The sequence below is a fragment of the Brachybacterium sp. AOP24-D1-21 genome, from assembly GCF_052378665.1.
Lineage (GTDB): Bacteria > Actinomycetota > Actinomycetes > Actinomycetales > Dermabacteraceae > Brachybacterium.
This window is the reverse complement of sequence record NZ_JBQSXX010000001.1, coordinates 1,522,490-1,579,231: the sequence shown is the minus strand read 5'-3', so window position 1 is coordinate 1,579,231 and position 56,742 is coordinate 1,522,490. Positions and strand designations below refer to the sequence as shown.

Genomic DNA, 56,742 nt, shown 5'->3' with positions numbered 1-56,742 from the left:
CCGACGACGCCTCCCTGTACGTCACCCGCCTGGCACCGGACAACATCGCCGTGTCCACCTCGGTCGCCGAGTGGGCGCTGGAGACCTTCCCGGACGGCGCGAAGTACTTCGTGCTCGAGGGCCCGGCCGGCGTCTCCGTGGTCAACGAGCGCAATGAGGGCTGGAACGCGGTGATGGAGGGCGAGTCCTCCTTCACGAACCTCGGTGCGCAGACGGCGAACTGGTCCACCGAGGAGGCCAAGAGCGTCTTCGAGACGGTGCTGAAGTCCAACAGCAACGACGTCCAGCTGGTCTTCGCACAGAACGACGAGATGGGCCTCGGCGCCGCGCAGGCGGTCGAGGAGGCCGGACTGGTCCCGGGCGAGGACGTCAAGATCGCGACCATCGACGGCACCAAGGCAGCGCTCGAGGCGCTCGCCGCCGGCACCTTGAGCTTCGTGGCGGAGTACAACCCGCTGTTCGGCGACCAGGCGCTGGAGGCGGTCAACACCGTGCTGGACGGCGGCGAGGTCGAGTCCTACATCCAGGTCGAGTCGACCACCTTCGACTCGTCCGAGGCCGCCGAGGAAGCACTCCCGGACCGCAAGTTCTGAGCAGCAGGCGGCCCCGTCCTTCGACCCTCAGGGTCGAAGGACGGGGCCTCCCGCACCGCACCTGACTGCGCCTGACCAGGCCGTCTGACCAGCCCGCAGCACCCCAGAGCGCCGCGCAGAACCCCACCGCAACTGATCGCCGCTGCCCGCAGCACCCACGGAGAGGCACCGATGCCCGCACCACCGATCGTCGAGATGCAGGACATCTCGATCTCCTTCCCCGGGGTCAAGGCCCTCGACGGGGTCGACTTCCGGCTCTTCCCCGGCGAGGTCCACGCCCTGATGGGCGAGAACGGCGCGGGGAAATCCACCCTGATCAAGGCGCTCACCGGGGTGTACAGCATCGACGCGGGCACGGTCCTGGTCGCCGGGACCCCCCAGCGCCTGCACGGCACGGCCGACGCCCAGGCCGCCGGGATCTCGACCGTGTACCAGGAGGTGAACCTCTGCACGAACCTGTCGATCGGCGAGAACGTGATGCTCGGCTATGAGCTGCGCGGGCCACTGGGCATCCGCTGGGGTGCCACCCATCGACGGGCCTCCGAGGTGCTGGCGAAGGTGGGGCTCGGCGGGCTGGACCCGCGCCAGCCGCTCTCCTCCCTGTCGATCGCGCTGCAGCAGCTGGTCGCGATCAGCCGCGCCACGGTCACCGACTCCACGGTGCTGATCCTGGACGAACCCACCTCGAGCCTGGATTCGGCGGAGGTCGCGCAGCTGTTCGCGGTGATCCGCTCGCTGCGGGATGAGGGGGTCGCGATCCTGTTCGTCTCCCACTTCCTGGACCAGGTGTACGAGATCAGCGACCGCCTCACCGTGCTGCGCAACGGCGTGTTCCAGGGCGAGTTCATGACCGAGGAGATCAGCCAGGGCGCGCTCATCTCCACCATGGTGGGCAAGGAGATCGGCGCACTGGATTCGCTCGAGCGCGCCAGCGCCCGCCGCGAGGTGGACCGCACCGGCACCCCCGTCTACAGCGCCGAGGGCCTCAGCCGCACCGGCTCGCTCGAGCCGACGGACGTCACCTTCCACGCCGGGGAGGTCCTCGGCATCGCCGGCCTGCTGGGCAGCGGCCGCACCGAGCTCGCCCGCCTCGTCTACGGGGCGGACAAACCCGAATCCGGCACCGTGCAGCTGCGCGGCGCGACCACCTCGATCTCCTCCCCCTCCCAGGCACTCGCCGCCCGCATCGCCTACGCGAGCGAGAACCGGCGCGATGAGGGCATCATCCGCGACCTCACCGTGCGCGAGAACCTCATCCTCGCCGTCCAGGCGGAGCGCGGCTGGGCCCGGCCGCTGCCCGCGCACGAGAAGGACGCCCTGGTCGAGAAGTACATGACTGCGCTGAACGTGCGGCCCGCCGATCCGGACCGGCCGATCAGCAACCTCTCCGGCGGGAACCAGCAGAAAGTGCTGCTGGGACGGTGGCTGGCGACCCAGCCGGAGGTGCTGATCCTGGATGAGCCCACCCGCGGCATCGACGTGGGCGCGAAGACCGAGATCATGGAGCAGGTGATCGCCCTGGCCGATGACGGCGTGGCGATCGTGTTCATCTCCTCCGAGCTCGAGGAGGTGGTGCGGCTCAGCGACCGCATCATCGTGCTGAAGGACCGCCATAAGCTGGCGGACCTCACCGTGGACGAGTCCGTCACCACCGACTCGCTGATCGCCACCATCGCCGGGGACCCCGCACCGGGCCAGCCCGGGAGCCCCCACCCCGCAGGAACAGGAGTCGGCTCATGAGCCTCGACGGCACACCCCGGCATTCAGCGGTGCTCGACCTGATCCGCCGCCCCTACTTCTGGGGGATCATCGCGATCGCCCTGCTGCTGCTGATCAACACGCTCAAGGACCCCGGATACCTGGCGGTCAGCTACAACGAGACCACCGGGTCCCTGGTCGGCAACATCATCGACATCCTGCGCGCCGCCGCGCCGATCGCGATGATCTCGGTGGGCATGTGCCTGGTCATCGCGACCGCCGGGATCGACCTCTCGGTGGGCTCGCTGATGGCGGTCTCCGGCGCGATCGCGATGGAGTTCCTCTCCTCCGCCGGCAGCTCCGTCGGCGCCGCGGCCGGAGCGCTCGCCCTCGCGCTGCTGCTGGGAGCGGCGCTCGGCGCCGTGAACGCCGTGCTGGTCTCGGTGGTGGGGCTGCAGCCGTTCATCTCCACCCTGGTGATGATGCTCGCCGGGCGAGGTCTGGCGAAGGTGATCACCGGCGGGCAGAACACCGCGGCGAGCAACGAGTCCTTCCGCTGGCTCGCCAACGGCTACGTGCTCGGCATCCCGGTGGTGTTCGTGCTCGCCGTGCTGATCGTGATCGCGGTGGGCCTGCTGGTGCGCCGCAGCGCACTGGGCCTGATGATCGAGGCGATCGGCATGGATCCCCGGGCCGCACGCCTGGCCGGGGTGAACCGGCGCGGCCTGCTGTTCGCGGTGTACATCGCCTCCGGGCTCCTCGCCGCGGTGGGCGGAGTGTTCGCCACCGCCAGCGTGATGACGGTGGACGTCTCCAACACCGGTTACCAGCTGGAGATGGACGCGATCCTCGCCGTCGTGATCGGCGGGACCTCCCTGGCGGGAGGGAAGTTCAACATCACCGGCGCCGCGATCGGGGCGCTGCTGATCGCCACCCTCGACAAGACCGTCGTGTTCCTGGGCATCTCCTCCTCCGCCACCCCGGCGTTCAAGGCGATCGTGATCATCGCGCTGTGCCTGCTGCAGTCCCAGCGAGTACGGGACCTGTTCCGTGCCCGCCGCTCCCGGCCCGTCGGCCCCCGCAGCGAGACCCCGAAGGAGGCGGTGTCCGCATGAGCACCGCGATCACCACCCCGCCGGCGACCAGCACCCCGCAGCGCCCCTCGCCCCTGCACCGGGTCAAGAGCTTCTTCCGCGCCGACTCGCTGCCCACCCTGGCCGCGCTGGTCATCTTCGTGCTGATGCTGATCTACGGGGAGACGGCCTACGGCCGGATCTTCCAGCTCAGCACCATCTCGAACCTCTTCATCAACAACGCCCATCTGATCATCCTGGCCGTGGGGCTGACCTTCGTGATCATCAGCGGCGGGATCGACCTCTCCGTCGGGGCGATCATCGCGCTGTCCTCCGTGTGCGGGGTGATGCTCGCCGGCACCGGGATGAATGCGGTGCTGGTCATCGTGGTCATGATCCTGATCGGCTCCACGATCGGGCTCGCCTCCGGAATCCTCATCCAATACTTCAACGTCCAACCCTTCATCGCGACGCTCGCGATGATGTTCCTGGGGCGGGGCCTGGCCTCGATGCTCTCCACCGTGCCGGTGCGGCTCGAGGAGGGCTCCGGGATCCTGCTGCTGGGCACGAAGCTCAAGATCATCGACGGTCCGAAGGTCAACGACCTGGTCATCACCCCGGGCGTGCTGATCGCTCTGCTGGTGGTCATCGCCGCGTTCCTGGTGCTGCACCGCACCCGCACCGGGCGCACCGTCTACGCCATCGGCGGCTCCGAGCAGTCCGCCTCGCTGATGGGCCTGCCGGTGCTGCGCACCAAGCTGCTGATCTACGTGATCAGCGGGACCCTCGCCGGGATCGCCGCGGTGGTCTACACCGCGCGCCTCGGCTCCGCCCAGAACATCACCGGCATCGGCTGGGAGCTCGATGCGATCGCTGCTGCTGTCATCGGCGGCACCCTGCTCACCGGCGGCTTCGGCTACGTGCTCGGCTCCGTGGTCGGTGCGCTCGTGCTGGGCCTGATGAACGTGCTGATCACCCGCGACGGCAGCATCCCGCCGGAAGCCACCACCATCATCACCGGCGGGATCCTGCTGATCTTCGTGCTGCTGCAGCGTGCGGTGATGTCGAGGCAGCGGGAGTAGCGGAGCGGGCAGAGCAGCGGGGGCGGCCCGACGGGGACAGTGCGGCCGGGCGGGCAGAGCCCGGCCGCGCTGCAGCGGGTTCCCTGCGCCCCCGTCACTCCCGGCCGTCACTCCCCGCCGTCGCTGGGCGCCTCGGACCCCTCGCCGTCCGCCGGAGGCTCGCCCCCGGGGCCCCCGCCCTGCGGTGCGTCCTCGGGCGGGGTGCCGCCGCCACCCGGGCCTCCCTCGCCACCCGCGGGGGGTTCCCCGCCAGAGCCACCCTCACCGCCGCCCCCACCGGGCATCCCGCCGGCCTCAGGCTCGGTGGTCGTGTCGATCGGGACGTCGATGCTGAAGGAGTAGCCGCCCTCGAGGTCACCGCTGAAGGCGACCAGCTGCTGCTCGTAGCCGTCGGAGAAGATCCCGTCGCTCTCGAGGGTCAGCTGATCGAGGTTCGCGGTGGAGCCGGCATAGCCCTCGAGCGCGTAGACCTCGCGGCACTCCACCTCGGGCAGGGCGATCTGGGAGGTGAGGATCGCGTTGCCGGCGTCGACGATCGAGTCGGCGTCCGGGAACACCTCGAAGTGGAGGTGGGGCCAGCGGCCGGCGTAGCAGCCGGGGAGAATGCTGGTGAAGGTGACGGCGCCCGCGGAGTCGGTGATCTGCACACCGCGCAGGTAGGTCTCGTTCTCCAGCCCCTGGGAGTACATCGAGTAGCGGCCCTCGGCGTCGCAGTGCCACAGGTACACCGCCGCGCCCTCCATCGGCACGTCGCCGCTGGCCATGTCGATGATGTTCATGGTGAGCTCGAGCGGCACGCCCTCGGCGGTGGTGTCGGAGTCGATGCTGGAGCGGAGGTCGCTGCGCTCGACGCCACTGGTCTCGAGCACGTCCGCGCCGTTGGAGCCGTCCCCCGGGTAGGGGCCGGCGGTCTCGCCGGGCATCTCCTCGAGGGCTGAGGCGGAGGTGCCGCCGCCGTCACTCGCCCCACCGCCGCTCACCCCTCCCCCGTTGCCGGCGCCGTCGGACGTCTCGGCGCTTCCGCCGGTGCAGGCGGCGAGGACCGCGGCGACGCTGCCGGCGCCGAGCACTCCGAGCACTCCGCGGCGGGAGACGAGCGTACCGACGTCGAAGGCGAGGCCCTGGTCCTCGACGTCCTCCTCGGGGTGGTGCAGGGGGCGGCCCTCGAAGCGGGTCGGAGGGTCCGTCGCCGGCGCGGCAGGGTCGTGCTCGCGGGCCTCGGGATAAGCGCGGCCGACGGGGCGGTGCGGGACATTGTCCATGGCGGTCCTCTCGGTGTCCTGTGCTGGAGCGAGAAACGTAGAACCGCTGGCTGTGGGCGTGCTGTGACCTTTCCGTGACCTTTTTGGGGTTCGGTGGGGAGTTCCCTGGATCAGCTCACGGGCTGAGCGAGGACGGCCAGCGCCTCCCGGAACCGCGCGGCGGCCACGCCGATCACCTCCGGATGCGCCCCCAGCGGGGCGCTGACGAGGTCGGCCCCGGCGCCGCCGACGAGGTTCGCGAAATGGCCCGGGGCCAGCACATAGCTCGCCGCGATCACCCTCCGGGCGCCGGCCGCACGCGCCGCGTCGACGGCCTCCGGGAGGGAGGGCGCGCAGCCCGCCCCGTATCCGATGCTCACGGGGCACGGCAGGTGGGCGGCGACCAGATCACGCATGTGCTCTACGGCACGGGCGGCGGCCAGATGGGAGGTGCCGGCTGCGGCGAGCACCACATGATCGCCGGGGCGATGCCCGGCATCTCCCTCGCTGACGGCGGCGAGTCGGTCCCGCAGTGCCCGCACCAGAGCCGGGTGCGGGCCGAGGGCGGGGGCGGCGACGGCGCGGGGATGGGGCTCGACGGCCGCGGCGATGTCCACGGAGGTGTGGAAACCGGTCGAGAGCAGCAGCGGCACCACCACCACGGGGCCCTCCGCGGCGGCGCGCGTGACGACGCCCGCGACCTCAGGCTGCTCCACGTCGACGTAGGCCTCGCGCACCTCGGCGTCCGGGACGGTGCGGGCGAGCTGCTCCCGGATCCGGGCGATCACGGCGCGGCCCGCCGCGGAGCGGGTGCCGTGGGAGCAGGCGATCAGCGCGGTCATGAGTCCTCCTGCGCCGTCGGGGCGGTGGGGTCGAAGTGCTGGATGACGGCGCGCGCCAGCGCGCCCATCCGGCTGCGGGCGGGCAGCAGTGCGGACATCCCGCGCGCTTCCAGGGGTGCGGCGGTGAGGGGGCCGACGGCCGCCATGACCAGCTCCCCGGCGCGGGTGCGGGCGGCGATGTCCGGCAGGGCGCCGGCCTGTTCGGCGGCGACCAGCCAGTTCTCGGTGCCGGGTGCGGCGGTGAACAGGACCGCGTCCACTGCTCCGGCGGCGGCATCACACACGGAGCGGTGCACAGCGGCGGGGTCGCGCGGTGGTCCCCAGCGGTAGACGGTCAGGGCCACCACCTCGGCGCCGGCGCCCTGCAGCGCCTCGTCGAGGCCGTCGGCCCCGGAGCCGTGGTGCTGCACGGCGGCGCGGGTCCCGGTGAGGTCCTGGCCGGCGAGGTGGGCGATCACCTCGGCGGAGGTGCCCTCCTGGGCGACCCAGTCCACGGTGAGTCCCGCCTGCTGGGCGGCGCCGCGGGCCTTGGGGCCGCGCGCGAGGACCCGGGTGCCGGCGAGCGCGGCGCGCAGCGAGGGGGCGAGGCCGGCGGCGTCGGCGGCCTCGAACCAGCCGCGCACGCCCACGCCGGTGGTGGCGATCAGCAGGTTCGGCGGGAGGGCGATGAGCTCGGCGGTGCGGGCCAGCAGCTGCGGGTCATCCACGTGCGGGATCATGCTCATCGCGGGGGCGTGCTGGATCTCGGCGCCGTGGCGGATCAGCGCGGCGGCGAGCTCCTCGGCCCGGCGGTCCAGGGCGAGCACGAGCCGCCTGCCCTCGAGCGCGCTGGAGAGCTGGGGCGGGGTGCTCACGCCGCGTGCTCCGGCGTCTGCCCGCCGAGTGCGGCCATCTCGGCGAGGTCCGGCGCCGCTGACCGGTTCGGCTCCGCGAGGGCGAGCGCGGCCGATGGGCTCGGCTCAGCGGGGGCGAGCGCGGCCGATGGGCTCAGCTCAGCGGGGGCGAGCGCTGCCGACGTTTCCGGCTGCAGCAGTCCGGCCCGGGCCACCTCGCCGATCACGATCACCGCGGGGCTGCGCACGCCGACGGCTCCGGCCGTATGGACGGCGCGGGCGAGGGTGGTGCGGGTGGTGCGCTGTCGCGGGGTGTGGCCGTTCTCGATGATCGCGATCGGCCGCTGCCCTGGCACTCCATGGGCGAGGGCGGCGGCGACCAGGGCGGGAAGCGCCGCGACCCCCATCAGCACCACGGTGGTCACCGCGTCGTCGGCGAGCGCGGCGAGGGTCGCGGCCGACGGTCCGTGCGGCCCGCTCAGGTCGTGCCCGCTGACCACGTGCACGGTGGAGGAGAGTCCGCGATGGGTGACCGGCACCCCGGCGGCCTGGGGCACGGCGAAGGCGCTGCTGATCCCGGGGACCACCTCGACCTCGATCCCGGCAGCGCGGCAGGCGAGCACCTCCTCGCCGCCGCGGCCCAGCACGAACGGATCCCCGCCCTTCAGCCGCACGACCGCCTTCCCGGCGCGGGCGTGCGCGATGAGCAGGGCGTTGATCTGTTCCTGCGGGACGGGATGGTGGCCGGGGCGCTTGCCGACGTCGATCACGAGCGCGCTGGGACGCAGCTCCGCGCGGACCTCTGCGGCGGGGCCGAGCCGGTCGACGATCACGACGTCGGCCGCGCGCAGCAACCGCAGGGCCCGCACGGTCAGCAGGTCCAGCGGGCCCGGCCCGCCGCCCACCAGCGCCACGTGGCCGGTCGGGGTGGTCATCGTGCGCCGCCGCGCAGCAGGTAGACGTCCCCGTCGAGGGTGCGCACGGGCCAGACCCGGAGGCGTCGCACCTGCTTGCCGCGGGTGTTCACGCAGGTGCCCGAGCGTAGGTCGAAGATCTGCTTGTACATCGGGGAGGCGATGGTGGGGCGGCCGCCGCGGGAGCCGACGATGCCGCGGGAGATGACGTTCGCCCCCGAGTAGGGGTCGTGGTTGTCGACCGCGCGGAGGTCGCCGTCGGCCAGCAGGAACAGGGCGACCTGCTCCTGGCCCACGAGGGCCGCGCAGCCCCGTTCGACCTCGAGCTCCGCGAGGGTGCACAGCCGGAGCCAGTTCGCCGCGAGCTGCGGGGCGAGGGCCGGGCTGCTGAGGCTCGGGCTGGCGAGGGTCGGGGTGGTGAGGGTCGGGCTGGCGGTGCTCGGGGTGGTGAGGGTCGGGGTCATCGTCGTACCTCCAGGGTCGTGCCGGCGATCAGGATCCCACCCGTGCGCTCCTCAGGCCGGGCGGGGCGCACCTGCCCCCGCTCGGGGACGAAGGCGAGGCCGGGGTCGGGGGTGGTGGGGGCGTTCACGAAGGAGCGGAAGCGGGCGAGCTTGGCGGGGTCGGCGAGAGTCTCAGCCCACTCATCACGGTAACCCTCGACGTGGCGTTCCATGGCCGCGTCCAGATCTGCGGCGAGCCCCAGGGAGTCGTCCATGATCACGGCGCGCAACCCGTCGATCCCGCCGTCGAGCGCTTCGAGCCAGGGGGCGGTGCGCTGGAGCTTGTCGGCGGTGCGGGCGTAGTACATGAAGTATCGGTCCAGGGTGCGGATCAGGGTGTCGTCGTCCAGGCCCTCGACCAGCAGCTGGGCGTGGCGCGGGGTGGCGCCGCCGTTCCCGCCCACGTACAGGTTCCAGCCCTGGGCGGTGGCGATGATGCCGGCGTCCTTGGCGCGGGCCTCGGCGCATTCGCGGGCGCAGCCGGAGACGCCGAGCTTGAACTTGTGCGGGGTGCGCAGCCCGCGGTAGCGCAGCTCGAGCTGGATGGCCATGGAGGTGGAGTCCAGCACGCCGTAGCGGCACCAGGTGGAGCCCACGCAGGATTTCACGGTGCGCAGCGACTTGCCGTAGGCGTGGCCGGATTCGAAGCCGGCCTCGGTCAGGCGCCGCCAGATCAGCGGCAGCTCCTCGAGGCGGGCGCCGAACATGTCCACCCGCTGGCCGCCGGTGATCTTGGTGTAGAGCCCGAAGTCGCGGGCCACCTCCCCCACCGTGATCAGGCCCTCGGGGGTGACCTCCCCGCCGGGCATGCGCGGGACCACGGAGTAGGTGCCGTCCTTCTGCATGTTGGCCATCACGTGGTCGTTGGTGTCCTGCAGGGTGGCGTTCTCGTTGTCCAGCACATGCTCCCCGCCGAGCAGGGCGAGGATGCCGGCGAGCACGGGCTTGCAGGTGTCGCAGCCGCGCCCGCGGCCGAACCGGGCGATGACGGCGCTGAAGGTGGTCAGGCCCGAGACGTGCACGGCGTCGAACAGCTGGCGGCGGGAGAGGTCGAAGTGCTCGCACAGCCCGGCGGAGACGGCCCGGCCGAGCTTCGCGAGCTCGCTGCCCACGAGCGAGGTGACCATGACGGTGCAGGAGCCGCAGGTGGCGCCCGCCTTGGTGCAGGCGGTGACGGCCGCGGCGTCGGCGCAGCCCTGCTCTCGCACGGCGTGGCGGATGGCGCCGGCGCTCACCGAGGAGCAGGAGCAGACCACCGCCTCGTCGGGCAGTTCGGCGGTCGGGGCGGCCGACGCCCCGGCGGGGAGCAGGTAGGCGGCGGGGTCCCCGCCGAGCGGCCCGCCGACCAGCGGGCGCAGGGAGCCGTAGGCGGAGGCGTCCCCCACCAGCATTCCGCCGAGCAGGGTCTTCGCGTCGTCGGAGAGGACGAGCTTCTTGTGGACGCCGTTCACGGGGTCGGTGTAGACCACGTCCAGGGCGCCGGGGGTGGTGGCGAAGGCGTCGCCGAAGCTGGCGACGTCCACGCCGGAGAGCTTGAGCTTGGTGGAGAGGTCGTAGCCGGCGAACGTCGCCTGCCCGCCGAGGATCCGGTCGCTGACCACCTCGGCCATGGCGTAGCCGGGGGCGACCAGGCCCACGCACTGCCCCTCGAAGGAGGCGACCTCGCCGATCGCGTGCACGGCCGGGTCGGAAGTCGCGCAGGCCTCGTCGATCCGCACCCCGCCGCGCTCGTCGCACGTCAGGCCCGCGGCGCGGGCGAGCTCGTCGCGGGGGCGGACGCCGACGGTGAAGATCACGAGGTCCGCCGGGAGCTCGGAGCCGTCCGGGAGGACGACGGCGCGGGCGCTGCCGTCGGCGCCCGGGAGCACGGCGGCGGAGCGGGCCTCGGTGCGCACGGTGATCCCGCGGGCCTCGATGAGGCGGCGCAGGGTGGCTCCGGCGGGCAGGTCGAGCTGGGCGGACATCAGTCGGTCGCCGGACTGCAGGACCGTCGCCTCGGCGCCCATGCCCTGCAGGGCGCCGGCGGCCTCGAGGCCCAGCAGCCCGCCGCCGACGACGATCCCGCGCACGGGCCGATCGCCCTGTGCGGCGTCGGACTGTGCGGCGCGTGCTTCGACGTGGCGGCGCAGCGCCTCGACGTCGTCCAGGGTGCGGTAGACGAAGCAGCCGGGCAGCTCGGCGCCCTGGATCGGGGGCCTCGCCGCGTGGGAGCCGGTGGCGAGGACCAGGTGGTCGTAGGGGTGGACGGTGCCGGAGACGGTGGTGACGGTGCGGTTCTCGCGGTCGATCGCCTGAACGGGGTCCCCCTCGTGGAGGGTGACGCGGGGATCCTCGAAGATCGTGTGCGCGAGGGTGAGCTCCTCGGGACTCTCCCCGTCGAAGAAGCGGGTCAGGCCCACCCGGTCGTAGGGGCGGCGGGCCTCGTCCCCGAGCACGGTCACGGTGATCCGCTCCTCGGCGCGGGTGACGAGCGAGTCGACCAGGCGGTGCGCCGCCATCCCGGCGCCGATCACGACGATGCGGGGGCTCATCGGGGCGCCCCCACCAGTTCGGGGGCCTCCGTGGGTCCGTCGGCCGGCGGGGCGGCCGGGGCGCCGGTGGGGTCGAGGGCAGGGGCGGGGGTGGCCTCCGCAGCGGTGCCGGTCGCGGTGGTGGGGGTACCGGCAGCAGCGGCGGGGTTCTTGCGGCGGTGGGCGTAGTAGAGCGGGAGGCCCACGAACACCAGGCCGCCGACGAGGTTGCCGATCACGGTGGGGATCTCGTTCCAGATCAGGTAGTCCATGATCGTGAACTCCGCGCCGAGCAGCAGGCCGGAGGGGAACAGGAACATGTTCACGATGGAGTGCTCGAAGCCCATGTAGAAGAACAGCATCACGGGCATCCACATGCAGGCGATCTTCCCCAGGATGTTGTCGGTCATGAACGCGCCGACCACGCCGGTGGAGACCATCCAGTTGCACAGCACGGCGCGGATGAACAGGGTGAGCATTCCGGCGGCGCCGTGATCGGCGTAGCCGACGGTGCGGCCATGGCCGATCTCGGAGATCGCCAGGCCCACGGGGCTGGGCTCGGTGGAGAAGCCGTAGGTGAAGTAGATGGCCATCAGCACCGCGACCATGAATGCGCCGAGGAAGTTGCCCAGGAACACCAGGCCCCAGACGCGAAGCATCGAGCGCACCGTCACTCCGGGCTTCCGCGCGATCAGTGCGATCGGCATCAGTGTGAACACCCCGGTGAGCAGGTCGTAGCCCATCAGGTACAGCAGGATGAAGCCGACGGGGAACAGCAGCGCTCCCAGCAGCGGCTCCCCGGTCTGGGTGGAGACGGTGACGGCGAAGGCGGCGCCGAGGGTGAGGATCGCCCCGGCCATGAAGGCACGCAGCACCGTGACTCCGGCGGAGTAGGTGACCTTCGAGGCGCCGGCGGCGGTGAGCCGGTCCACCAGATCGGTGGGCTGGACGTAGGACATGGCAGCTCCTGACACGAGGGAAGGATGGGCATGTCCCGTGCGCCTGCAGCGGGGTGCGGCCATCCTGGGCTCTTGTGGAGCTGAGACGAAGGGCGAGAGGGCGCCGTGACCTTCTCGTGATGTGACGTCTCAGGGGTGGACGGGCCGTGCGACGCCCAAGAACAGGAGCCGTGCCCTGAAACCGGAGCTTGTCGGCGCACACCGGTAACCTGTCGTGAAGCGTGAGGAATTCTGAAGATGGGATTGCTGGATGGGAGCGGACGAATGGCCCCGCCACGACAACAAGTCGTGGCAAGAGGTACTGGATCGCATTCGGAAGCTCGGCTGGCCCTGCCCGTCATGGACCTCCAGCCACCCAAAGATCGTCATGGACTGTCCCGACTCCGACCGCCGCTGCCGGATCGTCGCGTTTTCGACGGGGAATGGCACCGAGAGCGCCGCGAAACAAGCGCTGAAACGTGCGGAGAGGTGCCCTCATAGACAGATCACCGACGAGCTCACGCACGTCGATGAGCTCCTCGATGCGGCCAGCCGGTTCATTGAGAGCGCTGCGAAGCTCCTCCGGCGAGGCGTCATCGACTCTCGCCTCGAGGAGCTGCTGGAGTTTGCGTCCGCCTCGATCGAGCGTGCCGAGGCGGCGTTGCTCGAGCAGGAGTTCGACGATCTCTCGGACGAGCTCGGCTCCATGGATTCGCCAACGTCCGGGTCAGCGGAGGATCTCCTCGATTCAGCCGACACACCGCTTCGCAAAGCTCGCCTGTCACTACGTGACCTCCCTGGACGTAGCGATGAGGTCCAAGAGCGGCGAGATCGACTCGAGCAGCTCACGCAGCGACGGAACACTGTGGGTGACGCTCTGCACGACTAAGCCCCCTCCCGGTTGGCAAGTGCCAACTGAGGGGCCTATAGTGACCATCCGAGAGAAAGGCCCGTTAGAACCATGGCACTCAGCATGACTCTTCGCGTCGCAGGGATCGATTTGGATGACGCGACCGTCGGTTCCGCACTCGCCAGCGATCTTCCCCTTCTGCTCTGGCAGGGCGACGACCGCTACGCAACCGCAACGTTCGACGTCGACGAGCACGATGCTGTCGCTCGGACGGTCGATGTCGCGCGCACGATCGAAGCGATAGCACCGGGCGCGAAGGTGCAGGGCACCGACCGCGACCTCGTCTCCACCACGGAGATCGCCTCTCGCGTCGGGGTGTCACGAGAAGGCGCACGGAAGTGGACCAAGGAAGCCGACTTCCCGGCCCCCTTCGCGATCATCGGCAGCCGCACGAGCACGTGGCCCTGGGCGACTGTCACCGCATGGCTGCTCGAATCCCGCGGCATCGATATGGACGAGACTCTCCCCTCCGAGTCGCTGCTCACCCAGATCGACAACTACCTCTTCCGCAACCCGGATGCCACCACGGTGCAGTGGCACGAGCTGTCCACGAACATCGAAGGTGGGCGCCCGCAGCAACGGTTGAGCTCCCGCCGCACCAGTACGGTCCGTGTCGAGAATTGGACTCAGATCTCGCAGGATCGTTCCTCGTGGAGCCTTTCCAGCCACACAGTTTCGACAGCCGAGGTCACCGCATGGGGACGCTGACGATCGTTGACAAGGACATTGAGCCGACGGTGACGGCCGACGAGGTTGCCGCCGTCATTCGCGCGACGCGAGTCGCGAATGTGCGGCTCGATGAAGTCCACGCGGGTCCTCTCGCCGTCGACGGTGGAGATCTCGTTTACGACGTGCAGGCAGAGCACCCGAAATTCGCGTACGTCGAGGAGGCCCGGCAGATTCTCGTGCGGATCGAGCACGGCGTACGGGTCTCGGCAGAAGAATCCTCCGAGCGGACCACCGAGATCACCGTCGCGCATGTCATCTCCTTCGACCTTGCAGACGATCTCGAGGCACGCCCTGCCGCGCTCGCGGCGTGGGTCGAGTCGAACGTCTACTTCCTTGCATATCCCTACGTGCGAGAGACGTTGACATCCCTCACCTCGCGCATGGGGCTGCCCCCACTCACCCTCGATTACCTGTCTCGCGACGAGCGACCCTTCCGTCCAGCTGCCGATGAGGACTGAGCACCACTGACCTCCTGCGTACGCCAGGCGTCGAGACTGACCACGGCGGGATCCTGCTGATCTTCGCGCTGCTGCAGCGGTCGGTGGCGGCACTGCGGCGGGAGAAGGTGTGTGCCGGCCGAAGGGCGAGACGGAGCGCGGCCCGGCCGACGGAGAGCAGCGTCGCTCTCCAGAGAGAGAGCTCGGCTGGTCCGAAAAGTCGCCTTACTCCGAGCGGCGAAGGCTCCGGGAAGAGAAACGGCGCCGCGGGCGTTGTCCCTCGGGTGCTGCGCCGTCCGGCGCCGCCTGCCGACGAAAGGTGCTCCATGTCAGTCCCGCTCTCGATCCTCGACCTCGCCACCGTTGCCCGCGACCAGAGCGTCGCGCAGGCGCTGGAGGGCACGGTCGCCCTGGCCCAGAAGGCGGAGGAGACCGGGTACGAGCGGGTCTGGTACGCCGAGCACCACAACATGGCCTCGATCGCGTCCTCGGCCACCTCGGTGCTGATCGCCCACGTCGCTGCGCACACCAGGACCATCCGGCTGGGGGCAGGCGGCATCATGCTGCCCAACCATGCCCCGCTGGTGATCGCCGAGCAGTTCGGCACCCTCGAGACGCTCCACCCGGGGCGGATCGACCTGGGGCTGGGCCGGGCCCCGGGCACCGACCAGAACACGATGCGCGCACTGCGCCGCAGCGGCGCCTCTGCCGATACCTTCCCCGAGGACGTCATGGAACTGCAGGCCTACCTGCAAGGACAGTCCCGGATCCCGGGCGTGAACGCCTATCCGGGCAAGGACACCGACGTCCCCCTGTACATTCTCGGCTCCTCGCTGTTCGGCGCCGGCCTCGCCGCCACCCTCGGCCTGCCCTACGCCTTCGCCTCGCACTTCTCTCCGGGCGCCCTGCACGAGGCGATCGCGCTGTACCGCCGCGAGTTCCAGCCGTCCGAGCAGCTCGAGACGCCTCACGTCATCGCCGGTTTCAACGTGATCGCCGCCGATGACCAGGCTGACGCCGAGCGCCAGCAGCACGAGATGATGCGCAGCCGGGTGGCCCTGCTGCTGCGCCCGGGCACCGAGTACACCGACGAGCAGGCCGATGAGCTGCTCGTCGCGCCTCAGGCCCAGCACCTGCACCAGATGGCGACCTACAGCGCCGTCGGCACCCCCGACGTGGTCCTGGACCAGGTCACCGAGTTCGCCGAGCAGACCGGCGCCGACGAACTCATCATCGCCCACCAGGGACCGCGGGTGGAGCAGCGGCTGCGGTCCGCCGAGCTGCTCGCCGAGGCGTATCTGGGCTGAGAGGCGCTGCCTGCCGCGGCTCGTCAGCTCGTCACTCGTCGCGGCTCCACTCCTGAGCGGGGAGGGTGTCCCAGAGGGAGGTGTACGCCGCATCGATCGATCCGTCGGCGAGTGCCCGGGTCGCCGCCTCGAGCGTGATCACAGTCTGCCGGATCAGGTATCCGCTGCTGCGGGCCCGAGCACGTAGTCCTCGTAGAAGTGGTCGGACAGGCCGCGCATCTCGAACAGCAGGGTGGCGATGCCGTACTCGACCGCCAGGCCGTTGCGGCTGATCATCTCGGCGGAGCCACCGGCGTACTTCCCGAGCAGGCCCCAGCCGGTGGAGTCGACCGCGTCGTGGACGACCACGCCGAGGCGCTTGGAGCGCTCGACCAGATCCGGATCGGCGTTGCGGCTGGTGGGTGGAGGATCGAACCGGAGACCCGCTCGTCGCCGATCGCACTGCAGGCGCCCTGGTGGTGCAGATCGATCATGTAGTCGATGTCGTAGGCGGCGAGCGGGACCTTCCCCGACTCGCGACTCGCCTCGAGCAGGGCGGCGAGGCGGGAGGCATAGGCGGGGTCGTCTGCCGCAGCACCGACGGGCGTCAGCGCGGCGAGAAGCTGGTCGGCGACCACCTCGGCGCTCCACCAGGCGGGGATCGACCTGCGCCATGGCGTGGTTTCCACTCGAGGTCGCTAGTTTCCGGTAGTGCCGGGAGTCAGCTGGGCGAACACGCCCCGGACGAACCCGCCGCCGCCGAATGCCGCTCCGGTGCGGACGACTGAGGGGCACCACCCGCTCGCGGGGGGGAAGCCGGTGACCCACACCAGGTTCGGCGTCCCGTTCATCCTCTCGGGCTCACACAGCAGCGGCATCAGCCTGGGCCGGCTCATGGCGAGGTGCACGGTCTCGCTCCGCCCCCTTGTGTGCTCGGAGCGCTCGCAGAGCCGACACGATGGCGACGAGATCGACCACCTCCTGCAGGAGCGCACCCGCCACTGCGGGCAGGTAGCCGAAGGCGGCGACGAGCATCAGGCCCACCGAGATGATGATGCCCATCCAGATCGACTGCAGCGCGATGTGCACGGTGCGCCGCGACACATAGGCGACGTCTGCCACGCGTGCGATGTCGTTCGAGGTGATGACCGCTGCGGCCGATTCGCTCGCGACGGTGGCTCCCCGGCCTGCCATGGCGATGCCTATGTCCGCTGCTGCCAGCACCGGGGCGTCATTGATGCCGTCACCGACCATGAGCACGGGCCGCGGCCGGATGGCCTGCACGATCTCGACCTTGGTCTGGGGTGTGGTCTCGGCGTGGACCGTCTGGATGCCCACCGTCTGCGCGACGGACTCGGCGGTCGGCGCGACGTCCCCGGTCACCATCACGATCTCTGCCACGCCGGCTCCCCGAAGGCGGGAGATGGTGTCTGCCGCGTGCGGACGGATCGGATCGGACAAGATGATGGTGCCGGCCAGTTCGTCACCGACCGACACATACACAGCCGTCTCCCCGGCGCGGAGCTCGGGTCGGTCGATCGATCCGGTCGCCTCCTCGATGAAGGCGGGCTTCCCGACCCGCACCACGGCGCCCCCGGCCAGGTGGGCGAGCACCCCGTTCGTCGCGACGGGGCCTACCCCCGGTTCGTGGACACGGGGGTGTTTACGCTGCGAGCGCTAGCTTAGCGGTGTAGGCGCGCTCGTAGGCGTTCGGGGACAGGTAGCGGCACCAGGAATGGCGGCGCTTGGTGTTGTAGCGGGTCAGCCAGCGGAACATCTTGCGGCGGGCGGTGAGCTCGTCGGTGAAGCACGCGGCGTCGCGGAGGACCTCGCGCTTCGTGGTCGCGTTGAACGATTCGGCCATCGCGTTGTCGGCGCTGGAGCCGACGGCTCCCATCGACTGGGTCACGCAGAGCCGCTGGCAGAGCTCGGCGTAGGCCTTGGAGGTGTAGACGGACCCGTGGTCGCTGTGGAAGATCGCTCCTGCCAGAGATCCACGGGCCGCGGCGGCGGCCTTGAGCGCGTCGGCGACGAGGTCGGTGCGCATGTGATCGGCGATGGCCCAGCCCACCAGGCGGCGGCTGTAGCAGTCGATCACTGTGGCCAGATACAGGTTCCCGCCCCCGCCGGCCTCGGATAGCGGCAGGTAGGTGATGTCGCCGACGTAGCGCTGGTTCGGCGCCTCGGCGGTGAAATCCCGGCCCAGCAGGTCAGGAACGACCTGGTCGGCCGGCTCCGGCACCGTCGTGCGGTGCTTACGCTTCTTGACGTAGCCGCTGAGGCCGGCCTCTCGCATCACGCGAGCGACCCGCTTGTGGTTGACCCGGTCCTCGGGCGCGGCCCCGTCGTTGAGCTCTGCCGTGATCCGCGGGGCACCCTGGGCATTGTCGTCCGCGTGGATGATGCGGATCCGCTCCAGCAGCTCGCCATCGGAAGCGGCCCGCGCGGACCGAGCCGGGGCGCCTGTCTGCCAGGCGTAGTAGGAGGAACGCTCGATCTCGACGAGCTCGCACAGTCGCTTCACCGGATAGGTGGTGGAATGGTCGGCGACGAACTGGAAGCGACTCACCAGCGCGTCTCCCCGGCGAAATACTTCGCGGCCTTCTGGAGGATCTCCCGCTCCGTGGTGAGCTTCGTCGTCTCCGCTCTCAGCTGGGCGTTCTCTGCCTCCAGCCGAGCCACGCGCTGCTCGAGCGGCTCACTAGGATCCGACGTCGGAGCGATCGGCGCGGACCGCAACGGGCGGTCGGTCAGCGTGCCGTCAGCCGCGGTCTTCTTTCCGGTCCCGTGGGTCTCCAGCCACTGCCGCAACGTGCCCCGGACGATCCCGAGGTCCTCCGCGATACCGCGGACCGTCGCTCCCGGTGTCGACTCGTACAGGTCAACCGCCTGCTGGCGAAACTCTTCGGAGTAGTGCTTCCTGGCCATGGTTCATGATCTCGCTTCCCCAGCAAATGCTGGAATCAGCGTGTCCACGAACAAGGGGCAGGCCCCGACCTCGTCAGCATTCGTCACGTCCGGCAGCTCGAGCTGCTGCGCTCTCGCGGCTGCCACGATCGGATCGGCGAAGACATGCACGGAGTACTGCTCCGCGGCAGCTGCCAGCTGAAGCGTCTCGCTGCTGCTGCGGGAGGCCGGGTGGATAACCACCACGTCGGCCTTGCCCTGCGTCAGGGTGCCTGTTTTATCGAACGCGGCGGAACGCACCCGGGCGAGCATCTCCAGGACGCCACCGTCTTTGATGATGACGTTCAGCCGTGCGGCTGAGCTCATGCCCCCCATGAAGGCGACCGGGGCGGCGATGAGCAGCGGGCAGGGCGTGGCCACCACGAGCACCTCGGCGAATCGCACCGGGTCCCCGCTGAGGAACCAGGCGAAACCAGCGATGAGCAGCGCCACCACCGTGAAGGGCACGGCGTACCGGTCGGCGAGCCGCACCATCGGTGCGTGGGATTCCACGGCTCGTTCCACCAGTCGCACGATCGACGCATAGTTCGAATCGGCCGCCATCTTCTGCGCACGCATCGTGAAGCTCGCGGTGCCGTTCACCGTGCCCGAGAGGACGTGGTCGCCGGCGCCATAGCTCACCGGGATCGGCTCACCGGTCACCGACGATTCATCGATCGTCGCGTGCTCCGACAACAACTCCCCGTCAACGGGGAGGATCTCCGAGGATCGCACCAGCAGCTCGTCACCGACCTGCACTTCGTCGATCGTGATGCTTTCGACCTCGCCTGTGCTGGGGTGGATTCTCTGCGCGAACGCTGGAGCTCGGCTCATCAGCTGGTCGAGCTCACGGCTGGCGCGGCGCGCGGCCAGGTCCTCCAATGCTTCGCCACCGGTGAGCATCAACGCGATGATGAGCCCCGCGACATACTCCTGCACCGCGAGGGTCGCGATCATGGCGATGACCGCGAGGATGTCGAGCCCCCAGTGCCCACGCATCAGATCCCGCACCATGTCGATCGCCGTCACGACGATCACGATGCCGAGCACCAGGTACGCGGTGACGGCGAGAGCGGTGGTCTGGCCCGTCGCCCAGAGCACCAGCCCGGCAGTCAGTCCGATGATCACGAAGATCATGAACTTGCGGCGGCGGAGGAACTCCACTGCCCGCGACGTCGAGGACGGCGCTTCTCGGGTGGGTGAGGCGATGGTCTGTGTCGGCATTTCTACGCCCTCGATCTTTCTTCCTGAGTGTGGAGAGCGGACTGAGGGGACTGATGCGCGATCAGATGTCCGTTGAGGTCAGGCCGCCAGAACGACCGCTGGCTTCATTATCGCCTCGTCTTCGAAGGGGGTCAATCGGCCGACCGTGCTTGTCTGCGGTGATGACGCTCAGCCGCGCTCATCCTCGGTGAGCGGCACCGTGCGAGCAGCGGCGTGATGCTCGAAGAGATCCTGGATACGCGCGACATAGTCAGAGTCGTCCGCGCGAGGTTCGATCGGTGGGATCGCGGCGAGGATCTGATCGGCGATCATCTCCGCACTCCACCAGGCCGGAATCGTTGTCCCGGCAAAGTCGCGCACGGGCTCGTCGGCGTCGTCCAGCGAGGTGTAGGCAATCTGGTCGAAGAATTCTTCGCGCGGGTGCCCGCCCGGCACCTCGGAGTCGCGGCCGACGAACATGCGGATGTTGAGGCCGTTGGGGGCCCACAGCGTGACGAAGCGGATCCGGTGGTAGCCGCGCTGGTGGAGGAGGGTGACCGCCTCGAGGACCTGCTGGCTGAACTCGGTGCCGGTGACCGTGGGCGCACCCATCGACGTGCCGTGCAGATCGTCATAGACGGCGACGGGCATCGGGACCTCGAAGTAGTGCTTCTCCCGCTTCGCCTCGAGGCACACTCGCAGCTGCTCCCCCGCGAGGTCGAGCACCCGCATCTCGGACGGATCGGCGGAGCGGACGTTGGTGACCAGGTAGAGGTGCGAGCCGGGGACCTCCTCGAGCGCGGCGACCTGGTTCGGCTCAAGCCAGAGATCGTCACCGCGGCCGGCGCCGCCGAAGGCCTTGATCGCGATGAGGCGCTTCTCGCCGGTGGTGTTATCGATGCTCTCGACGTCGACACGGCTGCCTGGGATGTGGCGTGCGTCGACGGCGGTGCGACCGGCGGCCCTCTCGTGCGCAATGACGTACGCGATCGCCCGGTTCTCGGTCTCGTAGTTGGACATGGCGAGGAGCTTCGGTGGCTTCATCAACAGATGGTGGCACGGTGGGCCGACGGACGGAACAGCTTCGGCGATAGCGCAGCGGCCAGAATCGGACCATTGCGCAGGATGACCGGCCATTGCGACGTTGGGACGGCGACGAGATTCCCGCCGACCAGCAGAGATGTTTGGATCTAATCGCCACATGTCTCCCACCGCTCATACGATGGGCTCACCAGCCGGGGCCAGTAAAGGGAGCCGCATGTCATCGCATCCACCGATCCATGTCGTGGGGGCGGTCATCATCCGTGATGGTCTTGTCTTTGCGGCCCGTCGTAGCCCTGAGCGCAGTGCCGGCGGCCTGTGGGAGTTCCCCGGGGGCAAGGTCGAGCCCGGAGAGCAGCCGACGGGAGCGCTGCACCGTGAGCTCGCCGAGGAGCTGGGAATCGAGGTACAGATCGGGGATTTGGCCTCACGGCAGACGACCCCGGTGGGCTCCGCCCTTATCGATCTGGCGTGCTACTGGGCAGAGCTGACCTCCGATGCGCCAACGACCAGCACGGATCATGACCAACTGGGATGGTTCCCGCCCGAAGAGTTGGCCACGCTGGACTGGTCGCCAGCAGATGTGCCGATCATCCGGGATGCCTTCCTCAATGGCGCGCCGCAGCACCTGGGGAATCGATGAGTGAAGCTCACGCTCTGGATCCCGGACTCTATGAGCTCCTGGTGACGACAGGGCTCACCGCGGCGCTCGGTGGCCAGACCCATGAACCACACGACCGGACCTTCGCAGACGTCGATGCTGCAGACGCGCCGCACGTCCTCACGCAACACCTGAGCGCGGTGATCTCCAGAACGCTCGCCGCGCTACCGGTAGAGGAACAGATCGACACTGCGAACCGTCTGCTGCAGGCGATTCCGGACGCAGTGCACTCTGAAACGGTGACGTCTGGTCCGCAGCTTCTCACCTCTGTGACGGCACCGATGTCACCGCCCCCACGTCGGCCGTCGACGCCTTTGACTGACGTCGCGCTATTCACGAACTCTCGCAGTGATCCGCAGCTCGGTTCGGAGCTTCGGCTCGAGATGGCGAGTGCCGACAGCATCGATCTGCTGTGTGCCTTCGTGCAATGGAGTGGCATCCGAGTTCTCGAGGATGCGTTGCGCGCAGCCGCCGAGCGCGGCGTCTCCATACGGGTGCTGACCACGACATACATCGGCGCCACGGACCGTCGCGCACTCGACTACTTCGCCCGGGAGCTCGGCGCGGAAGTTCGAGTCAACTATGACTCGCAGTCAACGCACCTCCACGCGAAGGCGTGGATGTTCCACCGCAACAGTGGATTCCCCACCGCCTACGTCGGCAGCTCGAACATGAGCCGCACAGCACTGGTCGATGGCCTGGAGTGGAACGTTCGACTGTCCAAACACGCGACGCCAACGCTGCTCGACAAGTTCTCCTCGACGTTCGCGACCTATTGGGACGACTCAGCGTTTGCGCCGTATGACCCGGACACCGATGCCGAGTACCTCGACCAGATGCTGGCGAAGAATGGGGCACGACGCGGCGATGGCGAGGTCAACGTCAGCCTTCTCGACGTCCGCCCGTACGCGCATCAGCAGATCATGCTTGATGATCTGCAGTCTGAGCGGGAAACTCACGACCGGCACCGGAACCTGCTCGTCGCCGCAACCGGCACCGGGAAGACTGTCATCGCTGCGCTGGATTACAAGCGGCTAGCCCAGGGCGGACCGCGACCGAGGCTGCTCTTCATCGCTCATCGGAAGGAGATCTTGGAGCAGGCACTACACACCTATCGCGCGGTCCTCAAGGAGCCAGCTTTCGGTGAGCTACTCGTCGGGGGCGCGCGCCCCACCCGAGGACAGCACGTGTTCGCCTCCGTACAGTCGATCTCGCGGGAAGCCGAGTTGGAGCGTTGGAACCCGTCGCACTTTGACGTGGTCGTCGTCGACGAGTTCCACCACGCCGAGGCCTCGACATACCGACGGCTACTCGACCATTTCTCACCTCGTGAGCTTCTTGGCCTGACGGCAACGCCCGAGCGATCTGACGGAGTGAACGTCGCCAACTTCTACTTCGAAGGCCGCATAGCCAGCGAGCTTCGGCTGTGGGACGCGTTGAAGGCCGATCTGCTCGTGCCCTTCCACTACTTTGGCGTCGCCGATGGCAGTGACCTGCAGGGCATCCGCTTCACGCGAGGGCGCTACGACCTCAGCCAGCTTTCTTCCCTCTACACAGGCAATGATGCTCGCGCTCGCATCGTGCTGAAGACGGTCGCCGACAAGGTCACCGATCCCTCCCGGATGAAGGCGCTCGGATTCTGTGTCAGCGTTGACCATGCCCACTACATGGCAGAGGTCTTCAACGCCGCCGGGATCCCCTCGCTCGCCCTTTCGGGTGAGTCGCGAAGTGGGGAGCGGCGTGAGGGACTGCAGAGACTCCGCGATGGGGAGCTCGCGTGCATCTTTGCGGTCGACATTTTCAATGAAGGCCTCGACATTCCCATGATCGATACGGTCCTCATGCTGCGCCCCACTCAGTCAGCGACGATCTTCCTGCAACAGCTGGGGCGCGGCCTGCGTCGTACCGAGGGCAAGGCAGTCCTCACGGTCCTCGACTTCGTCGGACTCCAGAACGAGAGTTTCCGCTTCGACCTCAAGTACCGGGCGCTTACAGGTCTCTCCCGCAACAGGCTGGAGAAGAGCATCCGAGACAAGTTCCCGTTCCTCCCGCCTGGCTCACAGATCGTCTTCGACGAGGTCGCCGAAGACATCGTTCTGCACAACGTGAAGCAGCAGCTACGCCTGGCCACAAAGGATCTGATTGCCGACGTCCGGCAGCATCTGCCTGAAGCGACAGATCCAAGCCGTTACACGCTAGGTTCATACCTCACCGACGCGGAGCGCGGCATGGCGGACGTATACGGCACCAGCGATCGCACCTACCGCGGCGAGAAGCAGCCGGCATCATGGAAAGCACTGGTGGACTGGGCCTTCCCTACGGGCGCCGCGCGTCTCGAGGACCCTGAGGCCATGGCTCTGTTCAAGAAGGTTGGCAACCTGGCGCACGTCGATGATCAGCACCGCATCGACCGGTACCGAGAGCTCCTCACAGCCGCCGATCTTCCGGCAGACATCGACACGAATCTCGCCGCTGCGATGCTCTACTTCACCTTCTGGCCGTCCGGACATGGTGGCGGAATCCGAGCAGGCCTCGAGAGGCTACGGAGCCTGCCCGAGCTCGTGAAAGAGGTGAACCACATCCTCGGCTACCGCGAGGCCACGGTCCGGACGCTCCCCCAGCCTCTCCCCGGCGCTCTGGGCGTCTCGCCACTTCGATCCCACGCGCAGTACTCCCGAGAGGAGTTGCTCGCTGGCCTGGGTCTAGGAACGCTCGATGCTGGCGCTCCCGGAGCGATTCGTGAGGGAGTCAAGTGGATGCCGTCGCTGAAGACCGACGCACTGCTCGTGACGCTGAAGAAGTCTGAGGCTGACTACTCGCCGACCACGCTGTACCACGACTACGCGATCAACCAGGAGCTCTTCCACTGGGAATCGCAGAGCACCACCAGCGCCACCAGCCCCACGGGGCTGCGTTACCAGCACCACGGCGAACTAGGCTCACACGTGGTGCTTTTCGTCCGCCGTGCAAAGACCGGTGATATCGGCACCGAGCCGTACACCTGCTTGGGCACCGCACAGTTCCAGAGCTACGAGGGCTCGAAGCCGATGCAGATCCTGTGGAAGTTGCACCGCCTGGCGCCGGTCGAGCTGTATCTCGAGGCGCGAGCGGCAGCATAACCGTCCGCTACCCGGCGACGTCACGCCAGCTCGATGCATTCAGTACTAAGTACTCGAGGAACGAGCTCGCACCATCCCGAAGACCACCATCCCCACCACCGGCAGCAGCGGCCACCACCAGGTCACGCCGCTCTCCCCCACCACGCCCACGTTCGCCATCACCGCGAGCCCGGCGATCACGGTGACCGCAGCAAGGATCGGCTTCCAAAGCGGGGGCGCGGGCCTCTCGTCCGCCCGCGGCGTCTCGAACCGGCCCATCACGAGCACCACCACCCCGGTGAGCACCAGCAGCACCAGCGCCCACAGCGGCCTGGTCGCCCACCACACCCCGCTCAGCGGCTCGGGCAACAGTGCACGGGCGTCGACCGCCAGCAGCAGATGCGCGAGGCCCACCATCACGGTGAGGTGCCACAGGAACCAGGTCATGATCCGCTGGTTCACCAGCACGGTGACGAACCACAGCCGGGGCCGGCGCAGCAATGCGGTGAGCGGCTTCTCGAGCAGGAGCACCAGCCCTGCCTGGAGCATGCCGAGGAACGCCATCGTGATGCGGGTGGGGCTCGAGTTGGAGATCTCGTCGGCCGCGGAGGTGATCATCGAGACCGGGTATGGGCCCACCAGCACGAGCAGCAGCAGGCCCACCAGTCCGATCGCAGCAAGCAGCAGCCGTCGGCCTGACCCCGCAAGCCGGCCGTCGAGCCAGGCGTAGCCGACCTGGTGGAACGCCGCCCACACCAGTAGGTAGTTCGGGTATCCGAGCAGCGGCTGGTCGGCGACGAGGCTGAGGGCGTCCACGGCGCCGGCGAGCGCGATGCCGCCGATGATCGACCACCAGCCGAACCTCTCCCACAGCACCAAGCACGGGGGCGCCACCAGGATCACCATCAGATAGGCGGCGAGGAACCAGGTGGGGATCAGCGCCATCTGGGAGGCCAGCTGCACGGTCGCGTTCGGTGCCCCGGCGGCGACGGCAACCACCCCGATCACGAGCCAGGCGAGCAGCAGCGGGATAAGCGGGATCCCGAGACGACGCAGCCTCGTGCGCAGCCACTGCGCGTACCCCACGTCCTTGCGTCTCGCGGAGCGCCAGGAGAGGGCGTTGGAGTAGCCACCCACCAGGAAGAAGATCGGCATCACCTGGAACACCCAGGTGAGCGGGTGAGTCCAGGTGGCGCCGTCGAGCACGCCGTGGGGCAGGATGCCGCCGTCGGCGTCGACCGCGATGATCGTCCAGTGCCCGAGCACCACCACGGTGATCGCGGCAGCGCGCAGGAAGTCCACCACGCGGTTGCGGGAGGCCGGCGTGGCGGCGTCCACCTTCTCGGCGCGGCTCATGCGGGTGGTCGTCATCGCGGAACTTCCCCTCGTCTCGCTCCCCCACCGGCGGTGGGCCCCGGTCGGCCGTGACAGGGGCAGAACCGCTGGAAGTGACGTCAATCTACCGGAGCGGCGCGAGGCGCAACGCCGGATCCCCCGGGTGCGGCGGCGGGAGCAAAGCCGCTACCGCGGCGCTGGAGGATCTGCCAAGCTCGCTCCCATGACCGGACACCCCCAGCACTCCGCCCCGCACCAGCACCGCGCCCCGCACGATCACGTCACCGCGGCCCCCTCCCTCTCCCCCGCCGAGCACTGGGAGCAGCGCTACTCGGGCCAGGAGCGGATCTGGTCAGGCCATGTCAACGCGACGCTCGCCGACGTGGCCGGTGCGTTCACCCCCGGCACCTCGATCGACCTCGGCTGCGGCGAGGGCGGGGACGTGCTCTGGCTCGCCGAGCACGGCTGGCAGGCGCGGGGTCTGGACATCTCCGAGACCGCCGTCGGCCGTGCCAATGCCGAGGCCGAGGCGCGGGGCCTCGACAACGCCATCTTCACCGCGACGGATCTGAGCACGTGGCAGCCCGAGCCGGATTCGGCAGATCTTGTCACTGCGTCGTTCTTCCAGTCCGAGGTGGCGCTGGACCGCACGGAGATCCTGCGGCGTGCGGCCTCCGCGCTGCGCCCCGGCGGCTACCTGGTGACCATCTCCCATGCCGCCCCGCCCTCCTGGTCCGACCATCACCCCGCGCACATGATCGACGTGCGCGCGGAGGCGGAGCAGCTCGCACAGCCCGTGGCCGACTGGGCGGTGGAGGTCGCCGAGGATCGCACGCGCCCTGCCGTCGGCCCCGATGGCGCCCCGGGCGAGCACCTCGATGCGGTGCTGGTGCTACGCCGCCGCTAAGCAGCCGCGCACGTCAGTGGGTCACGTCAGTGGGTCACGGTAGTCTGCTGGTAGAGAGTGAGAGCGGGCCTGCCGCCCGCCAGCGTGTATTGGCTGGCTCCTCCCTCCGGAGGAGGTGCGGTGACCTGGGCGGTCGGTAGGCTCATCAGTGTCTCTGCGGTGCTGGATCCCGTCTCTGCCGTGCTGGGTCCTCTGCGGTGCTCGATCGGTCGCACCGCGGCGAGCCGTCCCACTCGATGCTCGGCACGACCGGAAGGTAACCGCCCCCGTGCAACGGATCGACGAGTCCAGCGCCCCGCGGCCCCGGGTGCTCGCCTCCGCCGCGTGGCGGATCGCGCTCTCGATCCTCCCGCTCGGCGCAGGACTGGCCGCACTGCCGGCACTGCTGCCCGCCGCACGCGACTTCTCGGACCCGACGACGCTCGCGCTCCGGATCGCCGCCGGATTCGCACTGACCGCCCTGACGATCGCCGTGATCCTGTGCCTGATCCGCGGCGCGGATGGTCGGCGGATGCGTGATGCCGGGCTGACGAGTCCGCGCACCGGTTGGCGGCTCGCCGTCTGGGGTGCGCTGCTGTGGACCGTCCCGGCGGCGGCGACGTTCGGCGTGCTCGGGCTGCTCAGCACCCCGCTGACAGTCACCGTGCCGGGGCCAGATCTGACGAGGACCGTGCTCCTGCTCCTCCTCGCGGTGCTGGCCGCCGAGGCCATCCCCGAGGAAGCGGTGTTCCGCGGCTACGTCACGCACGCCCTCGGAAGGGTCACCCGCGGGTGGTGGGTCATCGTCGCCCAGGCGCTGCTGTTCACGCTGTTCGGAGCGCTCCTGCGGCAGAGCTGGAACCCGGTCGACCTCTCCCTGTTCCTCGTGATGGGGATCGGGTTCGGCTGGCTGCGCCTGCTCACCGGCTCGATCTGGATGTCCGTCGGGTTCCACGCTGCGTTCCAGACCGGAGCCCAGCTGGTCCTCACCCACGAGGTGCTCGCCTTCGCCGGCGGGACCGGCACGGCCATGCTCGCGCTGGGCATGGTCCCCTTCACCGTCGCGGCGACCGTCACCTCCGCGCTGGGTATCCCTCGCGTGGTGCACGCGGGGTCGCGCGCATCGCACGAGCGGACTGGCTCGGGGGCCTGACTGAACCGGACGAACGGGCCCGAGGGGTTCCGTCGGCCCCGCCGTGCCGGGTGCTCAGGGCAGGATCGCGTCCGTGTACCCGCCGTCCACGCGCAGCGCCCCGCCGGTGGTCGCCGAGGCGAGCGGCGAGGACAGGTAGACGACCATGTTCGCAATCTCCTCGGGGCGGATCAGGCGCTTCAGCAGGGACTGCGGGCGGTGCAGGCGCATGAACTCCGCCTCCGCCGCCTGCCACGGGAGGGCCGGGTCCACCAGCTGGTAGACGAAGTCCTGCACACCCTCGGTGTAGGTGGGGCCCGCGATCACGGAGTTCACCGTGACCCCGGTGCCGGCGGCATCCTTCGCGAAGCCGCGGGAGACGGCCAGCAGCGCCGTCTTGGAGACGCCGTAGTGGATCATCTCGGTCGGGGTGACGATCGCGGAGTCGCTGGCGATGTTCAGGATCCGGCCCCAGCCGGCCTCCTTCATCCGCGGCAGGGTGGCGCGGATCAGCCGCACCGAAGCCATGACGTTCACGTCCCAGTAGCGCTGCCACTCGGCGTCGGTGATCTCGAGTGCCCGCGTGGCACCGAAGACGCCGAGGTTGTTGACCAGCACGTCCACCGCCCCTGCGGCGTCGAGCGCGGTGGTGAGGCCGTCATCGGTGGTGACGTCGCCCGGTGCGGCGATCAGCAGTGCAGGGTCGATGCCGGAATTGGCGAGGGTCGTGAGCGCCTCCTGCACCCGCTCCGGGGTGCGGCCGTTGACGGCCACGCGGGCACCCGCCTCCGCGAGCCGCTGGGCGATGGCGAGGCCGATGCCCTGCGTGGAGCCGCTGACGAATGCTGTCCTGCCGGTCAGATCGATGCCGATCATGTGTGGGTTCCTCCCCTGGAAGTTGCGTCGTGGGTCGAACGCAGGAGGGGCTGGGATCCTTCCCGGCAGGTCATCACCCGATGCGGTACCGGGGACCGGGGCCGCGCTCAGGCGGGGTCGGTCACTCGCAGCCCACCCCGTCGCCATCCCGGTCCAGGCCCTTGCGGTAGCCGGGATCGCCCTTGTGCACCGGGGCGGCACCGGCGTCGCGAGCCGCGTCGCAGTTCTTGAAGTAGACGCTGCCGCCGCTGTCCTTCACGGGGGCGGGAGCCGGGTCCGCCTTGGGCGCGGGTGCAGGCGCCGGTGCCGGGGCGGGCGCGGGAGCCGGGTCCTTCTTCGGCGCCGGATCGGGATCCTTCACGGGAGCGGGCGCGGGTGCCGGGGCGGGCGCCTGCGTCGGCTCTTCCGAGGTGGCCACGACGTCGCCGCCGCCGGTCGCGGGCCAGTCATGGTCGTCCTCGATCGCGAGGAAGCCCTCGCAGTCCGCGAGCACCCCTTCCATGGCGTCGGCCTCAGCGGGCTTGATCCACAAGTCGTACTTGTCCTTCACGGCGATCTGCCGGGCCACGTACTCGCAGCGGTAGTCCTTCTTCGGCGGCAGCCAGGTGGCGGCGTCGCCGGCGCCCTTCTGCTGGTTCAGGCTCGATTCCACTGCGAGGAGGTTCAACGGGTCGTTGGCGAACTGTCGCTTCACGTCATCGCTCCAGGTCGAGGCGCCCGTCTGCCAGGCGTCGGAGAGCGCCACCACGTGGTCGATGTCGATGGTGCTGTTGGCGCGGTCGAAGTGCACGGTGGCTCCGCTGTACGGAGAGTCGAGAGTGCCGAGCAGCACCACGCAGCCGTTCGAATCGCCCTTCAGGGTGATCTCGCGCAGATCGCGGCGAAGGATGTCGTTACGGGTTATCTCCAGTCCGCATTCTAATCCGAGGCACATGCGGCACAGCTCATGCGACACGCCGTGCCTCGGTGTTATCCCACAGTTGTGAGGCACAGTGGCCTACGGTCCGAACGTGCCTTGGCGTGTTGAACGTGCCGACTTCGAGGATGGCCGCAGTGGTCATCTCGTCGTCGACGACGAGTCGTTCCAGCCACAACCTGAAGTGTTGGAGTTCGTCGCTGCGATGTACGCGACCGATCGCTCGGCCAACACGGTGCGGACGTACCTGCGGCCCGTCGCGGGGTTCCTGAATTGGTGCGAGGCCCAGGGCGTGGAGTGGCGGCGCGTGACGATCCTTGATATGGCTCGCTTCAAGCGGTCGCTGGAGGCGGCTACGACGCGTACCGGGCGGGTTCGGGCGCCGTCGACGGTGTCGGTTCATCTGACGGCGGTGAGCGAGTTCCTGCGGTACTGCGCTGCCGCTGACCTGATCGCCTCTGAGGTGCCGATGCAGCTCGTCGAACGTAAGTGGATGCCGCGCGCTGCAGGACTCGGGCCGCTGTTGGAGTCCGGGTACGTGCGTCACGTCCGGGTCAGCGCGCTGCGGGTGCGAGCGGTAGAGCATGCGCCGGAGACGCTGTCCGAGAGCCAGCAGCGGGCGCTGATCGAGGGCGCGTCCTCGGCACGGGATCTGTTCCTGGTGCGGTTGCTGCTCGACGCCGGGCTGCGCATCGGGGAGGCGCTCGGGCTGCGGTGGGAGGACATGCATTTTCTGCCTGACTCGAGCTCGCTGGGCTGCCCTCTCGCCGGCGCGCACCTTCACGTTGTGCGTCGCACGACGAACAGCAATGGCGCTTTGGCGAAGAGCCTCCGGTCACGCTCTGTTCCGGTTCACGACTCACTCGTCCGCCTCTACCGGGATTACCGGTTCGAGCGCGACGAGAAGCTGGTTGGCAGCGCGCCGTGCGACGTCGTGTTTGTCAACTACACGGGTTCCCGAACCGGGCAGGCGATGTCGTACTCGAATGTCTACCAGTTCGTGAAGCGCCTTGCTGCGCGCCATGGGTTCCGGGCGAGCCCACACATGTTCCGGCACACCGCTGCTACCGGCTGGGTCGACAGCGGCGTCCAGGCCGATGTCGTCCAGGAGTTGCTCGGCCATGCGCAGGCGAGTTCGACGGAGATCTATCTCCACCCCTCACGCGAGCGGATGCGTGAAGCTGTCAATGCGGTGGCGAGAGGACGATGATGAGCACGGTTGTCTCGATTGCCGAATGGCGCGAACCGGCAGAGGAGCCTCGGCCGCCGTGGGCTGCGTACCTCGAATCGAACCTCGACGCCGTTTGGCGCGAGAAAGAGTGGGATCCAGAGACGCTCACCTTCTCAGGCGACCCGGACAACCCGATGACCGGGGTGAACATCTGTGCCACGCCACGGTGTTCGACGTTGATTGATCGCAGCAAAGTGGGCAGGTGCCTCAAATGTGCTCGGGCGCGTCGCGTCTGGACCGGCGGCGATTTCGATACGGAGTACGTGCCGGTGCGCCGTCGGGTGGGCGGGCTGCCCGCGACCCCGCACATGTTCACGGTGGCTGACCTGGCTCCGACGGCCCGCTGCGAGGTGCTCGCCGGATTGCAGCATCGCGACCGTGAAGGGATCGAGCTGCATCCGGTCGTGGTGTGCGGCGTTGTGCGGATGCTCGAGGGCGCTGAGTCGGTGCTCGATGTCCGTGACGAGGGCGCTCCGGCGCGGACGCTGGGCTTGTTGCGCGCGATCCAGGCCAACACCCGACGTTTGCGTGCTCGTCACGCAGGCCGCGACGGCACAGAAGGGGAGGTCTGGGACTGCGCGCTGGTCGGCCTGCGGTCCGCACGCGACCGTCGCTACACCGCCGTGACGGGGTTTCTCGACTTCACTGTGGTGCGCCAGGAGTGGCTTCGGCACATCGTTTTGGAGACGACGCGCGCGCTGCGACCATCCGTCGCAGAGGTGCGCCAAACGCTGCGGGCCGCATCCATCGCTTCCCTGACGCTGGCCGGGCGGCCCAACGGCGAGAACCCCTCGGGCCTGTCGATGGGCGATATGACGTCCATCTTCGACGCGTTCGCACGGGCAGTCGATCCCGCGACCTCGAAGCCGTACTCGCCCTCGCATCGCCAGTCACTGTGGAGCGCGTGGAAGCGCTTGATCGAGACCGGACGACGGGCGGGCCTGATGGACGAGGTGCCGGGCACGTTCGCGATCCCGGCCGACAAGCGCATGCCCGTGCCCGCTGCCCGCGAGGACGAGCTTGGCTCGGCGATCCCCGAACCATGGATCGCGTACCTCGACACCAATCTCGAGACCCTCGGCCGTTCGACGACCTACACCGCGAACGAGTGGACCGCCGACGACTTCGCCCTGCTCTACCAGACCTTCTACCAGGTGCTCCGCGACACCGGTCGACGACCAAACGAGATCGCGAGCCTGCGACGCGACCCCCTCGAGCTCAACGCCGCCGAGGCCTCGCTGATCTTCGACAACCGCAAGGCCGGACGCCATGGCCGACGGCTGCCAATCACCTCTGACACCGTCAGGGTCATCCGCACCTGGAGTGACCATCTGGGCAGGCTCCAGGTTCCGGACGCCTGCGCTGGGTTCCTGTTCCCCGCTCCCGGTGCCCGCAACCGTGCGCGCCGCGGCCACTTGTCCAGCACCCAGTTCGGCAAAGTCTTCCGCTCGTGGGTGGACTCCTTGGACACGCCCGCCGACCTGCCGCCCGATTCGCGAGCCTTCGCAAGGACCAAGATCGACCCCTACGGTCTACGGCACGCCTACGCGCAGCGTCACGCCGACAACGGCACGCCCGTCGACGTCCTGCGTGAACTGATGGACCACGTCAGCATCGAGACCACGATGGGCTACTTCACCGTCTCACTTCGCCGCAAGCAGGACGCCGTGCGCCTGATGTCGCAGTACGCCACCGACAGGTTCGGCCGTCCGGCACCGTTTGCAAGCGAACTGGCCTACGAGCGCGCCAGCGTCGCCGTCCCGTTCGGCAACTGCACCGAACCGACGAACGTCGCCGCTGGCGGCAAGTCCTGCCCCATCAGGTTCCAATGCGCCGGATGCGGCTACTACCGTCCCGACCCGTCCTACCTGGACGCGGTCGAGACGCAAGTACGCGCCCTGCGCACCGACCGAGAACTCGCGATCGGAGCAGACGCGGCGCAATGGGTCGTGACGAACCTCGACGAACAGATCACCGCGTTCGCTGGTATCGCCGAGTCGTTGCGAGCGATGATCGCGGACACGCCGCCACAGGAGCAAGCAGATCTGCTGGAGGCAGGATCAACGATGCGCAAGGTCCGCCAGACGCAGGTGTTCATTCCCCTCGACACCGTGAGACACCGCCCATGAGCACCCGCGAGGAACGGATTACGAGACTGACGGAGCGACGACGCGCCGACAGTGCCCGCAAGCAGGCCGCTGCCCTGGCGGCGATCGAGGATCTCCTTCGCGCGGGACAGGCGGTGTCGTTCGCTGCCGTCGAACGCTCCGCGCGGGTCTCGTCCTGGTTCGTCTACAACAACGCCGAGGTCCGGACCGCCATAGAGGCGGCCAGGTCACGCCCGCCAGCGGAAGCAACTACAGCCCCCACCGCCGCACCCGCAGGCCTGCGCGCCGACCTCGCATTGGCACGCGCAGAAATCAGACAGCTACGAGAAGAGCGCGACCGACTCCTCACGCAGGTCCGGCGCGGCCTGGGCAGCGCGTTGGAAAACCGCGACCGCGAGGGGCTCCTGGAGCAGGTGCGCGACCTGGAGCGCCAACGCAACCTGCTCAACGCCGAACTACACGCGGCCAGGACCGACCTCGCCAAGTCACAGGAGAACCTCCAGCTCCTCGGCGAAGAACTCGAAGCCGCGCGCGCTGCGGTACGCCGCATGATGCGTGCGTCCGCTAAGACGCCCGCTACCTGAGGCTAAGTGGACTGCCGCGAGAGCGGTGACGCTGACCCGACCGTGCGGCAGCTGCTCTTGCCGCGACCACGGCTGAGCACGAAGTCCCGCCGATGGTGCCAGGCATGGCGACGCTGGCCGCGCGCCATCAAGATGACCACGCTTCACGTGCTGAGCTTCTCGACAAGGAGAGCTCGGCGGATTCGCCCGCGGAGTCGTGAACTCAGACGAGCGAGCGTCGGCGCACGGTGACGATGAGCGCACCGCAGAACAGAGCCAACGGCGATAACCAACGCGAGGGTCGGAGTTGCGAGATCGATGACCGTTCCGCCAGCGGCGCTGCCAAGAGACACAGCCACGAGATTCGTCGCAATCATGGAGGTGTAAGCCACCGTCAGCTTCGAACTACAACTAGGCACTGTGATGTCCAGCAAAGCTGACATGGCGATGCCTGCGGGCGTCCCCATCGCCCCCAGCAGGAACATTGCAACAACGGCCAGTAACGGCCAGCTGACCAACCATGCGAGAAGCGCTGCCGCGAGGGCGGCGCAGATCAGCGACAGAAGCATCGCCGGAGGCTGCCAGACCAGTTCCGACTGCCGTAGAGCACACCCGCCGTCAGATCGCCGAGAGCGAGCGCGGTGAAGGCAACACCTACGAGGCCGGGGCCGGTTGCATCAAGCACCGCAGGCAGTCCCACCGTGATCGCGCCGGTGGAGATACCGAAACCCATCGTGGCCAGCAGGACCGTGACGTAGCCGCGAGTCAACAGCGCCGGACTCGTTCGGGCTGAGGATGACGGTGGGGGCTGTAGTGGCTGTCCCTGGTGCGGCTCGGCCACGAGAAGATCCATCGGCCGATGATCCCCTTCGATGCGGAGATCCCGGCTCCCACATCGGCCGATCTGCAGCACTGATCGCACGGACCCGAGATACGATCGCATCCATGGCACCGTCGTCCCACCCGAGCGAGCGCCTCGGGCCGAGCACCCCGGGACGCCATGTCACCATCACCGATGTGGCCCGCCGGGCAGGGGTGTCCACGGCTGCCGTCTCCTACGCGTTGAACGGGAAACCAGGGGTCAGCGACGCGACGCGTTCCCTGGTGCTCCAGGCGGCCGAGGAACTGGGCTGGACGCCGAGCCTGCGCGCCCGTTCGATCGCCCTGTCCCGGGCCCATGCGCTGGGTCTGGTGGTGCCCCGGCCGGCCGAATCGATTGGCACCCCGTTCCTCGCCGGCGCGATCGCGGGCATCCAGGAGGTGATCGTCCCGCAACGCTGGGTGCTGGTGCAGGCGATGGCCGGGGACGAGGACGCCGAGAAGCAGGTTTACCGCACTCTCTCGACCGACGGCCGCATCGACGGCGTGTTCCTGCATGCGCTGCGGGAGGAGGACGACCGGCTGCCGGTGCTCGCGGAGTTGGGTCTTCCCCACGTGGCCATCGGCCCCGCCGACGCGCCGGACAGCGAGTACGTGGTGGGAGCCGATACCGAGAGCGCTCTGCAGGAGGCGACGCAGATGCTCATCGACCTGGGGCACACGCGCATCGCCTGTGTCACCGGGCCCGCCCGTCTGCAGCACACTCCGCACCGCATCGAGGTCATCGCCTCGACCCTGCGTGATGCGGGGCTCGCCCATCCGATCGTGGAACTGGGCGATTACACCGCGGATTCCGGCGGCGAGTGCACCCGCCGCATCCTCGCCCACAGCGCCCGCCCCACCGCGATCATCTACGCCAACGACGTGATGGCGATCGGGGGCATGGGGGTCGCCCACGAACTCGGCTACCGCATCCCCGAGGATCTGTCGCTGGTGGGGATGGACGACATCGAACTGTCCGCCCATGTCACGCCCGCCCTCACCTCGATCCGTTCGGACAGCCGCGCGATCGGCGCCGAAGCGGCAAGGCGGCTGATCGCGCAGCTGGACCCGTCCTTCACACCGGACGCCGCCGAACTGCCCGCACCGGAACTGATCCGACGCGACTCGGTGGGACCGGCCTCCGATCACACCGAGCGGTAGAAGTCCGCGCGGTGGATCTGTCCGTCCTCCTCGACCTCGGCGAACACCCGGATCTGGGTGCCGGTGCCGATCGGTCCGGGTGCCCGGACCGTGACGTCGAAGGCTCCCTTGTCGACCTCGAACTGCTGGAGGTTCCCGAGCGAGGTCTCCACCCACAGCGGTAGCGAGGAACGGGTGGCGTTCGTGCCCTGCACGCCGACTCCCCCGGGCACGCACCGCACCGTGACGTCCTCGAGCTTCACGCTCTCGCGGCCGCGGACATCGTCCAGGCCGGTCCCGGCGGCATCGAGGTCGCCACGCAACACGATCGGCGAGCCGTCGAGCTCGATTCGATAGTTCCCGCCGCTGCGTCGCAGCTCGATCTCCCGGCCGACCGGATCAACGGCACTGAGTTCCCCCTGATCGGCCGGGATGCGAACGTCGAGCGAGCGGCGATGACGGCCTGGATCCCATGGTTCCGGGTGTGGATGGAACGGGAAGGGATCCTCGGCGCTGGGCTCGTCGCGATCGGCCCATTCGATGTAGCCGTCCTGCCTGCTCCACAGCACCCAGAACGGTCCGTCCTTCCCTTGGAACCGCAGACCGCGCAGGTCGGGGTGATCGGATTCGACCCAGCCCAGGAACTCCGCACCATCGATCAGTTCGGAGATCGCCGTGAACGCCAGTAGTGACGGCTTGGGGCTGCGGTCGGCGCGCATCAGCCCGTAGTAGAACTCCGAGTCCGCGGGGTTCATCCCGTACTTGTCCAGCCACGTCCCGTCGTACTGCTGGAACCAGTGGACGCCGGTGACGCCGACCGCCTTGGCGAGGGCCAGCGACAGCAGCGTGTTGTCCGCAGCGAAGCGTTCGTCGTCGTTCGAGCCGCGGTTCGGGGCGGTCATGGCGTATATCTCGGTGAGCCAGAGCTCCTTGTCGCCGCCGTGCTCGTCGATGTAGGCCTTGGCCATACGGACGGCGCCGTGGTAGTTCCAGGTGTTCCCCGTACCGGGAAGCGGATCGTAATCGGCCACGAAGTTGCCGCGGCCGGGGTGGATCGCCACACCGTCCAGGGCGTCCCAACCGCCCTCCTCGCGGACCCCGTCCATGAACACCGGGTCCCAACTGCCCAGTCCCATCGAGTTCAGCTTCTGGCCGGTGCCGCGGGAATCGAGCTCCTCGCGGAAGGGCAGCAGCCAGTTGTCGGTGTACTCCTTGGCCCATTGGCCCTGGTAGATACCGCCCTGCAGGTTCCACTCGTTCAGCAGCTCGAAGTGCACGGCGCCGGTGGCCTCGCCGCGGGCGAAGTTGGTGTCGAGCCAGTCCGAGAACCCCTCGGGATCGTCGGCGAACTGTTCGGGCTGGGCGGCCGGCTGATAGGCCGTCCGCATCTCCAGTTCCTCGGATTCCTCGGCTGTGAGCCAGTCGTTGCGCAGGTGGCGCACACCCATCCGCTGCCACAGGGCGATCTCGTCCTCCCTGGGTTCGATGCCGATGGCTTGCGAAGCTCCCTCGACGCGGTTCCGGGAGAACCCGCCCATGCCGATGATCGAGTCGTCGGGCGGGCCGAATTCGTGGGGAGGCAGCACAGCCGCACCCGTGCGATGCAAGGCCTTCACTCGCGCCATCGTCGCGTCGACTTCCAGGAACACATAGCTGCGCGGCCCCGGGAGTTCCACGTCCACGTCCTCGGTTCCGACCTGTCCGGCTTCGAGCTCCAGGTCATGCGTAGAACGATGGATCACCTCACCGTCGTAGTCACGCGCCACGAGTTCCAGCCGTGCCGACCCGCCCTCGGCGGCGTACGCGGCCAGGGTGAAGGTCTGCGGACCGGGTGCGTCGAACAGGTTATAGGTGGCGGAATGTGACATGTCGACGACGAGGTCCGGTTCGGCCAGCAACGCGCCGGCGACCAGATGGCTGTTGCCCAGGAAACGGTCCCACGCGTCCGGGACCAGGGAGTCCACACGGAAGCTGTAGTTCGTCCGGCGGATCCCGTCGTCGCTGCGCTGCGTCGGCGCGTGCAGGGACGTCGCGCCCTTTTTCTGCGCTTCTGATCGGGGGATCACGAAGGCGGCGGCGATCCGGCGTTCGTCCCAGCCGACGAAGTACAGCCCATGGGTCAGCTCCCGGTAGGGAACGCCGCCGCGGACGTCACGGAACCATTCGCTCGCGTGGAAGCTGGTCTCCTCGGGTGCCGCGGCACCTTCGGGCAGATCGGGGTCGATCAGGGTCCGCAGGATCCGCCCTCCCGTGTAGTCGGTGCTCCCGGGACCATCGATCTCCCATTCGACATCGACCGAGGAGCCATGTGCCCGATAGGTCACCCGGCCCGTGTAGACGGGATCGGAGAACTCCTCGTAGACGATGCGGATGACGTGCGTTCCGTCCTGCTCCTCGTCCACCTCGACAACGCCCTCACGGGCCTCGATCCCCGCGGTGATCTGGTAGCCGGCCAGGCGCACCAGGTCGGTGCCGTCGGCCGCAGCGACGGTCACCGAACCTGCATCGTTCGTACGGATCGTGAGCTCCTGGGCCTCGACCCGGTCACCGGGATTCGCCGGTGGAGCCGCGGGCGAGGGTGCGCCGTGCGCGGGCCCCGCTCCCAGGATCACGCCGCCCGCCGCTGCGGGCACGCCGACTGCGAGCAATGCACGTCTGCTCAGGTCGGTCGTGGGATGAGAGGGATGCTCGGGCACGGTCCACCTCCGTGTGGAGTCCAGTGTCATCTGGTCATTCCGCGTCGCATCGGCGTCAGGGTCGGCAGCGGAACTGTATCTGTTAAGTGACCGTAGACACCCCGCTCGCCTGTGTCAACCAACCCCGTTACCGCAGCACGAAACCCACCGACCCGGCATCCACTCGAGTACTGGCGGCCTGCGGGCTGAACCTGATAAGTTGGGGTCAACGCTCTCACCGATGGAGGCTCCGACGATGAAGTCCACGAATACACGATCGAGGTCACGCACCCCCCGCAGCGCCCTGTCCCGCCGCCACATGCTCGGCGGCGTGGGTCTGGCCGGCCTGGGTATGGCCGCAGCCTCGGCCTGCACGCAGCGGCCGTCCGACGGCGGCGGGGGCGGCGGCGCCAGCGACCTGTCCCTCGGCGTGTGCTGGTGGGGGTCGGAGGATCGCGACGCCGCCACCCTGGAAGCACTGGATGTCATCACCGAACAGAAGGGCTGGTCCTTCACCACCGATTACGGGGACTGGGGCAGCTACTGGGACAAGCTCACCACCCAGCTCTCCGGCGGCACGGCACCCGACATCGTCTCGATGAACCCCACCCCCGAGATCGTCGACTTCTCCCAGCGTGGCGCTCTGCTGCCCCTGGACGACCTGGTCGGCGGCCCCCTGGACATCAGCGCACTGTCGGAGGAGGAACAGGCCGCCGGCAAGGTCGGGGACGAACTATACGGGGTCACCCTCGCCACCTCCTGCCCGGCGCTGATCTACAACAAGACCAAGCTCGACGAACTCGGCCTGACGGTCCCTGATTCCTGGACCTGGGAGGAGTTCGCCGAGTTCGCGAAGTCTATCTACGACGCCAGCGACGGCGAGCTGTACGGCGCCCAGGACTCGACCGCCAGCCAGGCGCTGGACTCGTGGGCGATCCAGAAGGGCCTGCCCGGCATCTACGACGCCGAGAAGATCGCCCTGTCCGAGGACGATTTCGTCGAGTGGTTCGAGTACTGGGACGACCTGCGTCAGGACGGCGGCTGCGTGACCGCGGAGATCAATGCGGCCGACGACGGCTCCCACCCCAACAACCCCGTGGTCCAGGGAGACGCCGCGATCGGCATGGGCTTCAACATCAGCGCCGACGTCTGGGCCGGCCTGATGGAGGACGAACTGGCCTTCGCCCCCATCCCCACGGACTCCGACGAGTTCACCGGCAACTACCTCGGTGGTGCCGCACTGTTCTCGATCAACGCGGAGACCGAGCACCCCGACGAGTGCGCCGAGTTCATCTCCCTGTTCATCAGCGATCCCGAGGTCTCCAAGGTGCTCGGCTTCACCCGCGGCATGCCCAACGAGACCGCGCTGAGCGCCCTGGGCGACGAGCTCGAACCGGCGCAGCAGGCGCTCGCCGACTACTCGACCACGGTCGCCGAGGGGCAGCTCTCGGACCCGCCGTCTGCCCCCACCAGATCCGCCGATGTCGGCCAGCTCCTCGAGCAGTACGCCGATGAGGCCGCCTACGGGAACGTCGCCCCCGACGGGGCCGCACGGGCGATGTTCGAGGAAGCGAGCGAGATCGAACTCGGGTCCTGACCGACCCGTCGTGAGGGCCGGGAGAACCCCGGCCCTCCGAGCCGTGCCCCGAATGCCCCGCGCGGACGCATCTCAGGGACGCGACACCACATGATCACGACGCGAACCCACGAGAGCGCAACAACGACAAGGAGAGCGCAGTGACCGCCACCGACGCGCGCACAGCTCCACCCGCGAAGCCGCCGGCCGACCCCTCAGGGACCCGGCGCCCACGCAAACCGAACAAGCACAACAAGGCGGCGCTGCTGTTCCTGGCGCCCTGGCTGATCGGGCTCCTCGGCCTCACCGTCGGCCCGATGATCGTCTCGGCCTACTACTCGCTCACGGACTTCGATTTCCTCAACCCGCCGAACTTCACGGGGCTCGAGAACTACGAACGGCTGCTGAACGATCCGCGATACCTCCGGGCGCTCGTGAACACCATCGTCTACGTGTTGGTGTCCGTCCCGCTGCGGCTCGCGGTCGCCCTCGGCGTCGCGATGATCCTGAAGAAGGCGGTACGCGGTGTCGGCATCTACCGTGCCGCGTTCTACCTGCCCTCGCTGCTGGGCGGTTCGGTGGCGGTCGCTGTGCTGTGGCGCCAGGTCTTCGACGGAGGCGGTCTGGTCAACCAGGTCCTGGCCCTGGTCGGCATCGAGGGGGCCGACTGGATCAACTCACCGCAGTACGCGTTGGGCACCCTGATCCTGCTGGCCGCCTGGCAGTTCGGCTCCCCCATGCTGATCTTCCTGGCGGGCCTGCAGCAGGTCCCCCAGGATCTCTACGAGGCCGCGGAGATCGACGGCGCAGGTGCCTGGCGACGCTTCTGGAAGGTCACGATCCCGCTGATCACCCCCGTGATCCTGTTCAACCTGGTGATGCAGATGATCACGGCGTTCCAGACCTTCACCCCCAGCTTCGTGGTCTCCAACGGCACCGGCGGCCCACTGGACTCGACGCTGCTGTACACCCTGTACCTCTACCAACGGGCCTTCCAGAACTTCGAGATGGGCTACGCCTCGGCGATGGCCTGGGTGCTTTTGGCGATCATCGCGGTGATGACCCTGCTGGTCTTCCGCTCCTCACGTAAGTGGGTCTTCTACGGGGATGGACGATGAGCACGGCGACGAACCACACCCGAGGCCCTCGCACCGGTGGCAAGGCCGCGCTGCCCGGGCAGAACACTCCCGCGCGCCGTGCGCACCGTCGCAAGCTGCTGGCCGGGGCATCGCTGCGCCACGTACTGCTCGCCGTCGGCGCCGTGGTGATGCTGTACCCGGTGCTGTGGATGCTGGCCGCATCCTTCAAGCCGACCAACGAGATCTTCTCCAGCCCTTCGCTGATCCCCAGCGTGCCGACCCTCGGCAACTACGTCGAGGGCTGGTTCGGGGTCGAGATCAACTTCGACGTCTACCTGATCAACTCGCTCATCGTGTGCACGGCGGCCGTGATCGGGAACGTCGTCACCTGTTCGATGGCCGCCTACGCGTTCTCGCGCCTGGACTTCCGGTTCAGGCCGCTGCTGTTCGCGATCATGCTGGTCACGATCATGCTCCCGTACCACGCAGTACTGATCCCCCAGTACACCCTGTTCAACTCCCTCGGATGGATCGACACCTACTTGCCGCTGATCGTCCCGAAGCTGCTGGCGACCGACGGGTTCTTCACCTTCCTCATGGTGCAGTTCATCCGTGGCATCCCCCGGGAGCTCGACGAGGCCGCGGAGATCGACGGTGCCGGGCCCATCCGCCGGTACTTCTCGGTGATCCTTCCGCTGATGACGCCGGCTCTGGTGACCACCGCGATCTTCACCTTCGTGTGGACCTACGACGATCTGTTCAGCCAGATGATCTATCTCTCCGACCGGTGGCTGTACACGGTCCCGGTGGGTCTGCGGTCCTTCCTGGACGCGACCGGCCAGTCGAACTGGGGTGGCCTGATGGCGATGAGCATCGTCTCCCTGATCCCCGTGGTGCTGCTGTTCTTCCTCTTCCAGAAGCGTCTGGTCGAGGGCGTGGGCGCCGGCAGCCTCAAGGGATGAGCGCGATGGGAACCGCCGCACTGGGTGCGGACATCACACCGGCCGCGATCGATGCGGACACCGCACCACCCGATCTCGAGGACCACCACGCAGACCTAGTCGTCATCGGCGGAGGCATGTCCGGACTGTGCGCGGCGATCGCGGCCGCCCGCACCGGCGCCGAGGTCGCGATCGTGCAGGAACGGCCCGTGTTCGGTGGCTCCGGATCCAGCGAGATCCGGGTGCCCGTCAGCGGGGCCGCCTCCTCGAACGCATGGTCCAGCGAGGGCGGACTGATCCAGGAGATCCTACTGACCGAGAGGGCCACCAACCCCACCGGTCCCCGCCCGACCACCGGGCACTTGGACCTGCTCCTCGACGACTACCTGCACCGCACGCCCCGTCTGCGGGTGTTCCGCTCGACCCTCGTGACGGACGTCGAACGTACGGCCGACGGGCCGATTGCTGCGGTGCATGCGACCAGTCTGGGCAGCGAGCGCCGACTGCGGCTCGCGGCCGACGCCTTCATTGACGCCACCGGGGACGGCAGCATCGCCGCCCGCGCCGGCGCCCGCACCCGCTACGGGCGGGAGGGCCGCGCCGAGTACGGGGAATCGCTCGCACCTTTGAACGCGGACTCTTCGTCGCTCGGCAGCACCATCACCATGCAGGCCCGGCGCATGGGGGCTCCGGTGCCGTTCCGTGCACCGGACTGGGCGATCGACTACTCCCATACCGGCCTCACCTTCGACCGCACCCTGCCCAAGACCGACGGCGACGTGCTCAGCGGCTTCTGGTGGGTGGAGGTCAACGATCCCTTCCACCAGATCCGTGACACCCAGGCGATCCGCCACCAGCTGCACCGCCACGTCCTCGGACTCTGGGACTTCCTGAAGAACCATTCCGACCAGCGCGAGGAACTGGCGAACTTCCACCTCGAATGGGTGGGCCAGGTGCCCGGAAAACGCGAATCACGCCGCGTGCTGGGCGACGTGGTCCTCACCCAGCACGACGTCACCGGACCCACCGCCTGGTCCGACGAGATCGGCACCGCCGGCTGGTGGATCGACCTGCACGCCACCGGCGGCGTGGAGAACCTCGACGCCCCGGCGGAGCGCGAGAACGTGGACCGCTACTACCGCGGGCTGGCCCGCGTGGCCCCCTTCTCGATCCCCCTGCGCGCCTGCTACAGCGCCGACGTGCCGAACCTGTGGGTAACCGGTCGCTGCATCTCCGCGACCCACGTCGGCCTCGGGCCGGCCCGCGTGCAGCAGAGCCTCGGCCAGCTCGGACAGTCCGTCGGCACTGCCGCCGCCCTGGCGCTCGAGGCGGGACGCTCACCCCGCGAGTTCGCCCAGGATCCCGCCTCCGTGGTGGGGCTGCAGCAGCGGGTACTGCGCGAGGGGGTCCGTCTGTTGCACACCCCCGACATGGACCCCGCGGATCTGGCGCTGCACGCCCGCGCCGAGGGTGATGCGCAGGCATTGGTACTGCCCGAGCAGGTCTCACAATGGCTGCCGATCGGCGACGGGCGTGCCCAGGTGATCCCTGAGCTCGGCACCGGCGGGGACCGCCTGGTGTCGCTACGCCTGCGCAATCCGGGCACAGCGGATGCCGCCGTACGGGTGGCCAGTGAGGCGGTCACCAGCATCTGGGACCGACCGGCGACGGACGGTACCGAACTCGCAACCCTGCAGCTGGCAGCCGGGACGGAGGACTGGTTCGAGGTGGCCTGGCCCGCGCCGCCCGTGGGGTCGCCGGTGCGACTGGCCCTGTATCCGGCCGATGACGGGCCGGGCTCGCAGGTCGAATGGGCGGCGGCGAGTGGCCCCGCTCCTACCGGCACGCTCAGCGAGTCGTTGATCGTGGCCCCGGGCGGACCGGAGCCCCAGCATGTGGGGCTCGCGGCCTTCGCCCCCGAGGAGATCGAGATCCCGGCCTACCGGCAGTGGCGGCAGCGCCGACGCTCCACCCAGCTGCTGCGGCTGGATCCTCCGGCCCGTCCCTACGAGGCCGACCGGGTGAACAACGGCTGGGCCTGGCCGGGTCGAGGCGCGAACCTGTGGATCTCCCCGCCGCAGTTGCCCGCGACCCTCACACTGCGCTGGCCGGATCCGGTACGGATCGGCCGTCTCCAGTTCGCCTTCGACACCGATCTGGACACCTCCACCGACCAGCGGCCGGGCCTGCATCGTGCGCCCGAGTGCGTCGAGTCCTTCCACGTGCAGCTGCGGCGGGACAGTGCGTGGCACACGGTCGCCGAGGTGGCCGACAACTACCAGCGCCGATGCGTGCTGAACGTGCCCGCGCAGTGCGCCGACGCACTGCGGGTGGTCGTCACCGCGACCCACGGGGACCCGTCAGCCCGCATCTACGAGATCCGCGTGTACGACGAGGTGGCGCACGAGATCGGGGAGCATGAGGTCGAGGCGCACACGGCCGAGGAGGGGCAGGTATGAGATACGGGGTCAACTACGTCCCGGCGAAGAACTGGTGGCACTCCTGGGTGGACTGGGAGCCCGACGCGCTCGCTACGGACCTTCAGGCGATCGCGGGCCTCGGCATGGACCACGTCCGCATCCAGCTGGTCTGGCCCGTCTTCCAACCGGACCCGACCTGGGTGAGCCCCCTGATGCTCGACCGGCTCAGCGCGTTCATGGACCTTGCCGACACGGCAGGCCTCGATATGAACGTCACCGTGTTGGACGGCTGGCTGTCCGGGATGTACCTGCGCCCGCCCTGGCACGGCGAGGGGGCGAACATGTTCGCGGACCCGGGGCTGATCCGTGCCGAGAAGCTGCTGCTGCGCGAGGTGGCCGCGGCGATAGGTGGGCATGAGCGGCTGCTCGGCATCGACGTCGGCAATGAACCGAACGTGCTCACGCAGTTCGTCGGTAATACCGCCACGACCCGCGCCGAGGCCGACGCCTGGACGGAGGATCTGCTGCAACATGCGGCCGAGGTGATCCCCGGCGGCGAGCACGTGACCGGCTTCGACCACGTGCCGTGGCTGACCGATGCGGTCTTCTCCCGCGAGGTGATCGCCGGGGCAGGCGCGATGACGGCGATCCACGCCTGGACCAAGTTCACGGGGGCCTTGGAGCGGTATGGGGCCTTCGGGACCGGTGCACTGCATCTGGGCGAGTATCTGCTGGAACTTGCGAAAGCGTTCTCAGCCGATCCCGCACGGCCGGTGTGGCTGCAGGAATACGGGGCGTCGCGCCGGTGGATGCCCGAGGAGCGGATCGCCGACCATGCCGAGGTCTTCACCCGGTCGGTGCTCGATGTCCAGGGTCTGTGGGGCGTGACCTGGTGGTGCTCGCATGACATCGACCGACGGTTCTCCGCCTTCGTCGAGCTCGAGTACGATCTGGGCCTGCTGACCGTGGACAATGAGGTCAAGCCCGCCGGTGCGCGGCTCCGTGACCTGATCGCCGAGCACGGGCGTGACGTGGAACCGGCACCGCGCACCACCACCCTGGTACTCCCGGCGGGCCGCACGCCGGACCTCGACTTCGCCGACGAGTTTTTCGCCCTGGTCGAGGCCGGCGAGCGCCCACGGATCGTGCTCAGCGAGGCTTGATCTTCCGGCGAGGTAGCGTCGGCGGCCCCGCCCAGTGCGACACCGTCGGACAGGCGCCAGGGGCGCCCAACACGTCCGCGACAGCGTCTTCGGCACTCTGTAACAGCCTCTCGGCCACTTCCAGCGGGAGGTAATCTGCTTGGTCACGTAACTCGGTCCGAGCCTCAGGATGCTCGCGCCACGCACCACGCCTCATGCAACGGAGCGCGCACGACGCTCGGCGAGCCTATCGTGGGCGATCCGCATCGTTTCGCGCCCGTCGACCAACTCGACCTTGCCGCTCTCGATGCTGTCAATGCGGCGACGGAACTCCGCTTGCCATGCGGCGTCCACAGCAGGATCTGACCCCTCGGAGTCTTCCTCCCACAACTCATCGGCGAGTATGAGCTTCTCAGCCTGGATCCGCTGGCCGGGTGGGTGGGTCGTGACAGCCAAATGCTCCTGTGGCCAGCGATAATGGGACTGTTCGAAGGTTCCATCACGCTGAGCAACAGGAGCACTGGTAGTGCGAGTCTCTCATGATTTCTCCGCCGAGTTCGATGACGACAATCTGCTCGCGAGGGCGGGCCTGGTGCCGGTGATGCGATTGGCCGAGTCCGCCGGGCTGAGCGACCTGGTGGGCGAGCATGTGAGGGTGGCCGGGACCCCGGGCGCCAACGCGACGGTGAAGGTCCCGTCCCTGCTCGCGGGGATGGTCGCCGGGGCGGACAGCATCTCGGATATGGACCTGCTGCGCCACGGCGGGATGAGCCGAGCCTTCACCCAGCGGCGGGCTCCCACGACGCTGGGCACCCATCTGCGGGGCTACACCTTCGCCCACGTCCGCCAGCTCGACGCGGTCGCCTCCCGGCTCCTTCCCGGTCTGGTCGAACGGGTGCCGGGCCTGCTGGCCGGCGCCGACCAGGTCGCCTACCTCGATGTCGATGACACGATCCGCGGGACCTACGGGTATGCCAAGCAGGGCGCCGGGTATGGCTACTCCGGTGTGAAGGGCCTCAACGCCCAGGTCGCGACGCTCTCGACACCGGTGGCGGCGCCGGTGGTCGCCGGGATCCGGCTGCGCAGGGGCTCGGCGGCGTCGGCGCACGGTGCCGCCACGCTGATTGCCGAGTCGTTGGCGACCGCGCGGCGGGCCGGGGCCGGCGGTCTGGTCACGGTGCGGGCCGATAGCGCCTACTACCAGCAGCCCGTGGTCGCCGCCGCCCGCCGCGGCCGCGCGCACTTCTCGATCACGGCCCGGATGAACCCGGGCGTGGTCGCGGCGATCTCCCGGATCCCCGAGACCGCGTGGGTGGGGATCAAGTACGCACAGGCGATCTTCGACCAGCACGAACAGCGGTGGATCTCCGATGCCGAGGTCGCCGAAATCGAATACACCGCGTTCACCTCACGGCGGAAGGACCAGCACGTCACCGCCCGACTGATCGTGCGGCGCGTCAAACGCCTGAACCCCACCAGCAGTTCCGGGCAGGACGAGCTGCTGACCGCCTACCGCCACCTCGCAGTGTTCACCGACTCCCCGCTCTCAATGCTGGACGCCGAGGCCTCCCACCGTGATCACGCGATCATCGAGCAGGTCATCGCCGACCTCAAGAACGGCCCCCTGGCCCACCTGCCCTCCGGGAAGTTCGCCGCCAACAGCGCCTGGACCGTGCTCGCGGCCACGGCGTTCAACCTCACCCGCGCCGTCGGCGTGCTGGCCTCACGGTTCCACGCGAAAGCGCGGACCGCCACGATCCTGGCCCAGCTGATCGCCGTGCCCGCCCGAATCGCGAACCGGGCCACCACTGCCCCCGTCTCGCACCCAACCACAGGCATCCAGCGGGTCGTCCCACTCGTGCCAGCCACTCCGCCCCACGCTCGCGGATAACATCGACGCAGGTCACGTTGACAATCGGGCCCATCAGATTCGACTATCACTCTAGATAATCCGCTTATCGCAGCCGTTGCGATCCACATCTTCGCGCCAGCCGAAGGAATCACGGTCGTAGCCGGTCTTCTCACCGCGTCCCTTCTCCTCGAGGGTTGCCAGCAGCGCGAGCGCCGTGCCCGGAGCAGCCGTCACCGCCTCGGGGGTCGGGGTCGGCGCCACGGTGGTGGGCGCCGGCGTGGTGGGTGAGGGAGTCGTGGTCGGCGTCGCGTCGTCCTCGGCCGTTGCCTGCACGTCCTTCTCGACGACTGCAGCGGCTTCGATCTCGGAGGGCGGTGGAGCGTCTACCGCTCCGGCGAGAGCGAACATGGCGACGAAGCCGGCGACCACCGCACCGGAGATGATGCGCGAGGGCCACTTGATGGTCTCGAACTGCTGGAGGGGGCGCCCCTTGGCGTCCTTCATCACCCCGGTGACCAGGAGGACGAGATCGACGAGGTACCAGATGAAGAGGCCGCCGAGCGTGAAGAATTTCAACAGGCCGGTCTTCCAATGCCCGAGGTAGAAGCGGTCGACGCCCCACACCCCGAGGAAGAGTGACAGCGCCCAGGCGAGCGGGTAGCTCTTCCCGGGTGCGGGCAGCGGACGCTGCGGTGCACTGAACGCAACCGTGTCATCGCGGCCTCCGGTGCCACGGTGCTGAGGCTGGCCGTAAGCGGGCGCAGAGGGCCAGCTCTGAGAATCGCCGGACGGCGGCGGGGTGGGGCGCTGAGCGGTCATGCCCATCCTTCGAAGTAGTCACCAACGTCCACGAACAGCGCGGACCGGGACGTCGGCACTTGCCGGACGTCCCTCGCCCTCAACAGGACTCCCTCGAAGATTACGATTCAACTACCGCGAAGACCAGGACTTTCGTCCGTAGTCAGCGACGTCACACGAGTGCCCAGAAAGTCCTTCGGCGCCGCGTCCAGGACCCGGACATGATCAGGAACTCGGGAGTGTGGTCGCTGCGCGGGCAATGCTCCCCGCTGACGATGCCCCATGGCCGAGGGAGCTGCCGCGTCGGGGTTCGCCCGGGCGGCAGGAACCGGTCCGGCCTCAGCCCGCGGATTCCAGCCCTTCCCAGACGCCGAAGAGCGCGAATCCCGCAGCGCGGGCGAGCGCCGCGGAGGCGGTGTTCTCCAGCTGGCAGCGGTACTGCGGCTCGTAGCCCCGGGCCAGCGCGGCAGCGCTGATCGCGCGGACGGTCGCGCGGCCCAGTCCACGACCGCGGAACTCCGGCAGCGTGATCACTCCGAGATCGGCCAGCAGGGTGTCGCCCCACGGGTACATGCTCGCGGCAGAGACCAGACTGTCGCCGCTGAACGTGCCGACCACGAGCCAGTGATCGAGCTCGACGAAGGCCTCATCCAGGTCGTCCTCGGGCGCCTGGGCCGTGAACTCCGCGAATGCAGCAGTATCGGCCTCCGTCAGCTGACGGGTGGCGCCCTCCCACGACTCCTCGCGCAGCGCGGTCTGCTCGGTCAGTGGCAGATAGAACAGGTAGTCCGGATCGGCGAGCACCATCGCGGCGCGGTCGAGGCGGGCGCTCAGCTCCGTACGCTCGATGCGGTCGGTCGCGGAGAGCCCGAGCTCGTCCGCTCGGGCCGACGAGAGGGAGAGCACCGTGGCCTCACCCTCGACGCGCAGCAGCGAGACCGAACGGAGGCCGGTCAACGCAGGGTCGAGGACGACCAGCACCTCCCCCTCGGAGCAGGGTTCGAGGGCGGCCGGGATCCGCTGGCTGGACACGAGGGAGGAGAACACAGCGACGACCCTTCGGGCGGAAGACGGCAGGATTCTCGGAACCTACCGGAGTCCGTTCCCGACCTGCGAGTTCTTTTCGCGGCGCTTCGTGGGCACTGCACGCCGAGGGCACAGCATGCCGGGTGCACTGCCCGCCGGGGGGCGCTGCGGCCCCTCAGCCGTGGCTCAGAGGCTCACCAGAGTGACCAGCACGAAGGCGGCAACGAGCGCCGCCACGACCCCCACGCTGCTGCGCCAGGTGGTGGGCTGATCACCCGCATCCGAGCTTCCGGGGACCGCCTGGATCTGTCCGGTCTCAGTGGCAGCCTTCAGCTCGTTGCCGACGGTGAGGTCATGACGCGACTCCATAGTGGGTCCCTCCTTCTCGATGTGGTGGGAGCACGGCGCTCAGGGTTGAGTACCGCCTGATCAGACACTGTTTCCATGCATCTTTTATGCTCGCGACAAGAGTAGGGCCGCGAGGGTTCTCGCGAAAGGGCCGACGGGCATGCGTCGGGCGAATCACACCGGCGGATCCGCCGCCCCCACGGCCCCCGCTACGCTCGGCTCCCGCAGCATGCCCTCACCCTCGGAAGTGCTCCCCTCCCGTCGGCCGAATCCGCCGCCCCGGGGAGCCGGGAAAGGACCCGTCATGACCACCCTGACCGACGCGATGACCGCCACCCTGGACAGCTACGGCGCCTGGCAGGAACCCCTGTTCGAGGACCTCCACCGCCACCCCGAGCTCTCCATGCTCGAGGCCCGCACCCGCGGAATCGTCGCCGCGCAGCTGACCGAGTACGGGTACGAGGTCCAGCAGATCGGCGGCGGCGTGGTGGGGGTGCTCTCGCGCGGCGAAGGCCCCACGATCCTGATGCGCGCGGACATGGATGGCCTGCCGGTCCAGGAGGCCTCCGGCCTGCCCTACGCCTCCGAGCACACCCAGGCCGACGCCGCCGGGCAGATCCAGTCCACGATGCATGCCTGCGGGCACGACTTCCACGTGGTCGCGGGCCTTGGCGCCGCGAAGCTGCTGGCCGATCACCGCGAGGACTGGACAGGCACCTACATCGCCCTGTTCCAGCCGGGCGAGGAGATCGCGGCCGGAGCCCGCTCGATGGTCGAGGACGGCCTGATCGACAAGGTGCCCGCACCGGATGTATGCCTGGGCCAGCACGTGCTCACCTCCCCTGCGGCGGGGAAGGTCGCCGTGGCGCCGGGACCGGTGCTGAGCTCCTCGGTGTCGATGCGGGTGATGGTGCATGGCGCCGGATCGCACGGCTCGATGCCGCATCTGGGGGTGGACCCGGTGGTGCTCGCCGCCGCGATCGTCACCCGCCTCCAGACCCTGGTGGCCCGCGAGATCGCGCCCGGGGACTTCGGGGTGGTCACCGTCGGCGCCCTCCACGCCGGGACCAGCGCGAACATCATCCCGGACCGGGCCGAACTAGCGCTGAACTTCCGTGCCTACAGCGACCAGATCCTCGATCACCTGGTCGAGGGCGTGCAGCGGATCGTGAACGCCGAATGCGAGCGGCCCGCTCCCCGGAACCGGCGCAGTTCGAGCTGTTCAACCGCTATCCCGTCACCGACAACGACCCCGGGCTCGCCGAGCGGGTGCGGGAGGCGTTCGTGGGCCAGCTCGGGGAGGACCGGGTGGAACACATGGACCCCGCCACCGCCTCCGAGGACTTCTCCGCCATCCCCGCCGCGTTCGGGGTCCCCTACTGCTATTGGGGCACCGGTGCCTACGCCGAGGGACGCGTTGCCGCCCCGAACCACTCCCCGCTCTGGGCCCCGGATCAGCAACCGACGCTCCGCATCGCCACCGAGGCCGCGGCGAGCGCCGCGTTCGCGCTGCTGGGCCCCGCGCAGTGACGGACGGGCCGCCGCCGGCACTCCTGCCGTCGGCGGCCCGCCTCTCTCCTCCCGTTCCGGAGGCGGGGACTCAGGCGCTGAACGCCGCGAACTTCGCGGTGATCGCCTCGTCGTTCCAGCCCCACACGTCATCGCCCCGCAGCACCGCATCGGCGCCGCCGTCGGTGTAGAAGGTCTGGCCGCAGCAGTGGGAGTTCTCCGCCGACGTCAGCCACATCAGCAGGCGGGCCACGGACTCGGCGTCCTGATGTCCGTTCAACGGCATCGGCACCACCATGTCCAGGAAGGCGGCGTACTGCGGATCCGCCAGCATGTCGTGGGTCATCGGTGTCTTCACGATGCCGGGGGCGACAGCGTTCAGGGGGATGCCGGCGCCGGCCCACGCCGCCCCGGGCGCTTCACGGCGCACCCAGCGGGAGATCGCCCGCTTCGAGGAGGCGTAGATGAGGTTCCCGGTGAGCGGATCAGCGGCGAGCTCCTCCGCTCGGGCGAGCGCCGCGGTCTCATCGTCGGCCATGAAGGCCTCGAGCAGCTGCTGGTCCAGCGGCTGCAGGGAGGACATCGAGGAGACCAGCGCGACGCGCGGTGCCTCGGAGCGGGCCAGCGCCGGCTGCAGCGCCTGCAGGAACTCGGTCATCCCGAAGTAGTTCACCGCCGCGGTGACAGGCTTCGGCAGCGACAGCCCGGCCGACGGGATCACCGCGTCCACGGCGCCGCCTGCCGCCTCGAGCGCCTGACGTGCGCCCTCGGTCCGGCCGGACGGGGTGGAGAGGTCCGCGGAGACCTCGACACCCTGCAGGTCGACGCCGACGACCGTATGGCCCTGCTCGCGCAGCAGCTCGGCAGTCTTCGCTCCGATGCCCGAGGCGGCGCCGGTGATGATGTAGGTACGGGTCATGACAGACCTCCTGTGAGTGCACCGCATCGAGCAGTGCTCGTACCTCGAAGCTATCCCCGCACAGGCGCGAGTTCGAGGGCACAAGGTCACTGCTCCGCCGGTCCGGGCGCCCACCGCCAACGCGTACTCTGACCTGCGTGATCGATCCCGAGTGGTGGCAGCTGGGCCTGGCTGCGCTGGCCGTCCTGGCCGGTGCGGTGGCGGTGCGCACCACCGGGATGGGCTTCGCGCTGCTCTCCTCCCCGTTCCTGGTGATGGCGCTGGGCCCCTTCGAGGGAATCCTGGTCACCAACGTGTGCGGGATCGTCGCGGCGCTGCTGAACCTCGCCGTGGTCCACGCGAACCTGGACTGGAAGCGTGCGGCCCGCGTGGTGCCGGCAGGGATCGTCGGCACGATCCCCGGCGCGCTGCTGGTGCTGTGGCTGCCTCCCGCGGTGCTCGCGGTCGCGATCAGCCTGCTGGTGATCGTGGGCCTGCTGTTCACCGTCGGGTCGCAGTCGCTGCAGGTGCCGAACTCCCTCTGGACGGGTGCCGGCGGCGGGTTCGCCTCGGGCCTGATGAACGTGACCGCCGGGGTGGGCGGGCCGGGACTGGTGGTCTACGCGCTGGCCACCAAATGGGAGCATCGCAGCTTCGCCGCCACCGCCCAGCTGCACTTCGCGGTGCTCGGCGTGGCCGCCCTGCTCGCGAAATGGTCACTGCCCACGCTGCCGATCGCCGGATGGGCGGTGCTGATGGGGCTGCTCGCGGTCGGGCTGCTCGGCGGGAATGTGCTGGCCCGCTGGGTGCACGGCGCCCGGGCGATGCGCTGGGTGATCGTGATCGCGATGCTCGGAGCGCTGCTCTCGCTCGTCCAGGGGCTCGTGCGGCTCTGACCCTATGGCGCTGATCCCCCAGCGCTGATCTTCTGACGTCGGCCCTTTCCCTCTGGCCCCCGATGGATTGCCTGTCAGAGCCAACGGTGGTGCGCACCGGTCACGAGGCGGGCAGCGGCGGGGTCCCCCGCTGCCGGACCGTCGGCCCCCACCGTCGATCCAGCAGCTCCCGCCCTGCGTGAGCCTCGTGCCGGTGCCTCTCCCCCTCGGAGAGTCCCGCACCAACCACCTGAAATCTAGGGCTGATCCGCCAGAAGCGCGATGGGGTGAACTCCCTGGGCAGAAGTCCCCGGGGAGAACTCCCCATGCTGGTCACGGCCTGGGCCGCCGGTCTGCGGAGACCGAGGGCAGAGGATCGGTCCGGGACGGGCACTGCCCCGGGCCCATGGCGGCACGGCGCGGCGAGGACTACACTCCGAGCCCCCGGCAGTGATGCTCGTGGAGGCCCCCTGCCGCCGAGGACGCGACGCTCCACGGCCACCGAGGAGGCACCGGTGCGACCACTGGTGATCACGCAGAACATGACCGTCGATGGCTCGATCGAGATGCTCGATGACTGGTTCGACCCCACCGACTCCCCGCCCGATCAGCAGCAGCTCCTGCAGCGCGACAGCGCCGCCTGCGACGCGCTCGTGCTGGGACGGCAGACCTTCGAGGACTTCCGCGGCTTCTGGCCGGTCCGGGAGAACGACACCACCGGCATCACCGACGAGCTGAACTCCCTCGAGAAGTACGTGGTCAGTTCCACGATGACCGACCCGGCCTGGCAGCACTCCACGCTCCTGACCGGCGATCCCGTCGCCGTGGTGCGGGAGCTGAAGGAGCAGACCGGCGCGGAGATCTCGCTGACCGGCTCGATCATGCTGTGCCATCCGCTGATCGAGGCAGAGCTGGTGGATGAGTACCGGCTGTGGACCTACCCCTACGTGCAGGGCCGCGGCCGCCGTCTGTTCCCCGACGGGTTCCAGGAGCGGCTCGAGCTGCGTGAGCACCACGCCTTCTCCTCCGGCGTCACCTACACCCGCTGGACACCGCGGAAGGGCTGACCTGGCCATCGACCCCGCCGCCTCCGCTGAGGAGCACGAACCAGCCTGCCCAGGCGTAGGAACTGTGCGCCATGGCGATCGATGGTGCGCACTTCCTACGCCTCGGTTCACCAGAGCCAGTGCCTCAGTGGCTCACCAGAGCCAGCCTCAATGGTTCACCAGCGACCCAGCCTCAGTGCCGCCCGGCGTCGGAGCGCAGGGCGAAGGTGCCCTGGGCGCGGCGGCGGCCCAGCACGGGGTGGTCGGGGACCACGGCATCGAGGAAACGGTAGCCGGTGCGGGTGTAGGCGGCGCGCAGGTCTCCGTCGTCGGCCGCGGTGGTGAGGGAGCGCCACCAGTCCAGGATGTCTCCCCAGCCGGGGGCGGCGAGGGAGCCGCCGAACTGCTGGACCGCGAGCGCCGAGCACAGGGAGCCGAACTTCAGCCGCTCCTCGAGCGGCCAGCCGGCCAGGGTGCCCAGCACCAGCGACGCGGCGAACACATCCCCTGCGCCGGTGGTGTCGATCGCCGTGACCGGGACGGCCGGGCAGTACGCCTCCTCCCCGGTGGCCGAGTCGATCGCGTAGGAGCCGTGGGCGCCGTCGGTCACCACCGCGAGCGGCACCTTCTCGGCGAGCGCGCGCACTGCCTTGTCGGGGCTGTCGGTGCGGGTGTAGGCCATCGCCTCGAGCGCATTGGGGGTGAAGGCGTGGCAGTGGGCGAGCGGAGCGAGGTCGGCCACGTCCCAGCGGCCAGTCTCGTCGAAGCCGATGTCAGCAAAGATCAGGGACCCACGCTGGGCGAGCTGCGCCCACCAGGAGGTCTCCCCCGCGAGGTCCACCACGGCGGCGCGGGCATCCGGCGCGCCGGCGATCAGGGTCGAGAGCGGCTCGGGCAGCTCGTGGCCGTGGGTGGCCATGGCGCGGTCCCCGTCGGCCGCGATCGAGACGGTCAGCGCGGAGTGGAAGTCGGTGAAGCGGCGGGAGGCGGAGAGGTCGATGCCCTCCTCGCTCTCCATCGTGTGCCACATCCAGTCGGCGTAGGCGTCGTCCCCGAAGCCCGCGACCAGCCCGGTGCGCAGGCCCAGGCGGGCGGCGGCGGTGGCGAGGTTCGCGATCCCGCCGGGGCTCGAGCCCATGCCCTTGCTCCACAGCTCCTCGCCGGGCTGGGGAAGGCGATCCATGCCGGTGAAGACGATGTCGAAGAAGACGGTGCCCGAGAGCAGCACGTCCAGCGGCGGGTCCTCGGGGGTGCGCTGGGCGGCCAGCGGGTCCCAGTCGTCGCGCTCGGCGGCCTCGGGCGGGGCGGGAGTGGACGCACCGGCAGGGTGCTCGTGATCGGCCGGGCGGCCGGGGGTGGGGCCGGAGCCGGGGGTGGGGCCGGGGGTGGCGGGATCGGCGGTCAGAGCGGAGTGGGAGAGCAGAGCGGGATCGGCGGGGAAGGTGGGATCGTCGGTCGTCACTGAGCAGCTCCTTCGAGCATTCCGCGGATGAAGTGGCGTTGCAGGAACAGGAACAGGATCACGGTGGGCAGAGCGACGATCACCGCGCCCGCCGCGAGCAGCGCGGTCTCGGCCGTGTACTGGCCCTGGAAGTTCGCCAGGCCCAGCGGGGCCGTGCGCAGCCGGCCACCGGGGGCCATGATCAGGGCGATCAGGAATTCGTTCCAGGTCCACATGAACACCAGCACCAGCATGGTGAGGATCCCGGGCCGCGCGGCGGGGGCCATGATCCGGGTCAGGGCGCGCAGGGGGCCGGCGCCGTCGAGCGCCGCGGCCTCCAGCAGGCTCACCGGCATCGCCCGGAACTGGGCCCGCATCCAGAAGGTGCCGAAGGCGACGGACTGGGCGACCTGCGGCATCGCGATCGCGATATAGGTGTCGGTCAGGCCCAGGCTGCGCAGGTCGAAGAACAGCGGGATGATCGTCGCCTCGGCGGGGATCATCAGCCCCAGCAGGAACAGGTAGAACAGCGCTGTCGAGCCACGGAAGCGCATCGTGCCGAAGGCGTAACCGGCCAGCACCGACAGCACCAGTGACAGGGTCACCACGATCGCGGCGACCACCACCGAGTTCCCAAGCGAGCGACCGAACCCGCCCACGGTCCAGGCCCTCGCGAAGTTGGTCAGGTGCAGCCCGCCGCTCTCCCCCAGCGGGGCGGAGACGGAGGTGGCGAGGATCGTGAGCACCGGGATCAGGGCGAACAGGGCGAACCCGATCAGGATCACGTAATTCATCGACGTCTCGGCGCGGGAGACCCTCATGACTCACGCTCCCCGATGCGGGTGACGCCCACGTTGATCGCGAAGATCAGCAGCGTGAGCACGATCGCGACCGCGGAGGCGGAGCCCACCTCACGCAGGTCGAAGGCGCGCAGGTACACCTCGTAGCTGGGCACGGTGGTGGAGTTTCCGGGCCCGCCGGAGGTGGTCATATAGACCAGATCGAAGGTCTTCAGCGCCGCGATGATCGTCAGCACCAGCGCGACAGTGATCTCCCCGCGCACCGCGGGCAGGGTGATCGCGAAGAACTCCCGCACCGGCCCTGCCCCATCCAGCCGCGCGGCCTCGAACAGCTCAGCGGGGATACGGCCCATGCCGGCCAGCAGCAGCAGCATCACCAGCCCCATCTGCACCCAGGTGCCGATGAACCCCACCGCGGGCAGCGCGGTGCCGGGATCCCCCAACCAGCCGCGGGTCAAAGCGTCCAGGCCGACGGTGCGCAGCATGTCGTTCAGCAACCCGTGCGGGGAGTAGATCTGCCGCCAGGCGACGGCCACCACCACCAGCGCGATCACCTGCGGCAGGAAGATCACGGTGCGGAAGAAGCCCATCCCCCGCACCTGCCCACGGCGCAGGATCGCCGCGAGCGCCAGGCCCACCACCACCGGGATCACCGAGTAGAAGACGATCAGCAGCAGCGCGTTGCCGATCGCGGCGCGGAAGTCCGCATCCCCGGCGAGGTCCGCGTAGT

General features: G+C 69.1%; 50 protein-coding genes and 2 pseudogenes (2 of these 52 only partly in view). 26 read left to right on the top strand and 26 right to left on the bottom strand.

Annotated elements, in window-relative coordinates:
• The 4 genes from ACT3UF_RS07090 to ACT3UF_RS07075 form a co-directional block, all read left to right on the top strand.
• Positions 1–593, top strand: the 3' portion of a protein-coding gene (locus ACT3UF_RS07090; protein ID WP_442332375.1) for an ABC transporter substrate-binding protein. The gene continues 424 nt to the left of window position 1, outside the view; the window shows 593 of its 1,017 coding nt (coding positions 425–1,017); its start codon lies beyond the left edge, outside the window; it ends in the stop codon at positions 591–593.
• 171 nt (positions 594–764) lie between these two features.
• A complete protein-coding gene (locus tag ACT3UF_RS07085) occupies positions 765–2,333 on the top strand; it encodes a sugar ABC transporter ATP-binding protein (protein WP_444601281.1) in 1,569 nt (522 codons plus the stop codon).
• A complete protein-coding gene (locus tag ACT3UF_RS07080) occupies positions 2,330–3,406 on the top strand; it encodes an ABC transporter permease (protein WP_444601282.1) in 1,077 nt (358 codons plus the stop codon). Before ACT3UF_RS07085 ends, ACT3UF_RS07080 begins: the two co-directional genes overlap by 4 nt.
• Positions 3,403–4,446: an ABC transporter permease gene (locus ACT3UF_RS07075; protein ID WP_444601283.1), complete on the top strand. Its 1,044-nt coding sequence runs from the start codon at positions 3,403–3,405 to the stop codon at positions 4,444–4,446. Before ACT3UF_RS07080 ends, ACT3UF_RS07075 begins: the two co-directional genes overlap by 4 nt.
• 107 nt (positions 4,447–4,553) lie before the next feature.
• Here ACT3UF_RS07075 and ACT3UF_RS07070 read toward each other — a convergent pair whose 3' ends face one another.
• The 7 genes from ACT3UF_RS07070 to ACT3UF_RS07040 all read right to left on the bottom strand — a co-directional run bounded on the left by ACT3UF_RS07070 (position 4,554) and on the right by ACT3UF_RS07040 (position 12,248).
• Positions 4,554–5,708, bottom strand: a complete 1,155-nt coding sequence (locus ACT3UF_RS07070; RefSeq protein ID WP_441444215.1) for an intradiol ring-cleavage dioxygenase — start codon at positions 5,706–5,708, stop codon at positions 4,554–4,556.
• 110 nt (positions 5,709–5,818) lie between these two features.
• The gene (locus ACT3UF_RS07065; RefSeq protein ID WP_444608205.1) at positions 5,819–6,529 is read right to left on the bottom strand and encodes a sirohydrochlorin chelatase; all 711 of its coding nucleotides are present in this window, start codon (positions 6,527–6,529) and stop codon (positions 5,819–5,821) included.
• On the bottom strand, positions 6,526–7,383 hold the full coding sequence (locus ACT3UF_RS07060) for a uroporphyrinogen-III synthase (RefSeq protein WP_444601285.1): 858 nt from the start codon (positions 7,381–7,383) through the stop codon (positions 6,526–6,528). The genes ACT3UF_RS07065 and ACT3UF_RS07060 overlap by 4 nt, the downstream gene beginning before the upstream one ends.
• Positions 7,380–8,297, bottom strand: coding sequence for a uroporphyrinogen-III C-methyltransferase (cobA, locus tag ACT3UF_RS07055; RefSeq protein ID WP_444608204.1), 918 nt, complete (start codon positions 8,295–8,297; stop codon positions 7,380–7,382). The genes ACT3UF_RS07060 and cobA overlap by 4 nt, the downstream gene beginning before the upstream one ends.
• Positions 8,294–8,740, bottom strand: coding sequence for a nitrite reductase small subunit NirD (gene nirD, locus ACT3UF_RS07050; RefSeq protein WP_444599596.1), 447 nt, complete (start codon positions 8,738–8,740; stop codon positions 8,294–8,296). The genes cobA and nirD overlap by 4 nt, the downstream gene beginning before the upstream one ends.
• Positions 8,737–11,310 (bottom strand): nitrite reductase large subunit NirB, encoded by a 2,574-nt coding sequence (nirB, locus tag ACT3UF_RS07045; protein WP_444601288.1) that lies wholly within the window; start codon positions 11,308–11,310, stop codon positions 8,737–8,739. Before nirB ends, nirD begins: the two co-directional genes overlap by 4 nt.
• Positions 11,307–12,248, bottom strand: a complete 942-nt coding sequence (locus tag ACT3UF_RS07040) for a formate/nitrite transporter family protein (RefSeq protein WP_444599598.1) — start codon at positions 12,246–12,248, stop codon at positions 11,307–11,309. Before ACT3UF_RS07040 ends, nirB begins: the two co-directional genes overlap by 4 nt.
• 367 nt (positions 12,249–12,615) lie before the next feature.
• Here ACT3UF_RS07040 and ACT3UF_RS07035 point away from each other — a divergent pair, with 367 nt between their 5' ends.
• From ACT3UF_RS07035 to ACT3UF_RS07020, 4 genes are all read left to right on the top strand, one after another.
• A complete protein-coding gene (locus tag ACT3UF_RS07035) occupies positions 12,616–13,116 on the top strand; it encodes a hypothetical protein (protein WP_442332930.1) in 501 nt (166 codons plus the stop codon).
• A gap of 84 nt (positions 13,117–13,200) precedes the next feature.
• Complete coding sequence (locus ACT3UF_RS07030; protein ID WP_442332929.1) at positions 13,201–13,845, top strand: helix-turn-helix transcriptional regulator; 645 nt, start codon at positions 13,201–13,203, stop codon at positions 13,843–13,845.
• Complete coding sequence (locus tag ACT3UF_RS07025; RefSeq protein WP_442332928.1) at positions 13,833–14,324, top strand: hypothetical protein; 492 nt, start codon at positions 13,833–13,835, stop codon at positions 14,322–14,324. The genes ACT3UF_RS07030 and ACT3UF_RS07025 overlap by 13 nt, the downstream gene beginning before the upstream one ends.
• A 305-nt stretch (positions 14,325–14,629) precedes the next feature.
• Positions 14,630–15,610: an LLM class flavin-dependent oxidoreductase gene (locus ACT3UF_RS07020; protein WP_444501914.1), complete on the top strand. Its 981-nt coding sequence runs from the start codon at positions 14,630–14,632 to the stop codon at positions 15,608–15,610.
• Between the two features lie 31 nt (positions 15,611–15,641).
• Here the strand turns inward: ACT3UF_RS07020 and ACT3UF_RS07015 are convergent.
• The 5 genes and pseudogenes from ACT3UF_RS07015 to ACT3UF_RS06995 form a co-directional block, all read right to left on the bottom strand.
• Positions 15,642–16,107: pseudogene (locus ACT3UF_RS07015) on the bottom strand (carboxypeptidase); the annotation flags it as partial.
• Between the two features lie 343 nt (positions 16,108–16,450).
• A complete protein-coding gene (locus ACT3UF_RS07010) occupies positions 16,451–17,203 on the bottom strand; it encodes an HAD-IC family P-type ATPase (protein ID WP_444608203.1) in 753 nt (250 codons plus the stop codon).
• Positions 17,204–17,252: 49 nt separating this feature from the next.
• A protein-coding gene (locus ACT3UF_RS07005; RefSeq protein WP_377802425.1) for an IS3 family transposase occupies positions 17,253–18,517 on the bottom strand; the annotation gives its coding sequence in 2 pieces (ribosomal slippage) (positions 17,253–18,175 and positions 18,175–18,517; 1,266 coding nt in all).
• Between the two features lie 3 nt (positions 18,518–18,520).
• The gene (locus tag ACT3UF_RS07000) at positions 18,521–19,759 is read right to left on the bottom strand and encodes an HAD-IC family P-type ATPase (protein WP_444608202.1); all 1,239 of its coding nucleotides are present in this window, start codon (positions 19,757–19,759) and stop codon (positions 18,521–18,523) included.
• A 168-nt stretch (positions 19,760–19,927) separates the two neighbouring features.
• Positions 19,928–20,782, bottom strand: coding sequence for a protein NO VEIN domain-containing protein (locus tag ACT3UF_RS06995; RefSeq protein ID WP_444501976.1), 855 nt, complete (start codon positions 20,780–20,782; stop codon positions 19,928–19,930).
• A 157-nt stretch (positions 20,783–20,939) separates the two neighbouring features.
• Between ACT3UF_RS06995 and ACT3UF_RS06990 the strand changes: the two genes are divergently transcribed.
• Together ACT3UF_RS06990 and ACT3UF_RS06985 are read left to right on the top strand one after the other, a co-directional pair.
• The gene (locus ACT3UF_RS06990) at positions 20,940–21,422 is read left to right on the top strand and encodes a (deoxy)nucleoside triphosphate pyrophosphohydrolase (RefSeq protein ID WP_444501977.1); all 483 of its coding nucleotides are present in this window, start codon (positions 20,940–20,942) and stop codon (positions 21,420–21,422) included.
• A complete protein-coding gene (locus ACT3UF_RS06985) occupies positions 21,419–24,559 on the top strand; it encodes a DUF3427 domain-containing protein (protein WP_444501978.1) in 3,141 nt (1,046 codons plus the stop codon). The genes ACT3UF_RS06990 and ACT3UF_RS06985 overlap by 4 nt, the downstream gene beginning before the upstream one ends.
• Positions 24,560–24,604: 45 nt before the next feature.
• Here ACT3UF_RS06985 and ACT3UF_RS06980 read toward each other — a convergent pair whose 3' ends face one another.
• A complete protein-coding gene (locus ACT3UF_RS06980; RefSeq protein ID WP_444501979.1) occupies positions 24,605–25,909 on the bottom strand; it encodes an acyltransferase family protein in 1,305 nt (434 codons plus the stop codon).
• 187 nt (positions 25,910–26,096) lie between these two features.
• On the opposite strand from ACT3UF_RS06980, the gene ACT3UF_RS06975 reads away from it, so the two are divergent.
• Both ACT3UF_RS06975 and ACT3UF_RS06970 read left to right on the top strand, forming a co-directional pair.
• On the top strand, positions 26,097–26,780 hold the full coding sequence (locus ACT3UF_RS06975) for a class I SAM-dependent methyltransferase (RefSeq protein WP_444501980.1): 684 nt from the start codon (positions 26,097–26,099) through the stop codon (positions 26,778–26,780).
• A 268-nt stretch (positions 26,781–27,048) separates the two neighbouring features.
• Positions 27,049–27,912, top strand: a complete 864-nt coding sequence (locus tag ACT3UF_RS06970) for a lysostaphin resistance A-like protein (protein WP_444501981.1) — start codon at positions 27,049–27,051, stop codon at positions 27,910–27,912.
• A 54-nt stretch (positions 27,913–27,966) separates the two neighbouring features.
• Here the strand turns inward: ACT3UF_RS06970 and ACT3UF_RS06965 are convergent, their stop codons facing one another.
• A complete protein-coding gene (locus ACT3UF_RS06965) occupies positions 27,967–28,764 on the bottom strand; it encodes an SDR family NAD(P)-dependent oxidoreductase (RefSeq protein ID WP_444502072.1) in 798 nt (265 codons plus the stop codon).
• Between the two features lie 124 nt (positions 28,765–28,888).
• On the bottom strand, positions 28,889–29,701 hold the full coding sequence (locus ACT3UF_RS06960) for a GmrSD restriction endonuclease domain-containing protein (protein ID WP_444598931.1): 813 nt from the start codon (positions 29,699–29,701) through the stop codon (positions 28,889–28,891).
• 76 nt (positions 29,702–29,777) lie between these two features.
• Here ACT3UF_RS06960 and ACT3UF_RS06955 point away from each other — a divergent pair, with 76 nt between their 5' ends.
• The 3 genes from ACT3UF_RS06955 to ACT3UF_RS06945 are packed head-to-tail and all read left to right on the top strand — an operon-like array spanning position 29,778 to position 33,606.
• Complete coding sequence (locus tag ACT3UF_RS06955; RefSeq protein WP_444598930.1) at positions 29,778–30,893, top strand: tyrosine-type recombinase/integrase; 1,116 nt, start codon at positions 29,778–29,780, stop codon at positions 30,891–30,893.
• Positions 30,893–33,043 carry a tyrosine-type recombinase/integrase gene (locus tag ACT3UF_RS06950; protein ID WP_444598929.1) on the top strand — a complete coding sequence of 717 codons (2,151 nt, stop codon included), beginning with the start codon at positions 30,893–30,895 and terminating at the stop codon, positions 33,041–33,043. The genes ACT3UF_RS06955 and ACT3UF_RS06950 overlap by 1 nt, the downstream gene beginning before the upstream one ends.
• Positions 33,040–33,606: a DUF6262 family protein gene (locus tag ACT3UF_RS06945; RefSeq protein WP_444598928.1), complete on the top strand. Its 567-nt coding sequence runs from the start codon at positions 33,040–33,042 to the stop codon at positions 33,604–33,606. The genes ACT3UF_RS06950 and ACT3UF_RS06945 overlap by 4 nt, the downstream gene beginning before the upstream one ends.
• 143 nt (positions 33,607–33,749) lie before the next feature.
• Here ACT3UF_RS06945 and ACT3UF_RS06940 read toward each other — a convergent pair whose 3' ends face one another.
• The gene (locus ACT3UF_RS06940; RefSeq protein WP_444598927.1) at positions 33,750–34,154 is read right to left on the bottom strand and encodes a hypothetical protein; all 405 of its coding nucleotides are present in this window, start codon (positions 34,152–34,154) and stop codon (positions 33,750–33,752) included.
• The gene (locus tag ACT3UF_RS06935; protein ID WP_444598926.1) at positions 34,139–34,438 is read right to left on the bottom strand and encodes a hypothetical protein; all 300 of its coding nucleotides are present in this window, start codon (positions 34,436–34,438) and stop codon (positions 34,139–34,141) included. The genes ACT3UF_RS06940 and ACT3UF_RS06935 overlap by 16 nt, the downstream gene beginning before the upstream one ends.
• Before the next feature lie 92 nt (positions 34,439–34,530).
• Between ACT3UF_RS06935 and ACT3UF_RS06930 the strand changes: the two genes are divergently transcribed.
• Complete coding sequence (locus ACT3UF_RS06930) at positions 34,531–35,607, top strand: LacI family DNA-binding transcriptional regulator (protein ID WP_444598925.1); 1,077 nt, start codon at positions 34,531–34,533, stop codon at positions 35,605–35,607.
• Here the strand turns inward: ACT3UF_RS06930 and ACT3UF_RS06925 are convergent.
• Positions 35,592–38,234 carry a hypothetical protein gene (locus ACT3UF_RS06925; protein ID WP_444598924.1) on the bottom strand — a complete coding sequence of 881 codons (2,643 nt, stop codon included), beginning with the start codon at positions 38,232–38,234 and terminating at the stop codon, positions 35,592–35,594. The two genes, ACT3UF_RS06930 and ACT3UF_RS06925, sit on opposite strands and share 16 nt — an antisense overlap.
• Positions 38,235–38,517: 283 nt before the next feature.
• Between ACT3UF_RS06925 and ACT3UF_RS06920 the strand changes: the two genes are divergently transcribed.
• The 5 genes from ACT3UF_RS06920 (at position 38,518) to ACT3UF_RS06900 (ending at position 45,440) form a co-directional block, all read left to right on the top strand.
• The gene (locus ACT3UF_RS06920; protein ID WP_444598922.1) at positions 38,518–39,858 is read left to right on the top strand and encodes an ABC transporter substrate-binding protein; all 1,341 of its coding nucleotides are present in this window, start codon (positions 38,518–38,520) and stop codon (positions 39,856–39,858) included.
• 140 nt (positions 39,859–39,998) lie between these two features.
• Complete coding sequence (locus ACT3UF_RS06915; protein WP_444598921.1) at positions 39,999–40,955, top strand: carbohydrate ABC transporter permease; 957 nt, start codon at positions 39,999–40,001, stop codon at positions 40,953–40,955.
• Complete coding sequence (locus tag ACT3UF_RS06910) at positions 40,952–41,878, top strand: carbohydrate ABC transporter permease (RefSeq protein WP_444598920.1); 927 nt, start codon at positions 40,952–40,954, stop codon at positions 41,876–41,878. The genes ACT3UF_RS06915 and ACT3UF_RS06910 overlap by 4 nt, the downstream gene beginning before the upstream one ends.
• Complete coding sequence (locus tag ACT3UF_RS06905; protein WP_444598919.1) at positions 41,875–44,316, top strand: FAD-dependent oxidoreductase; 2,442 nt, start codon at positions 41,875–41,877, stop codon at positions 44,314–44,316. Before ACT3UF_RS06910 ends, ACT3UF_RS06905 begins: the two co-directional genes overlap by 4 nt.
• Complete coding sequence (locus ACT3UF_RS06900; RefSeq protein WP_444598918.1) at positions 44,313–45,440, top strand: glycoside hydrolase 5 family protein; 1,128 nt, start codon at positions 44,313–44,315, stop codon at positions 45,438–45,440. The genes ACT3UF_RS06905 and ACT3UF_RS06900 overlap by 4 nt, the downstream gene beginning before the upstream one ends.
• Positions 45,441–45,632: 192 nt before the next feature.
• Here the strand turns inward: ACT3UF_RS06900 and ACT3UF_RS06895 are convergent, their stop codons facing one another.
• On the bottom strand, positions 45,633–45,875 hold the full coding sequence (locus ACT3UF_RS06895) for an addiction module protein (protein ID WP_444598917.1): 243 nt from the start codon (positions 45,873–45,875) through the stop codon (positions 45,633–45,635).
• A gap of 70 nt (positions 45,876–45,945) precedes the next feature.
• On the opposite strand from ACT3UF_RS06895, the gene ACT3UF_RS06890 reads away from it, so the two are divergent.
• Positions 45,946–47,310, top strand: coding sequence for an IS1380 family transposase (locus ACT3UF_RS06890; RefSeq protein WP_444598916.1), 1,365 nt, complete (start codon positions 45,946–45,948; stop codon positions 47,308–47,310).
• A 51-nt stretch (positions 47,311–47,361) separates the two neighbouring features.
• Here ACT3UF_RS06890 and ACT3UF_RS06885 read toward each other — a convergent pair whose 3' ends face one another.
• From ACT3UF_RS06885 to ACT3UF_RS06875, 3 genes are all read right to left on the bottom strand, one after another.
• Complete coding sequence (locus ACT3UF_RS06885; protein WP_444598915.1) at positions 47,362–48,090, bottom strand: TM2 domain-containing protein; 729 nt, start codon at positions 48,088–48,090, stop codon at positions 47,362–47,364.
• Between the two features lie 318 nt (positions 48,091–48,408).
• Entirely contained in the window at positions 48,409–49,116 is a 708-nt protein-coding gene (locus ACT3UF_RS06880) for a GNAT family N-acetyltransferase (RefSeq protein WP_444598914.1), read from the bottom strand.
• A gap of 165 nt (positions 49,117–49,281) precedes the next feature.
• Positions 49,282–49,464, bottom strand: a complete 183-nt coding sequence (locus ACT3UF_RS06875) for a hypothetical protein (RefSeq protein WP_444501984.1) — start codon at positions 49,462–49,464, stop codon at positions 49,282–49,284.
• 139 nt (positions 49,465–49,603) lie between these two features.
• Between ACT3UF_RS06875 and ACT3UF_RS06870 the strand changes: the two are divergent.
• Both ACT3UF_RS06870 and ACT3UF_RS06865 read left to right on the top strand, forming a co-directional pair.
• Positions 49,604–50,569, top strand: a pseudogene (locus ACT3UF_RS06870) (amidohydrolase); the annotation flags it as partial.
• A gap of 53 nt (positions 50,570–50,622) precedes the next feature.
• Positions 50,623–50,973: a hypothetical protein gene (locus ACT3UF_RS06865; protein WP_444598913.1), complete on the top strand. Its 351-nt coding sequence runs from the start codon at positions 50,623–50,625 to the stop codon at positions 50,971–50,973.
• Between the two features lie 70 nt (positions 50,974–51,043).
• On the opposite strand, the gene ACT3UF_RS06860 is transcribed toward ACT3UF_RS06865, so the two are convergent.
• Entirely contained in the window at positions 51,044–51,871 is an 828-nt protein-coding gene (locus ACT3UF_RS06860) for an SDR family oxidoreductase (RefSeq protein WP_444598912.1), read from the bottom strand.
• Between the two features lie 137 nt (positions 51,872–52,008).
• Between ACT3UF_RS06860 and ACT3UF_RS06855 the strand changes: the two genes are divergently transcribed.
• Together ACT3UF_RS06855 and ACT3UF_RS06850 are read left to right on the top strand one after the other, a co-directional pair.
• Positions 52,009–52,746 (top strand): TSUP family transporter, encoded by a 738-nt coding sequence (locus ACT3UF_RS06855; protein ID WP_444598911.1) that lies wholly within the window; start codon positions 52,009–52,011, stop codon positions 52,744–52,746.
• 494 nt (positions 52,747–53,240) lie between these two features.
• Complete coding sequence (locus tag ACT3UF_RS06850; protein WP_444598910.1) at positions 53,241–53,792, top strand: dihydrofolate reductase family protein; 552 nt, start codon at positions 53,241–53,243, stop codon at positions 53,790–53,792.
• A 172-nt stretch (positions 53,793–53,964) separates the two neighbouring features.
• Here ACT3UF_RS06850 and ACT3UF_RS06845 read toward each other — a convergent pair whose 3' ends face one another.
• The 3 genes in view from ACT3UF_RS06845 to ACT3UF_RS06835 are tightly spaced (each overlapping or abutting the next) and all read right to left on the bottom strand, a layout consistent with a single transcriptional unit that may run on beyond the window.
• Positions 53,965–55,233 (bottom strand): PfkB family carbohydrate kinase, encoded by a 1,269-nt coding sequence (locus ACT3UF_RS06845; protein ID WP_444608201.1) that lies wholly within the window; start codon positions 55,231–55,233, stop codon positions 53,965–53,967.
• Positions 55,230–56,033 carry a carbohydrate ABC transporter permease gene (locus tag ACT3UF_RS06840; RefSeq protein WP_444608200.1) on the bottom strand — a complete coding sequence of 268 codons (804 nt, stop codon included), beginning with the start codon at positions 56,031–56,033 and terminating at the stop codon, positions 55,230–55,232. Before ACT3UF_RS06840 ends, ACT3UF_RS06845 begins: the two co-directional genes overlap by 4 nt.
• Positions 56,030–56,742: the 3' portion of a carbohydrate ABC transporter permease gene (locus ACT3UF_RS06835; protein WP_444608199.1), read on the bottom strand. 292 nt of this gene lie beyond the right edge of the window; only the last 713 of its 1,005 coding nucleotides appear in the window; its start codon lies beyond the right edge, outside the window; its stop codon occupies positions 56,030–56,032. Before ACT3UF_RS06835 ends, ACT3UF_RS06840 begins: the two co-directional genes overlap by 4 nt.

Excerpts from the sequence above, each read along its gene's own strand:
- ACT3UF_RS06920 (WP_444598922.1), top strand. The coding sequence starts at position 38,518 with ATGAAGTCCACGAATACACGATCGAGGTCACGCACCCCCCGCAGCGCC.
- ACT3UF_RS07000 (WP_444608202.1), bottom strand. The coding sequence starts at position 19,759 with ATGCCGACACAGACCATCGCCTCACCCACCCGAGAAGCGCCGTCCTCG.
- ACT3UF_RS06995 (WP_444501976.1), bottom strand. The coding sequence starts at position 20,782 with ATGAAGCCACCGAAGCTCCTCGCCATGTCCAACTACGAGACCGAGAAC.
- nirB (WP_444601288.1), bottom strand. The coding sequence starts at position 11,310 with ATGAGCCCCCGCATCGTCGTGATCGGCGCCGGGATGGCGGCGCACCGC.
- ACT3UF_RS07065 (WP_444608205.1), bottom strand. The coding sequence starts at position 6,529 with ATGACCGCGCTGATCGCCTGCTCCCACGGCACCCGCTCCGCGGCGGGC.
- ACT3UF_RS06980 (WP_444501979.1), bottom strand. The coding sequence starts at position 25,909 with ATGACGACCACCCGCATGAGCCGCGCCGAGAAGGTGGACGCCGCCACG.
- ACT3UF_RS07085 (WP_444601281.1), top strand. The coding sequence starts at position 765 with ATGCCCGCACCACCGATCGTCGAGATGCAGGACATCTCGATCTCCTTC.
- ACT3UF_RS06875 (WP_444501984.1), bottom strand. The coding sequence starts at position 49,464 with ATGGAGTCGCGTCATGACCTCACCGTCGGCAACGAGCTGAAGGCTGCC.
- ACT3UF_RS07070 (WP_441444215.1), bottom strand. The coding sequence starts at position 5,708 with ATGGACAATGTCCCGCACCGCCCCGTCGGCCGCGCTTATCCCGAGGCC.
- ACT3UF_RS06935 (WP_444598926.1), bottom strand. The coding sequence starts at position 34,438 with ATGGATCTTCTCGTGGCCGAGCCGCACCAGGGACAGCCACTACAGCCC.
- ACT3UF_RS06885 (WP_444598915.1), bottom strand. The coding sequence starts at position 48,090 with ATGACCGCTCAGCGCCCCACCCCGCCGCCGTCCGGCGATTCTCAGAGC.
- ACT3UF_RS06900 (WP_444598918.1), top strand. The coding sequence starts at position 44,313 with ATGAGATACGGGGTCAACTACGTCCCGGCGAAGAACTGGTGGCACTCC.
- ACT3UF_RS07080 (WP_444601282.1), top strand. The coding sequence starts at position 2,330 with ATGAGCCTCGACGGCACACCCCGGCATTCAGCGGTGCTCGACCTGATC.
- ACT3UF_RS06950 (WP_444598929.1), top strand. The coding sequence starts at position 30,893 with ATGAGCACGGTTGTCTCGATTGCCGAATGGCGCGAACCGGCAGAGGAG.
- ACT3UF_RS06865 (WP_444598913.1), top strand. The coding sequence starts at position 50,623 with ATGCGAGCGGCCCGCTCCCCGGAACCGGCGCAGTTCGAGCTGTTCAAC.
- ACT3UF_RS07030 (WP_442332929.1), top strand. The coding sequence starts at position 13,201 with ATGACTCTTCGCGTCGCAGGGATCGATTTGGATGACGCGACCGTCGGT.
- ACT3UF_RS07035 (WP_442332930.1), top strand. The coding sequence starts at position 12,616 with ATGGACTGTCCCGACTCCGACCGCCGCTGCCGGATCGTCGCGTTTTCG.
- ACT3UF_RS07025 (WP_442332928.1), top strand. The coding sequence starts at position 13,833 with ATGGGGACGCTGACGATCGTTGACAAGGACATTGAGCCGACGGTGACG.
- ACT3UF_RS06860 (WP_444598912.1), bottom strand. The coding sequence starts at position 51,871 with ATGACCCGTACCTACATCATCACCGGCGCCGCCTCGGGCATCGGAGCG.
- ACT3UF_RS06905 (WP_444598919.1), top strand. The coding sequence starts at position 41,875 with ATGAGCGCGATGGGAACCGCCGCACTGGGTGCGGACATCACACCGGCC.
- cobA (WP_444608204.1), bottom strand. The coding sequence starts at position 8,297 with ATGACCACCCCGACCGGCCACGTGGCGCTGGTGGGCGGCGGGCCGGGC.
- ACT3UF_RS06940 (WP_444598927.1), bottom strand. The coding sequence starts at position 34,154 with ATGCTTCTGTCGCTGATCTGCGCCGCCCTCGCGGCAGCGCTTCTCGCA.
- ACT3UF_RS06840 (WP_444608200.1), bottom strand. The coding sequence starts at position 56,033 with ATGAGGGTCTCCCGCGCCGAGACGTCGATGAATTACGTGATCCTGATC.
- ACT3UF_RS06930 (WP_444598925.1), top strand. The coding sequence starts at position 34,531 with ATGGCACCGTCGTCCCACCCGAGCGAGCGCCTCGGGCCGAGCACCCCG.
- nirD (WP_444599596.1), bottom strand. The coding sequence starts at position 8,740 with ATGACCCCGACCCTCACCACCCCGAGCACCGCCAGCCCGACCCTCACC.
- ACT3UF_RS06975 (WP_444501980.1), top strand. The coding sequence starts at position 26,097 with ATGACCGGACACCCCCAGCACTCCGCCCCGCACCAGCACCGCGCCCCG.
- ACT3UF_RS06985 (WP_444501978.1), top strand. The coding sequence starts at position 21,419 with ATGAGTGAAGCTCACGCTCTGGATCCCGGACTCTATGAGCTCCTGGTG.
- ACT3UF_RS06960 (WP_444598931.1), bottom strand. The coding sequence starts at position 29,701 with ATGTGCCTCGGATTAGAATGCGGACTGGAGATAACCCGTAACGACATC.
- ACT3UF_RS07020 (WP_444501914.1), top strand. The coding sequence starts at position 14,630 with ATGTCAGTCCCGCTCTCGATCCTCGACCTCGCCACCGTTGCCCGCGAC.
- ACT3UF_RS07040 (WP_444599598.1), bottom strand. The coding sequence starts at position 12,248 with ATGTCCTACGTCCAGCCCACCGATCTGGTGGACCGGCTCACCGCCGCC.
- ACT3UF_RS06990 (WP_444501977.1), top strand. The coding sequence starts at position 20,940 with ATGTCTCCCACCGCTCATACGATGGGCTCACCAGCCGGGGCCAGTAAA.
- ACT3UF_RS06910 (WP_444598920.1), top strand. The coding sequence starts at position 40,952 with ATGAGCACGGCGACGAACCACACCCGAGGCCCTCGCACCGGTGGCAAG.
- ACT3UF_RS06945 (WP_444598928.1), top strand. The coding sequence starts at position 33,040 with ATGAGCACCCGCGAGGAACGGATTACGAGACTGACGGAGCGACGACGC.
- ACT3UF_RS07075 (WP_444601283.1), top strand. The coding sequence starts at position 3,403 with ATGAGCACCGCGATCACCACCCCGCCGGCGACCAGCACCCCGCAGCGC.